The organism is Paenimyroides viscosum, from assembly GCF_003858535.1.
In the GTDB taxonomy this organism is placed as follows: domain Bacteria; phylum Bacteroidota; class Bacteroidia; order Flavobacteriales; family Flavobacteriaceae; genus Flavobacterium; species Flavobacterium viscosum.
Map to the genome: position 1 here is coordinate 1 of NZ_RQTJ01000013.1, position 57,438 is coordinate 57,438.

Sequence of the window (57,438 nt, forward strand, 5' to 3'; positions counted from 1 at the left end):
AATAAGGATTTGAAATTATTTAACCACGGATTACATTGATTTACTCGGATTTTATTATGCTGTACTGAAATACAATATACATTATACAGAAAACCTGAGAAACGGTGAGTTTAATTATACAACTTCTCAACTTCGCAGTGACAGGATGCGATTCAGCTTGCGTTAGGGATAGCAGTGGATAGCCCGCAATGAGGAGGTACGACGAGCGAGGACTTGGAGCGAATAGCCCGACCCGACTGTCTACTTGAATTTTCTGTTATTCGTTATTGTGTATTTATCGGATTTTGTTTGGAAACGGAATTGAAGGGGAACGCCCTAAAAATTATATTTTTGATTTATTGATTGTAACAAATTATTATTTATATATATGTAGTTAATTTAGAGGTATAAAAAATTATTTAAAGATAGAGAATGTTTCGAGATCGGTTTGTGAATCGATTAATTTTGGAGTTGAACTTTATTCTAGTACTCCTGAGTATTACTACACGAAATTAGCAGCCTTAAAACTGGAAATGATTGCCGAAGCTACTAAAGATGAGCGTTTGCGCGCTGATAAAATTAGTGAGAATGCAGAATAGGAATTGGGTGATTTAAAAAAATTTGATATGGGTGTATTTCAGATTGTGGCTCCAAACTCGTCTGAAGAATATTCATGGGACAGTTCTTTTAATACTACTTCTAAAAATAAAACGGCAACTATTAGCATAAAATTGGTTTACAACATAGATTAAAATCAAAAAAAACTCATCCTTACAGATGAGTTTCTTTTAACTATATAACTAAATAAAAAACTACAAAATTAACATGGCGTCGCCGTAAGAATAGAATTTGTATCCTTCTTTAATAGCTTCGTCATAAGCTTTCATCATTAAATCGTGCCCTGTGAATGCAGAAATCATCATTAACAAGGTTGATTTTGGCATGTGGAAATTTGTAATCATGCAATCGGCAATGCTAAAATCGTACGGAGGGAAAACGAATTTGTTTGTCCAACCTTCAAACGGATTTAGGGTATGGCTAGATGATACTGAACTTTCTAAGGCACGCATAGATGTTGTACCTACTGCACATATTTTACTTTTCTTTGCTTTAGCATTGTTAACAATATCACAAGCTTCTTGAGTTATAATTAACTCTTCGGAATCCATTTTATGTTTTGATAAATCTTCAACCTCAACCGGGTTAAATGTACCTAAACCTATGTGTAAGGTGATTTTAGCAAAATCGACCCCTTTAATTTCTAAACGCTTTAATAAATGTTTAGAAAAGTGCAAACCTGCAGTTGGTGCTGCCACAGCCCCTTCTTCGGTAGCATAAATCGTTTGGTAACGATCTTCGTCTTCCGGTGTAACTTCACGGTTTATATATTTTGGTATTGGCGTTTCGCCTAATTCACGTAGTTTTAAGCGGAATTCTTCGTAAGATCCATCGTATAAAAAACGTAGGGTACGTCCGCGTGATGTGGTATTATCAATCACTTCGGCAACCAAAGAATCATCGTCACCAAAATATAATTTATTTCCAATACGAATTTTTCGTGCAGGATCTACTAACACATCCCATAAACGTTGTTCTGCGTTTAATTCGCGCAACAAGAATACTTCGATACGTGCGCCTGTTTTTTCTTTATTTCCGTATAAACGTGCCGGAAAAACTTTGGTATTGTTTAATACCATTACATCGCCTTCGTTGAAATAATCGATTAAATCTTTAAAAAATTTGTGTTCAATTGTACCTGTTTTACGGTTAACTACCATCAAACGAGATTCATCGCGATTTTCTGCTGGAAATTCCGAAAGTAGTTCTGTAGGTAGATTAAAATTAAAATTTGATAACTTCATAAAAATAAAAGTCCGTTAAGTTGTTATCTTAATTAGATAAATTAAGCTTGCAAATATACGACTTCAAAATAGGGGTTGTCAAGCAAATAGCTCTTTATTTTAAAAACAACAACATAAGACTTTCATTTACAAATACTTAGTGCTAGTATTCAAACTTTTTAAATGATTCCAAAAATCGGGATACGATTTAGAAACTACATGGGCATTTTTAATTATTAAAGATTGTTTTAAAGCCAAAGGTGCAAATGACATTGCCATTCGGTGGTCTTGATAGGTTTCTATAGAAACGGATTCTTTTTTAAAATCGATCGAATTATTTAACTGAATAGAATCAGCAGAAATTGAAACTGATGCTCCAAACTTCTCTAATTCATTTTTCAAAGCTTGTAACCGATCGGTTTCTTTAATTTTCAAGGTATGTAATCCAGTCAAATTGCAGGTAATTCCCAACCCTAAACAAGTAACAATAATTGTTTGAGCAATATCGGGTGCATTATTCAAATTAAGATTTATATTTTTTATTGATAGATTTTCAACCTTTTTAAGAATGATTTTATTGTCTGTAAATATAGTTTGAATTCCGAAATTTTGATAGATTTCAGTCAGAACAGCATCGCCTTGCAAACTATTTTGTTTGAAATATCCTAACGTAATTTGAGTATCGATTTTTGACAACGCTATTAAACTGTAATAATATGACGCCGAAGACCAATCTGATTCTACTACAAAAGTATCGTTTGTAAGTTTTTCGGTTTTAGAAATTCTGATTGTTTTGTCATTGAATTCGGCTTTAATACCTAATGATTGTAAAACCGAAAGCGTCATTTTTATATAAGGAATCGAAGTGATAGATCCTTTTAACTGAATTTCAAGTCCGTTTGGCAAGCTTGATCCTACCAACATTAACGATGTAATATATTGGCTGCTTACATTTGCATCAATTAAAACTTTATTGTTTTTGATTTTTTTACCAATGATTTTTATTGGCGGAAAACCTTCTTTGTTTAAATACGAAATATTGCTTCCTAACTGATTTAAGGAATCAACCAAAATTTTTATTGGTCGTTCGTGCATTCTCTCTGAGCCTGAAATAACAACTTCTGCTCCTTCTTTAACAGCAAAATACGATGTTAAAAACCGCATGGCTGTACCAGCGTGATGTACATTAATTTCACTTGAATTATCAACTAACTGCAAGGCATTTCTCATTACTTCAGAATCATCTGAGTTCGATGCGTTTTCGATATTTAAGTTTGGATATATTGCTTGAAGCAAAAGTAAACGGTTGGTTTCGGACTTTGACCCTGAAATGATAATTCCCTGATTGTTTTTAAGTTCGTTTTTATTCAGCAAAATATCGTTCATAGTGTTTAGCTTCTTAATTTAAAATCAAAATTACTAAACAATTTATAAAAAAATCGGGCAATGTGCCCGATTTTTCAATTTTTATTCAATCTAAAATTAGAAATTTTTTGAAACACCAATATTAACCGTTTTTCCAAAATTAAAATCAAAACTTGATGATTTAACAGATGGCGTAGTATCGATTTTTAAAGAGCTGTACTGAAGACCAACAATAGAAAAGTTTAAACCAAAGCTGTTTTTCATGTTAATAAACAAAGCCGGAGTAATACCTGCGTAAAGTCCATTAGATTTTACAGATGTAGTTGGTAAACCAGTCATTGTAGTTTCTGATTTTACTGTTTGGTATCCTGCAGAAACATCTGCATAAACTGCAAATAATTCGCGTAACGGTTTAGCGTAACGGTAAAATGCCCCAATTTTAAAACCGTTATTTTTGTTTTCTCCTCCAACAAATTTAAATGTTTCGTTTAGCACAGAAGCTTGTAAACCAACAGTCATGTTATCATTAAATTGATAACCAAAAGTCGGAGAAAACTCAAACGAATTTTCTTTATTATCACCCATTTTGTCAGATGACAAACCAACATTACCACCTACTAAAATAGTTCCTTCTTGCGCATTTGCCATACCTGTTACAGCAAGTGCCAATATCAACATAATTTTTTTCATTACTTTTTTCTTTAAATTTTGTGCAAATTTATTCAGTTTTTAAAATAAAACACTAATTCTCCAGCATTTACTATGCAAAATAGCATGTTTATAGTACTGTTTAAATGAAACTTTTACACCTATTTTTAAAGAAAATAAAAAACTAATTATTTTAGTTTTTGATTGTTATGATGGCGGTCGTGATCGCGATTGGTTTTTAAATCCATTTTTTTATCGAAAGCTTCTTGTAAGTCTATTCCGGTTTGGTTTGCTAAACATAAAACCACGAAAACAACGTCGGCTAATTCTTCACCCAAATCTTTGTTTTTATCGCTTTCTTTTTCAGACTGTTCGCCATACCTACGGGCAATAATACGTGCTACTTCACCTACTTCTTCGGTAAGTTGTGCCATATTTGTTAATTCGTTAAAGTAACGTACGCCGTGTTCTTTTATCCAATTGTCAACATTTAGTTGAGCATTTTTAAGATCCATTTTTATTATATTTATTTGTAAAATAAGTTCTTATTTTTCTAATGATTAAAAAGTCAAAAAAGGTCATTAATACAGTCCATGTAGCAACAAATTTCCAGTCGATCAACTGAAGCGTAACGTAGCTTAATAACAATCCCATTAAAAAATATACAATTAGCGCCCCAATAATATAACTTAAATTTTCTTTCATCTTTTAAAAATTTTAGGTTTAATAAATTGATCAAACAACATAATTAGCAACATAAAGATAATAAATTTACCTATTAAATTATACCAGCATAATTCTTCGCCGTTTATGGCGCATTGAATTTCATTGTAACTCATTAAAAATGAAACTACAACATATATTAAGGTATATACAAGGAATTTTTTACGCATTATTCTTTATTCTTTGTGTCAATTATAATTGTAACCGGGCCATCGTTAATAAGGTTTACTTTCATATCAGCGCCAAATTGTCCGGTTTGCACTTTCTTTTCTATCGCTTTTTCTATTGAAGCAACAAAAGCTTCGTATAACGGAATGGCAACATTTGGTTTTGATGCCTTTAGATAAGAAGGTCGATTTCCTTTTTTGGTTGATGCATGCAAAGTAAACTGACTTACCACAATGATATCGCCATTTACATCTTGAACCGATTTATTCATCACTTCATTTTCGTCGTTAAAAATTCGAAGTTGAACAATTTTTGCGGTTAACCAATCAATATCTTCAGTAGTATCGGCATCTTCAATTCCGACTAAAATCAACAATCCTAAATCAATGTCGGCAACTTTTTCGTTGTTTATGGTTACCGATGCCTGCGAAACGCGTTGTATTACTGCTTTCATTTAAACATCAGGGTTTTTACCGTTTCCGTAAGCATCAGTTCTGTAATTATCTTCATCACCATCTAAAATCTGCGTGTAACTTTTATAGCGTGACCATGAAATTTCATCGGCATCTAACGCATCTTTTACCGCACAATGAGGTTCTTCGCGATGCAAGCAATTATTAAACTTGCATTGATCTTTCAATTTGAAAAATTCCAGAAAATAATCGCTCACTTCCTGCGGTTCCATATCAACAATACCAAAACCACGAATTCCTGGTGTATCAATGATTTTTGCGTTGAAACTTAAATCGTACATTTCTGCAAAAGTTGTGGTATGTTGTCCTTGCTGATGTTGTTCTGATATTTCTTTGGTTTTTAAATTCAAACCTGGTTCCAACGCATTTACCAAGGTTGATTTACCAACGCCTGAATGCCCGGTGAACATAGAAACTTTATCTATCATTTCCGCTTTCAGCTTATCCAAACCTTTCCCTTCGGCAGCCGATACTCGTAAGCACTTGTATCCAATTTTATCGTAAATGTATTGCAGATACAGTTGGTCGTCAAGAGTTTCTTCTGAAAAAGTATCTACTTTATTAAAAACCAAAATGGCTTCAATACCATACGCTTCGGCAGTTACCAACAATCGATCAATAAAACTGGTAGTTGTAACCGGGTTATCTATCGTTACCAAAATAAAAAGCACATCGATATTCGCAGCGATGATATGTACCTGTTTGGACAAATTTACAGACTTGCGAATTAAATAATTTTTACGTTCGTGAATATTGGTGATAACACCCGTAACCACATCAGCCGAAGTTTCCAGATCAAAATCTACCTTATCGCCTACGGCAAGTGGGTTGGTGCTTTTAATACCCTTTATTCTGAATTTTCCTTTAATTCTACACTCAAAAAACTCGTTCGTATCAGCTTTTACGGTGTACCAGCTTCCTGTAGATTTATAAACAATTCCTGTCATTCACTTTTATTTTCTGTTGATTATATGGTCTTGCCTTGTGATACTTTCATCGTGAATTGCCTTAAACAACGATGTGATAAAAGCTTCGCCTAATTTATTTTCTTTGCCTTCACGACGCATTTTTATTAAAACTTCCTGCCAACGTTCGGGTTGTAAAACTGCTACGTTTTTTGCTTTTTTAAGCAAACCAATTTCATCGGCAATCTGCATTCTGTCTTTAAGTAATTTTAAAATCTGAGTATCAATTTCATCAATTCTTGTTCGAAACATGCTCATTTCATGCAAATACGAATCTTCTAAGTTTAAAGAATCTCGCAATACCAGATTCGATAATATTTCCTGCAGTTTATTTGGAGTTACTTGTTGTGCGGCATCGCTCCAAGCTAAATCTGGCGTACAATGGGTTTCAATCATCAAGCCATCAAAATTTAAATCCAAAGCTTTTTGAGCCACTTGTTGAATCAATTCTCTGTTTCCTGTAATGTGTGACGGATCATTAATCAGCGGAATTTCAGGAAAACGAATCTGTAAATCAATCGGAATTTGCCATTCGGGTTTGTTACGATATTTTATTTTTTCGTAGCTTGAAAATCCACGGTGAATAAATCCCAGCTTCTCGATTCCTGAATTCTGCAAACGTTCAAAACCACCAATCCATAAGCTTAAATCAGGGTTTACCGGATTCTTTATAAAAACAATTTTATCGGTTCCTTTCAATGCATCGGCAATTTCCTGAACAGCAAAAGGGTTCACGGTTGTACGCGCCCCAATCCACAAAACATCGATATCATGTGCCAAAGCCAACTCTACATGTTCTGCAGTAGCAACTTCGGTCGCCAAAAGCATCCCAGTTTCTGCCTTAACCTGTTGTAACCATTTTAAACCTATGGCGCCAACACCTTCAAAACCACCCGGACGTGTTCTTGGCTTCCAGATTCCTGCTCGATAAATGGTCGCCTGATCTTTAACTCCGTGTGCAATTTCCAGCACCTGATCAGGAATTTCGGCACTGCACGGACCCGCTATTATCAAAGGTTTGTTACCTGATAATTGCTTAAACCACAAAGCTTTTTCGCTTACTTTTGTCATACCGCAAATTTACAGATATTTCAGTAATATTATTAATTATTTAAGATGTTATATTCCTTATTAATTTCATTAAAAAACCCCAACGAAGTTTAATACTTTATTGGGGCTGAATCATTATAATCATTTAAAATAGTTCATTATTTTTTAACCACTTTTTTTACTGTTGTACCTTGATTGGTTTTAATATGAAACATGTATGTACCCGGTGCAAAATCAGAAATATTTAATTGTATTTCGTTTTGACTACTATAGTTCTGTGATTTAATATTTTTTCCGTTTATATCATAAACTTCTACCTGTTCAACACCTATGTTTTCGTTGTTTGTGATTGTAACAATATCCGATGCAGGATTTGGAAATACATTAAATTTTGAAGCTAAAATTTCATCAATATTTAATATATAGCTGGGTAATGTTGGAATTGCAGTTATTTTCATATTATCCATTTTTGTAGATAATGCAGGGGTAAGAGGACTACCTTTAGCATGAAAACTATCTCCAACAACTACTTTATCTGGCTGCCCAATATTATTAAATTTTTCCGCTCTATATATATAACCCGGCGCATAAAAGTGTATGGTATTTGTTGTATAATCTATATAAATTTCTACTTTTATCCAATTATTATAATAAGTGAAAACTTTAGCTCCAATTATTGGTCCTAACCACACATAAGAATTATTTTTTTCGATTTTACCTCTAAATTGTAAATTATCTGGTGTATTACTTAATCCTACATAAACATCATGTAAATAGGAATATTGCACATTAAATGCCTGCGTTTCAAATTCAAATTTTAAAATATTATTATTCTTGTTACGCGCATTCCACAAAACATCAACATTTTCCTGCCTACAATATTCATGCCACGTACCATTTAAATTTTGCACCCAACCTATTGCCAATATATTGCCACGACCGGTTTCTGGAACAATTTGTATTTGTCCAAAGGTTGTTTTTACATACCAACCACCATAGCCTGGAGTAACACCTGTCGGGTCGGTACTTAATAAACCAACGGGATGGCTATCAAAATCATCACTCCACAATACCTGCGCATTTATTGATTGAAAAGCAATTAAAAATAAAAAAATGTAAAGATGTTTCATAAGAATTATTTTTTGGTTTAACCTATACAAGATAAAACAAAACAAATTGTATTACAAAAAAATACTTACTTTTGTGTAAAACAAGAAATTCTATGTCGATAGAAGTACAAAATATCTCTAAAAACTACGGAACGCAAAAGGCGTTAGATACCATTGATTTTAAAATTAACAAAGGGGAAATTGTCGGTTTTCTGGGTCCGAATGGTGCAGGGAAATCTACGTTAATGAAAATTTTAACCACATATATTGAAGCCGATAACGGCACTGCAATTGTAAATGGTTTTAATGTAAACACACACCCGAAAGAAGTTCAGAAATCTATTGGCTATTTGCCCGAACACAATCCGCTTTATTTAGATTTGTACGTGCGCGAATATTTGACCTTTAATGCCGATGTTTATAAAGTGGACAAAAAACGTATTGATGAAGTAATACAGCTTACCGGTTTAACGCCCGAAGCGCATAAGAAAATAGGACAATTATCTAAAGGATACCGTCAGCGTGTTGGTTTGGCAACGGCTTTATTACACGATCCGGAAGTGTTGATTTTAGATGAGCCTACTACGGGATTGGATCCGAACCAACTGACAGAAATTCGTGACTTGATTAAAAACATTGGTAAAGACAAAACTGTTTTTTTATCGACACATATTATGCAGGAAGTTGAAGCAATCTGCGACCGAGTGATTATTATTAAAAGTGGTGTTATTGTTGCCGATAATAAATTGCAACAAATGTTTAGCAATGAAAACGATCAGGTTATTGAAATTGAGTTCGACGTTAAAATTGAAGAAGAATTTATTAAGCGTTTGCCTAACTTAAAATCGTTTCACAACATACACGATATGCAGTGGGAACTTATTTTTAATGCAAATGAAGATATGCGCTCTGCCCTATTTGATTTTGCTAAAGAATTAGATGTTAAGATTTTATCTATGCAGCTTAAAAATAAAAATCTGGAAACTATTTTTAGAGAGAAAACGATGTAAATTTTCGTTTGATTTGTCATTCTGAATGAAACGTAGTGGAGTGAAGAATCTTCTCCAATATATTCTTGAGGATTCTTCCTTCGTCAGAATGACAGAAAAATAAAATTAACTAAAAACTATTTATAAATCACATTTCCAGTATATAAACGTTCAATTTTTACGGTATCGGGTTTGTTGTACACATAAATATTTCCGACCGATGCAATAATGCCTTCTAATTTATTTTTTGCAAATACATGAATATTCTGGTTGCTGCGGTGGTACGATAAAACTGTTTTTGCGTTTAATAATTTGGCATCAACCGAACCGTTGGCTCCGTATAATTTTACATCCAACACATTGGTTTTTCCTTTTAAAATAAAGCTTCCTACCTGATTATCTTCTACTGTTACCGAATTGTTGTTAACTTTTAAATTAAAGTTTGTTGATGCTCCGTCTTCGTTCGGAATACTTGTCAGCAGATACAGATTTGGATAACGTAGCGTATCGTTCGAAACTACATTAAACTGCGTTCGGGAATGAATTCTTTTTAAGTTTGGCGTATAGATTTTTAAAATTGCGGTTTCATGACTTTTAAGCATTTGACACGAAATTTCGTTTTTTATTGTTAGGATTGAATCTTTAACTTCAAATGAAAGTGCTTCGATTCTGTTTTCAAACGATTGAATTTCCATTTTAAAAGTAGGGCTCGGAATAATTTCTGCCGAAACATTCATGGGAATATCAATAGTATGAAATCCTGATAACTGATGTTCTTGTGAAACGGCATCGCCTTTTTTAGAAAAACAAGCATCTTCACCGACACATCCGACAATTATCAATAACAATAAAACGACACTTTTTTTCATAACTTTATTTTTTTCCACAGATGCACTGATTTTCTTTTAAATATATATGCTTATCAAATTCTTCAATCCACTTCTTTTTTTCAGAATGACAAACTGGTCGATAATTATCAAAATGAACTATAAACATTAAAACCACAGATTTTTAATATTTAAACTTTGAACCTACAACTTATACCCAACACCAACCTCAAAAGCTTCTGCTTTCGCAAAATGTGTTTTTAAAGACATTATCCCAAAAATATTTTCTGTAACATAATATCGTAAGCCCAAACGTTGGTAAAGCGAACCATTTTTTTTGTATTCATCGTGCACGTAATAACCAATATTTCCTTCGGCGGTTAATTTGTTCAGATACCATTCATATCCCACAAAAACGCCCACACGTTTCCAATCGGTATTTTTATCCATTCCCTCTTCCGGAAAAGAAGTCGCTAAAAACGGAATCAATTCTTTTAATGAATTCGACAGAAAAACTTCGGCACCAACTTGTGCTGCACCGTAATTATTCAAATGTTTTTCTACAATTGCTGTAATGTGATAGAATGGTTTTTGTCCCATTCCTATAATATGACTTTCGTTTACGCCGGTTCTGAACAAAAAATTGTATCGAATTTGCTGCGGATGATCAACAAATGAATTCGCTTTACCGCTTTGATCTTCATCAGAAAAATGATAAATTAAACCAACATTCAATCCTAAAGTATTGGTACTTGTATTTGGCGCTTTTATGGTAGCATTTGAATGATGCACAAATAACAAACCTGCATTTATCCCAATGTTTTGCCAGATTCTAGGTTGATCGTAACCCAACATAAAATAAGTCGATGGCATAAATTTAGAACCGTAAGCTACATTTCTAAAATTAGTTTCTTTATTGTAAGGATTTGTTGCATAAGACACACCCTGCCCCACTCGAAACTGCAATCGTCTGTTTAAAAAGTAAAAATTATAATGCGCATACAAACCGTATAAATTACCTAAAGTTTGATTGTGATTATTTTGCGTATGGAATGAAAAACCAACATCGGGAAAACGGTAGGTATGGTGCCATTCTTTAGAGCCATTCACATGGTGATTGACAGAAAAAAGATATCCTGTTGGTTTATTAGTAATTAAATGTGCAATGTTTTCACTGTGCGGTAAAATAGATCCTTGGTAGGTTTGTAACGATACGCTCCAGTTTTCTTGACTATTTGCAGAAAAACAAGCAACCAGAAAAAACAGATTACAAATTGTAAAACGTAAACTTAAAAACCTATTCATATTAAAACAAACCGTTAAATTCGGCATCAATACGGTTAATTATCTGTCCTAAATCTTCTGGGTTATCAACAAAATTAATAAGATCAACATCTATAATAAGCAACTTGCCTTTATCGTATCCTTTGATCCAATTTTCGTAACGTTCGTTCAATTTATTCAAATAATCAATAGAGATAGAATTTTCGTATTCACGTCCGCGTTTATGAATTTGTCCGACTAAATTTGGAATAGAACTTCTTAAGTAAATCAATAAATCAGGTGCGCCCACTAAATTTTCCATCAATTCGAACAATTGTCTGTAATTATCAAAATCGCGGTTAGACATTAAGCCCATCGCATGAAGATTTGGTGCAAAAATATGTGCATCTTCATAAATAGTTCGGTCTTGAATAGTGTTTTTCCCACTTGATTTCATTGCCAAAACCTGACGGAAACGACTGTTTAAAAAGTAAATTTGCAAATTAAACGACCAACGATCCATTGAATGATAAAAATCATCTAAATATGGATTATCAACCACATCTTCATAATGTGGTTCCCATTTGTAATGTTTGGCTAATAATTTGGTTAAGGTTGTTTTTCCTGCACCTATATTTCCGGCAATTGCAACTTGCATTTTTTCTAATTTAAAGTATATAAATAAAGCTTATTGGCAGCTACTAAACTTATGTTTTTTGCCACCATAATAACCTGCGCCACATCGGCTTGAATTTCGCGTAACCGCTGGGTTTCTTTTTTAGATCGATCTAATAAAAAAATACCACTATTTAATTTGTAAACATAATAATCGCCGTTGACAGCTAATAACTGAGCCCGACTTGGTAATTTTTGCTGTTCCAATACATTTCCGTAAATGTCAATTCCATACACCATATTTTTAACTTGCCAATAAGCAAAATTACCAGAAGTTGTAATAAAATCGTAAACTGTAATAGGATTGCTAATGTAATTAGGTTGATTTTGGTTCGATGAAATTAAACCCCATCTTTGTGTTGTTTGATCGAAAATCCAAATAGATGATTGTGACGACAATGCGGCATAAACAGCATCTATTTCAGGATACCTATCAAACAAAGAAATTTTTTCCTTTACACTCAATTGATTGTCTAATAAAACAATGTTCTGTGTGTTTTTATAAAAAACTAGTTGTTGCAACGGGTTGCGTTCATCGTACATTTCAATAGCTCCTAAAAAAGGATCTTTAAAAGTGTAGGTTTTTAATATGTTTTCTTTTTCTATTTCGTTGTTTAAAATAGAAGAAGTATCGCCTAAATGATTTAACGCATAATACGTTAATTCTGTAGGTTTGGTAAGTTCTTTTTTAAACACAGCCATTTGTGCATTTACCGAAAATGCAGTAAAAAATGCAATAAAAGCTGTGGTTAATTTTTTCATTTTTTATATTATTTTGTCATTCTGAATGCAACGATTAAAATTCCTTTTACGTTGGAATGACAGCATATTTTCTTTTACTTTTGATAAACCGTTATCGTAAAATCGTAATTATTTTTTTCGTCTGCTTTATGAAATTCTTTTGAGATCATTTTCCAATCAGATTTTATTTCTGGGAAAAACGCATCGGCATCATCAAATGTAGCATGTACGTGTGTAATTACTAATTCATTCGCAATACTGATTGTTTCCTTATAAATTTCGCCTCCACCAATTACATAAACAATTTCCTGATTTTGCTGTTGTGCAAATTGTAACGCATCGTTTACAGAAGCAAATGCAAAACAATTATCGGGAACAGGGTAATTTTTCTGTCTGGTAATAATTAAATGTGTACGGTTTGGCAATGGTTTAGGAAACGATTCAAACGTTTTGCGCCCCATTAAGATAAAATGACCGCTTGTTGTGGTTTTAAAATGCTTAAAATCGGCAGGTAAATGCCACAACAAATCGTTGTCTTTTCCTATAGCGTTATTTTGGGCAATGGCTGCTACTAAACTTATTTTCATGTGTTTTTTTTATTAAGGTTTCCGTCAGTTTAAACCTGTCGAGAAACTATAATTCAAAGATTTCTCGATACGCTCCGCTACTCGAAATGACGATATATCTTCGTCTAAAATTAGCCACATTCATTTAACTTAATACTTCTCGATACAAAATTCTTTCAGAATTTCACTCGAACTGACGTTTTAGTTCTTCAAATTACATACTATCTATACAGAAACCTGACCTTTAATTGCTGGATGCGGATCATAATCTACCAACGTAAAATCTTCAAAAGTAAAATCGAAAATATCTTTTATTTCTGGATTTAATATCATTTTTGGTAACGGACGTGGTTCTCTTGATAATTGCAATTCAACTTGTTCAAAATGATTATTATAGATATGTGCATCACCAAACGTATGAATAAAATCTCCGTAACCCAAACCACAAACCTGTGCAACCATCATAGTAAACAATGCATACGAAGCAATATTGAACGGAACACCTAAAAAAATATCTGCTGAACGCTGATACAGTTGACACGATAATTTTCCATCGGCAACATAGAACTGAAAAAATGCGTGACACGGAGGCAGCGCTGCTTTTCCGTTGGCAACATTTTCATCAAAAGAAACCGATGTATCAGGCAAAACAGAAGGATTCCAAGCCGAAATCAACATTCTGCGACTGTTTGGATTTGTCTTTAAGGTTTCGATTAACTCTTTAATCTGATCGATCTCTTCGCCGTTCCAATTACGCCATTGATAACCGTAAATAGGTCCTAAATCACCGTTTTCATTCGCCCATTCGTCCCAAATACGAACGCCATTTTCTTTTAAATAGCCAATATTCGTATCGCCTTTTAAAAACCAAAGCAATTCGTGGATAATCGATTTTAAATGGACTTTTTTGGTTGTAACCATTGGAAAACCTTCGGCTAAATCAAAACGCATCTGGTAACCAAAAACACTTTTGGTTCCGGTACCTGTTCTGTCGCCTTTTTGAACACCTTCTTTTAAAACGTGTTTAACTAAATCTAAATACTGTTTCATTTTGAAAGGTTTCGTTTTGAAAGTTCATCACGTAAACGAGCCGCTTTTTCGTAATCTTCATTCATTACTGCCATTTCTAACATATCGTTTAATTCTTGCAACGAATAATCGGCAAATTCATTACCTTTTTCTATAGGAGCAATATTTAGAAATTCATCAATAACATCGCTTAACTCTTCATCATTATCATCGTCGTCATTAAAATCTTCATCATCATAATCCTCATCTTTCGCATCGGCTTCTTCCTGTTCGCGGAGATAAATCCCTGCTTTGTCTAATATATTCTGATAGGTAAAAATAGGCGCATCAAAACGCAATGCTAAAGAGATAGCATCAGACGTGCGTGCATCGATAATCTCCTCGATTCCGTCGCGTTCGCAAATAATGCTTGAAAAGAAAACACCGTCAACCAACTTATGAATGATTACCTGTTTAACAACAATATCAAACCGATCGCAAAAAGTTTTAAACAAATCGTGCGTTAACGGACGTGGCGGCTTTAAATCTTCTTCAATAGCAATGGCAATGGCTTGCGCTTCAAACGCACCAATAACGATTGGCAGTTTACGTTCGCCATCTACTTCATTCAAAATCAAAGCATAAGCTCCATTTTGCGTATGACTGTATGAAATTCCTTTTATTGTTAATTTTACTAAACTCATATTGATAAAAATAGCCAAAAAAGGCTATCAAACAAAGATAATATCTTTAAATTTAATAGCCTTTATTTAGAAATTTTTTTTGTTTGGTTTTACTGTTTTAGTAATTAATTGCCGTCGTAGACAACTTGCCAATTCATAGTGTTTAATTCATTTAATGTTAAAACATACAACTTATCATAAATATTTTGCTCTTGAATTTCTTCCCAAGGGTGATTATCTAATGTAGATTGCTTATAAATGAATAAGTAAAGTTTTTCGTTTTTTTCAAAATGGTATTGATAAATCTTTAACTCTTTGACATTATCAACAATTAAACGCTGTGCTTTTAATCTATCAAGGTTGACACCACTAGCATTCAACAACTTAACATAAAAATCTTCATAATAATAGACATCTTCATCGCTACTATTAGTTATTAACAATTTACCTGCTAAAATTTCATCATCTTCACCTGGGCATGCTTGAAGCATCCCAATGGTTAAAAACAATACCAAAAATTTTAAATATTTCATCATAATGTATTTTATTTCAAATATAAAAAAAACAGCCGTAAAAATACGGCTGTTTGAATTATAAGATGAGATTGTTTCACCAGTTCGCTTACGCTCGTGTCTGAAACAAGTTCAGAATGACACGTTTTAGTTATTATTCGCTTTGAATTCTTTTAACTTTTTAGTTAATTCAGGTAGAATTTGGAAGGCATCACCAACAATTCCGTAATCGGCTACTTTAAAGAAAGGTGCTTCTGGATCTGTGTTGATAACCACTTTTACTTTAGATGCGTTGATACCTGCAATGTGCTGAATTGCACCAGAAATACCAACTGCAATGTATAAGTTTGATGCTACTGGTTTTCCTGTTTGCCCTACGTGTTCTGAGTGAGGTCTCCAATCTAAATCTGAAACCGGTTTAGAACAAGCTGTTGCTGCACCTAAAACGCTCGCTAACTCTTCGATCATTCCCCAGTTTTCAGGTCCTTTTAAACCACGACCACCAGAAACAACAATTTCAGCATCGGCAATAGAAACTTGTCCTGATGCTTTTTCCTGACTTTGAATGTGGATATTAAAATCGGCATCGTTTAAACTTACTGCGAAATCTTCTGCAGAAGCTGCTCCTGATGCTTCAACCAAACCAAATGAGTTTTTAGCCAATGCAATTACTTTCACGTCTGAAGTTAATTCTGTAACGTTAAATCCTTTGCTAGAAAAAGCATTACGCTTAACCTGGAACGGACTTGTTGAAACCGGTAACGCTACAACGTTTGATGCATAACCAGCATCTAAACCAACTGCAACGATCGGTGCTAAATATAAAGAATCGGTAGTTGATGATAAAACCACTATTTTTGATCCTTCTTTTTGTGCTGCTTGTTTAACAACATCGGCATACGCTTTTGCGTTAAACTTATCTAATTTACTATCTGTTACTTTTAGTACTTTATCAACACCGTATTTTCCTAATTCAGAAACATCACCAGCGTTAACTGTAACTGCAGTAAGTGTTGTTCCTAATGATTCTGCTACTTTTTTTGCATACGAAGCTAATTCTAAAGCTACTTTTTTAAATTTACCTTCTGCAAACTCTGTATATATTAAAACTGACATACTTTTTAAATTTTAAATTGATTTTAGAATTAGATTACTTTAGCTTCGTTGTGTAATAAGTTAATCAACTCATCTAAATTATCAGGGCTGATTAATTTTACTGCCGATTTTGGCGCTGGTTTTTCAAACTTCACCGCTTTTGTTTTAGCATCTGCAGCAACTGGTTCTAAAACGTTTAATGCTTTAGTACGCGCTGTCATAATTCCGCGCATGTTTGGAATACGTAAATCTTTTTCTTCAACAATACCTTTTTGTCCGCCAATTACCAATGGTAAATTAGTAGTTAATGTTTCTTTACCACCGTCGATCTCACGAACCAAAGTTGAATTAGATCCATCAACCTCAACACCAACACAAGAATTCACAAAATTGTATCCTAATATAGATGCTAACATTCCAGGAACCATTCCTCCATTATAATCTAAAGACTCTTTTCCACAGATAACCACATCGTAACTACCTGCTTTTACTACTTCTGCCAATTGCTTTGCAACTGCAAAACCATCAGTAGGAACAGCGTTTACACGTATTGCTTCATCGGCACCAATAGCCAACGCTTTACGAATAGTAGCTTCGGTTTCTGCACCACCAACGTTTACAACAGTTACATGAGCACCTTGTTTTTCTTTAAACCAAATGGCACGCGTTAAACCAAATTCATCGTTAGGGTTAATTACAAATTGAACACCGTTTGTATCAAATTCTGTATCACCGTTTGTGAAGTTAATCTTTGCAGTAGTATCAGGCACATGGCTGATGCAAACTAATATTTTCATCTATTTTACGTTTTATTAGATTAATTCTTAATTAGCTACGAAGATAAAAAAAATTTCAAATAACAATACTATGCGTGCATATAAATTATTGTTAGTTTATACAAATTAAAAATTACATTAAGCAGAAAACCTTAACTTTATGTAAAAAAATATGGCTGTATGCCGATTCACACAAATTCTTAAAAAGATAATTATGAAAAACTACTTATACCTAACACTGATTATATTGACTTTTTCATGCAACAAAAAAACCGAGGAATTGAAAACGAAAATTGAATCGACAATAAACAATGAAACTATTGAAGATACCGATATTGTTAATTTACCTACAGAAGAAAACAAAATGCTAAAAATTCATAATGATATTTCTAATGCAATGGCAAATATGAGAAACGACAGTTTACTTTCGGTAAGCAGTAAGCAGTTCACCGATTCGCTTATCTATTTAATTAAGAACAATAATAACACGTTGAATTATCCGTTTGAAAAATTGCAGAAAGAAAACGCTTTAAAAATGGCAACTTCGGAAGATAAAAAACTCCGAGTTTACAGCTGGGATAATAATTCTGGTGGATCCATGCGTTTCTTTAATCAGATTTATCAGTTTGATGCCAATGGAAATATCATGGTTAATGAAAGTCTGGCATCAAATGATTCGCAAGCTTATTTTTCGAAGATTTATACCGTTCAAAATAAAAACAACGAAAGTATTTATCTGGTCATTTCAAACAACATCCTTTCAAGTAAATATTCTGTTCAACACATTAATGCTTATAAAATTGGTACAGAAAATTTACAAAACGCAGCAGTTTTTAAAACAAAAAAGGAAACATTAAGTTCTATTTCGGTTGAGTTTGATTTTTTCAGCGTGGTAGACAGACCAGAACGTCCAGTTGAATTAATCACGTTGGAGAACAATATTCTGAAAATCTCTTTGGTTGACGATAAACAAAATGTAACCAGAAAAAATTTAATTTACGAATGGAACGGCGATGTGTTTATATATAAAGGTATAAAATAATGAAAGTAGAAAATGCTATTTAAAATATGCTAATACCATTTCTTTATCTTCAACATTGAGTAACTCTATTTCATTTGAATAATCTTTTACAGCAGTAAAATATTTTTCAGTATTATTAGATTTCAAGGTTTGTTCAATTTTTACAACTCTATCTAAAAGATTAGATAAGCCTTTATCTTTTAAAAACACTTTAAATTTTTCAATTTCATCATAATTTATTTGGTTAGACATCTCTTTAATATTATCATCGCAATAAGCTAAACCAAATCCGTATGTACCAACAGCACTACCGCTTTCATAAGCTTTACAAGAAAGACAAAATGTTCCAAATTTTCCTTCAACCGATAAAAAAGTAGATTTCCTAAACGAGAAAAACAGCACGATACAGATCGGTAACAAAAGAAGAAACAGCCCTTTTAAAGAAGATATTTTCATAATATTATAAACATTTAATTGATTTCATATCAAATATATACAAAAAAAATTCAAACTAAACAGAAAACATTACTCATATAGAAAGTGTAATTTTCAAAAAATTAAATACAGTTAATGTTATTTTAGAATTTCATAACATCATTTTTTATCAATAAAATAAAGGCTAACAAATTTATATTTTATATTTTTGTGCACCTATCAATAATGATATTATGAAAACAATTCAATTTAGAGAGGCTATTTGCGAAGCAATGAGCGAAGAAATGCGCCGCGACAATACAATATATTTAATGGGTGAAGAAGTTGCCGAATACAACGGAGCTTATAAAGCCAGTAAAGGAATGCTAGACGAGTTTGGTGCAAAACGTGTTATTGATACACCAATTGCAGAATTAGGTTTTGCAGGTATTGCAGCAGGTTCGGCTATGAACGGCTTACGCCCTATTGTAGAATTTATGACGTTTAACTTCTCTTTAGTTGGTATCGATCAAATTATTAACAACGCAGCAAAAATGCGTCAAATGAGTGGTGGTCAGTTTAACATGCCTATTGTTTTTCGTGGTCCAACAGCATCGGCTGGTCAGTTAGGCGCTACGCATTCACAAGCTTTTGAAAACTGGTTTGCAAATACTCCGGGTTTAAAAGTAGTAGTTCCATCAAACCCTTATGATGCAAAAGGATTATTAAAATCGGCTATTCGCGATAACGATCCTGTAATCTTCATGGAATCGGAGCAAATGTATGGCGATAAAATGGAGGTTCCTGAAGGTGAATACACTATTCCACTTGGCGTTGCCGATATTAAACGTGAAGGTACCGATGTAACTATTGTATCTTTCGGAAAAATTATCAAAGAAGCTTACCTTGCTGCAGACGAATTATCTAAAGAAAATATTTCTTGTGAAATTATCGATTTACGTACGGTTCGTCCAATGGATTATGATGCCATTATTAAATCGGTACAAAAAACAAACCGTTTGGTTGTTTTAGAAGAAGCTTGGCCGTTTGCATCGGTTGCTTCAGAAATTGCCTATATGGTTCAAGAGCGCGCTTTTGATTATTTAGATGCACCTGTACAACGTATTACAACTGCCGATACACCGGCGCCTTACTCACCTGTTCTTTTAAAAGAATGGTTGCCAAATGCGCAAGATGTTGTAAAAGCTGTTAAAAAAGTTATGTACAAAAAATAATAAAATTTCAATTACATTTGTAACTCCAACCAAAAGGTTGGAGTTTTTTGTTATGAAAAAATTGTTACTTGTTGCTTTTGCTTTTTTCACCTTGCAAATAGCCGCACAAACCAAAGTAGGTGGTATTGTTAAAGATGAAAAAGAAGAACCGATGCCTTATGTTAGTGTGTATTTTAAAAACACTACAGAAGGTGTAATTACCAACGAAAATGGAAAATTTTATTTAGAATCATCAAACAAACAAGATACACTTGTAATTTCATTTACAGGGTACGATGATATTTTTTTACCACTTACAAAAGCAGTGAATCTCGATTTAAAGATCGAACTAAAAGAAGACAACTTACTTTCTGAGATTAAAATATTTACGGGCAAAACATCAAAGAAAGACAATCCTGCGTTAGACATCCTTCGAAAAATCTGGGAAAACCGTCGTAAAAACGGTCTGCATAAATTCAATCAATATACCTATCAGAAATATGAAAAAATAGAATTCGATCTAAATTCTATTGACAGTGCCTACATGAAAAACAGAGTGTTTAAAGGCATGGAATTTATTTTTGATAAAGTTGATACTTCTAAAATTACCGGAAAAACCTATCTGCCAATTTTCATAAACGAACAAGCATCTAATGTTTATGGCGATAATGTATCAAAACTAAAAAAGGAAATTGTTTCGGGCAACAAGAATTCAGGGTTCGAAAACAACCAGCACATCATGGCATTTTTGAAAGATCTGTATGTGGAATACGATATTTACAATAACTACCTGAAATTGTTCGATAAAGATTTTGTGAGTCCGCTTTCTCGCACCGGAATCAACGTGTACAATTATGTATTGACCGACACCGCTGATATTGATGGTAAAAAATGTTACAACATTGTGTATTACCCGCGTAGAAAAGGCGAATTAACGTTTAAGGGCGATTTTTGGGTGAACGAAGGCACTTGGGCAATCAAGAAAATAAACATGGCAATCAGCAAAGATGCCAATATTAACTGGGTACGCGATATATATATTGAACAAGAGTTTGATGTGTTGAACGATTCGGTTTTCCTGCTTACTAAAGATCATTTAATGACCGATTTCAGTATCCGTCAGAATGAAAAATCAAAAGGAATGTACGGCAAAAGAACCACTTATTACAAGCAGTTCGAATTCGATAAAAAGAAACCCGTAAACTTTTACAAAAGCGAGGTAAACAGTTATAACGAAGCCTTAATGAACCGTCCCGATGAGTTTTGGGAAGGATACCGATTTGAACCTTTATCGGAAGAAGAAAAAGGTATTTACACCATGTTGGGCGAATTGAAACAGAATAAACGCTTTCAAACCTACGTGAATTTAGGAACCATTTTGGCGAGCGATTACATACAGATTGGCAATTTTGATTACGGCCCTATTTTTTCTTCGTTTGGATTTAACGATATTGAAGGTTTCCGTTTAAGAGCCGGTGGTAGAACCTATTTTGGGCAAAACGATATGTGGCGTTTAGAAGGATACACCGCGTATGGTTTTAAAGACGATAAATTTAAGTACGGAATTTCGGGCAGATTTATGCTTGATAAAGATTCGCGCTTTATTTTCTTTGCCGGAAACCGTAGAGATGTTGAGCAAATTGCTGCTACCCTATCGCCTATTACCGATGTTTTAGGTCGTAGTTTTGCATCGAGTGCCTTGTTGGCAAGTGGCGATAATTCAAAATTATCGAACATCAATCTAACATCAGCAGGTTTAGAAATCGAACCTTTAAAGAACTTGAAATTTGCAGCTTCTGTAAACTATAAAACACTAAAATCGGCATCGCCTACCTTTTCATTAGGATATTATGACGAAGCAGGAAACATTCAAACCGATTTAAATCAATCTGAAATTAATCTTTCGGTAGATTACACACCGCGCAGAAAAACCGTTGGTTTCGGCGTTGACAGAACCGATGTAGATTACAACTACGCACGCGTTTTCTTTAATTATTCATTAGGTGTTAAAGGAATGTTGGGCAGTGATTTCGACTATAAAAAGATTCAATTATTATACCGTCACCCAATATTAGTAGGCGGTTTTGGTAGATTAACACCAACAATAGAAGCCGGCAAAACGTACGGAACCGTTCCGTTAGGCTTAATGAGCGTGATTCCTGGAAATCAGTCGTACTTTATCATAGACAACGCTTTTAGCCAAATGAATTATTACGAATTTATTACAGATCAGTACATTGCCTTGCATTTAGAACATAATTTCAACGGAAGAATTTTCTCTAGAATACCAGGTATTAGAAAATTAGGATTGCGAGAATTTGTAGGAATTCGTGGTGCTTGGGGCGATGTTTCTAAAGAAAATATTGCCATAAACGCATCAAACATTCCATATATTGCACCAAACGAAAAGGTTTATTATGAATATTTTGTAGGGGTTGGAAATATTTTTAAATGCTTGCGTTTAGATGTTACTTGGCGTGGAAATTATCTGGAAAATCCCGATGCTCGTAAAATGGGTGTAAAAGCTGTATTTGGTTTTCATTTTTAATTTGTAAGAAACTGAATTTTAATGTACTTTTGCAACCAATTTTGAAATAAAGAAATATACAGATATGACAAACGTTGAACAATTCGATGTATTCATCGAAATTCCTGCAGGAAGCAGAAATAAATACGAGTTCGATTTTGATTTAAAAATGATGAGATTCGACCGTTTATTATTCTCATCAATGAAATACCCAACAGATTACGGTTTTATACCTGAAACAATGGCTTTAGATAACGATCCGTTAGATGTTTTGGTTTTAACAACAGAACCAACCATTCCAGGTTTGTTAATGGAAGTTAAGCCAATTGGTGTATTTTATATGGCTGACGATAAAGGAAACGATGAAAAAATTATCTGTGTACCAACCGGTGATCCTTTAATGCGCGAATTGAACGATTTAGGCGATATCAACAAACACCTTATTAAAGAAATAGAGCATTTCTTTAAAGTGTATAAAGATTTAGAAAACAAAAAGGTTGAGATTAACGGTTTTGGCGACAAAGCTGCAGCTATTGAAATGATTAAAGAATGCCAAGCACGTTTTGGTCAGTTATCAGCAGAAAAACAAAAATCTTTTAGTATAAGATAAAACAAAATCCCAAAACATAAGTTTTGGGATTTTTTAGTTATTTAACTTGACCTCTTTTTCATCAATTCCATTAAAATTCATCAAAGAAAAAATAGTTCCTTCAGTTTCCCTACAAAGTTCTACTAATTTACGCAAGGATGAGTTTTTAGAATCTTCAAAATGTTTCAATTCCAAATGATACATTTCACCTACTGTAAATCCACCTACTTCCTCTGAAAATTCAGTTTCCATTCCTAAAGCAACAATTTGATCAAAAATCTTATTTCTTACATCAATTAAATTATTAACAATCTCTATAACTATTTGTTTATTTACCTTCATATTTATTGGCATTAAAAAATATTAATTCTAAAGCTCGATATTCCGAAATATTCCCAACCTTTTGTTTCATCGGTTCAAATATATTCTTAAACATCGGTTCATTTTTCAACTCATTTAAAAATAATAAATATGCGAGATAGTTCTCTGCATTGTATTTATAAAAAATGTTTCCATTATTTAAGAATTTTGTTACTTTTCGATCCCAAATAGCATACTTATGTGAATTTATAAAATGTAATAATTTAGAAACTCCTATCAAAGAATTATTACAAGCAATTTGTAATTTCCCTAACTCATATTCAGACAATAGAACTTCACCTAATTTAGCTTTATTAAGAATTTTAGTGACCTCATCTCCGTTTGAAAAATTTGAATTACTAGGTATCGTTGGCATCCATGAATAAGTAAAACTTAAGCCAATAATAAAATGCTCCATTTTAATTTTATCTATATTTTTAAAATAATCTATAAAATATGGATAGGTATTTTTATAAAAATATTCATCTTTTTGTGGTTCATATTTTTCAGCAATGATTTCTAACTTTTGAAGAAAAGCATTTTTATCTATATCTTTAATTTTCATTATTAATTACTTAATTTGATACTTCAAAAGTAAAAACAATAAAGACATACTTTGTCGAAATTAAACTTAATTCTTCATTAGTATCAAATAATTAAATTTCAACTTTAAGAATATCCTTATATTTGTAAAAATTTCAATTTAAAATGGCCGATCAAATCAATCCCTATAAAGATTCTAACCTTGGTAAAAAACAGCAGGTTGAACAAATGTTCGATACTATTTCTGGTAATTACGACAGTTTAAACCGAATGATTTCGCTGGGAACCGATCAAGGTTGGAGACGCAATGTGTTAAAAATGGTTTCTGATACCAATCCGGAATCTATTTTAGATATTGCAACAGGAACGGGCGATTTAGCTATTTTACTTTCAAAATCTAATGCAAAACGCATTGTTGGTTTAGATCTTTCGGCAGGAATGTTAGAAGTAGGTAAAACAAAAGTTAACGCACTTGGTTTGCAGAATAAAATTGAAATGATTCAGGGAGATTCTGAAAATTTACCTTTTCAAGACAATACTTTTGATGCAATTACCGTTGCCTTTGGTATACGTAACTTTGAAAATCTAGAAAAAGGTTTGTCTGAAATTTTACGTGTATTAAAACCTAACGGAATTTTTGTTATCTTAGAAACCTCGGTTCCAACTAAGTTTCCGTTTAAGCAAGGATACAGTTTTTACATGAAAACCTTTATGCCGTTAATGGGCAAAATATTTTCTAAAGATAAAAAAGCGTACGAATACCTGTCAGAGTCGGCAAAAAATTTCCCTTACGGCGAAAAATTAAATGCCATTTTGCAAAAAGTAGGCTTTAAAAATGTAAAACACAATCCGCAAACAATGGGCGTTGCAACAATTTATTCAGCATCAAAATAATCATATGAAAAACCTTTTAATTGCTACTTGTTTTCTTTTAACCGCAAATTCGTTTGCACAGGGCATGTTTGGTAAAAACCCTTACCGCAACCAGCAAAACTGGGATCAGCAACGTGTACATTACGGTTATTATTTAGGATTTAGCTCGTACAATTTTAAGTTTGATTACAAGAAAAGTTTCTACGAAAAAAACGGAAGCGACGAAATTTTGGTTGAACCTACTACTGGTTTTAATGTTGGTTTGGTTGGAAACCTGCGTTTAATGGAATATTTAGATTTACGTTTTGAACCAGGTTTGTATTACACGCGTCGTAACATTATTTTTCCACACATCACCAATCCTGATCAGCGTGTGCGCGATGTAGCTTCAACCTACATACACTTTCCTGTATTATTGAAATTTTCTGCGTTAAGAGCCGGAAATATTCGTCCGTACATTTTAACGGGAATATCGCAATCGTTAAATTTAAGCAGTAACGAAACTTCTAAAGACGATAACTACCAAGGTCGTTTTAGAATGAAAAAATGGACAGCAAACTACGAATTAGGTTTAGGTATCGATTTTTATTTCGAGCATTTTAAATTTACTCCATCGGTTCGCGGCGTATTTGGTTTACAAGACGAATTAATTCGTGATAAAAACCCAAACAGTCCATGGACAGGCGATATAGAATCTATGAAAACACGCGGTCTATTTATAAACTTTACGTTTCATTAATAGTTGTTAGTATTGAGCTTTTAGTTTTTAGAAATAAAAAAAACCTGCAATTTAATTTGCAGGATTTTTTTTAATTTTCTATCTTTTTTATCAAATCTCTCGTCACCGTTAAATATTTACCATAAAGAGCTACATCGTTCGACAACATATCTTTTAAGCAGTAATCATAATCATTATTATTAGGGAAGATAAAATCTCCATTTTCTAATAATCCTGTTTTACACGAATTTTTATTATCAGAAAGTTTACTGGTATCTTTATAATTAATTGCTGCATTTTCAGATGAAATCAATAATTGTTGATCATTACTTAAATCGGTTTGTATCACTCTTACATTTAAAAGATATATTTTTTTGTCTTTGTTGTATGATATAATATCGCAGGCAATGTCGTATTTAAAATCAGCTTTAACATTTGTAAAACCAAAACATGAAACAATTAAGAAAGTCCCCAATAATTTACATACATTTTTCATAATCAATTGTTTTTCATAAATATATAAAAAAATTAATTACTTCTCTTAAACTCACTCAAAATAATTGCGGTTGCAGTGGCAACATTTAAACTTTCGGTTTGCTGTATGTCACCAAAACGTGGAATAGCTATTTTAGCAGTTACCAAAGCTTCGATTTCTGCGGATATTCCGTTTGCTTCGTTACCCATTACAATGATTCCGCTGGTTGGTAAATCGGTTTTGTAAATATTGGTTCCGTCCATAAACGTACCATAAACAGGTTCATTGGTATCTTTTAAATAATCGGCTAAATTGGTATAAAAAATATTTACACGCGTTAACGATCCCATGGTTGCCTGTACTACTTTGGTGTTGTAAACATCAACCGTTTCGTTACTGCAAATTAAATCGGTAATACCAAACCAATCGCACAAACGAATAATGGTTCCTAAATTACCCGGATCGCGCACATTGTCTAAAGCTATTTTTAATCTGCTGACTTGTGGTAATTTATCTTCTTTCATTTTAAAAACAGCCAAACAGTCATTCGGTGTTGTTAAAGACGATATTTTCTTAAGATCGGCTTCGGTAATTTCCGTCACAAATTCTTTCGAAATAGTAAAGTTTAACTGCTTGGTTGTATAGATGTGTTCTAGCTGCAAAGTAGAATTTAGTAGTTCGTTAATTACCTTAAATCCTTCGGCAACAAAAACTTTATTTAAATCGCGGAATTTTTTTTGCTTTAATTGCGTTATATATTTGATTTGGTTTTTAGTAAGCATTCGTGAAAAGTTGTAATTTTACCAATTGAAATTGTTATGTACTTGAGAAATATTTTATCAAAATTAGTGTTTATTACTTTAATTTCAAGCATTTTTTTAGCTTGTTCGTTAACAAAGCGTGTACCGGCTAACGAACGACTGCTTACAGAAAATGAAATTTTAGTAAACAACAAAAAAGAAACCAACGAAGCCATAGTTAAACAACTGTATCAACAACCTAACAGCAATTTGCTAGGTTACCACCTGCGTTTGCACATGTACAATATGGCAAAGGTAAATCCCGATTCTAGCTATCAGGCATGGTTGGATAAGCATAAAAACACCGAACGTTTTTTGGCTAAATTTTTATCGGCAAAACAGGTAGATCGTTTGGGAACATCGTTTTTTGTTTCGGGAATGGCTAGATCTTTAAAAGATTTAGGCGAAGCGCCCGTTATTTATGATGAGGAAAGAACCAGAAAATCTGTTATTCGTTTAAAGAACCATTATTTTAACCAAGGATATTTCAACACTAAAATTTCATACGAATTAGATAGTATAAAACATAAAAAAATAAGCGCACACTATAAAATTTCAACAGGTAAGCCTTATGTTTACGATAGTATTGCGCTAGTTATACAATCTCCAGAATTAGATTCGCTATATAAAACCAACACGCGTGCAAGTATCATTAAAAAAGGCGATCAGTATAATACTGCCAAGCTAGATGAAGAACGAGAGCGTATTACATCGTTTTTTAGAAACAATGGCGCCTACGATTTTCAAAAAACTTATATTAATTTTGAAGCCGATACCTTAAAAAGTAATTACACTACCGATTTAACGTTAAACATTGACAATAAAAATATTAAAGAAGGCGATACATTAAGAGCCGAACCTTTTAAGCTGTATAAAATTAGCGAGGTTAATATCATTACAAGTAACACATCGGCAGATATTCAGGTAATCACAGATTCTATTCAGTATAAAGACTTAAACATTTATAGTAAAGGGCCGTTAAGTTACAAGCCAAAAGTTTTAAGAAATGCTGTTTTTATTGACAAAGACGGCCCGTTTTCCGATATGCGCCGTTTAGTAACCTCACGTTCGTTAAGCAACCTTAAAGTTTTTAATTATCCAACAATTGAGTATATACCAGACACTCGTGACAGTTTAGGTAAATCGTTAATCGCAAATATTACGTTGAATCCTAAAAAACGCATCACCTTTAATCCGTCTATAGATTTAAACCATTCAAACATTCAAGATTTCGGTATTCAGGGAAATATTGGGTTTGTTTTTAGGAATGTATTTAAAGGAGCCGAAATTTTAGATGTTGGTTTTAGAGGTAATATTGGTTCGTCTGCATCAAGATATCGTAACGAACAAAACACCTTTTTTGATATTTTAGAATACGGTGCCGATGTTAAATTAACCTTTCCGCGATTTTTGTTCTTTCCAAATATTATTGACAAGCTGGTAGATCGCACATCGTTTCCAAATACTTCGTTAAGTGTCGGATTTTTTAATCAGCAGAATATTGGTTTAGACAAGCAAAATCTTACGGGAATTTACAACTATTCATGGTCGTACAAAAGAAGAAACACCATCAGTTTTGATCTTTTTAACCTACAGTTTGTTCGCAACATGAATCCCGGCAACTATTTTAAAGTATACAGATCATCTTACAACAGCCTAAACCGTATTGCAGGAACAACAAACACTAATCCTGCTTTTTTAGACGATAATGGAAATCTTAACATTTCAGAAGGTGGTACAGATGCTTTTATAAACGATGTATTAGCAGGCAACACTACAATACAACCTAGCGATGCAGATTATCAGTCGGTACGAAGCATTTCTGAAAGAAAATTACGTTTAACAGAAAACAACTTAATTTTAGCAAGCAATATTGTATATACGTATTCTAACAGATTCAATATAAAAGATCAAGATTTTTTTACGTTTCGAACTAAAGTAGAATCAGCTGGAAATGTATTAAATGCCATTGCAAAATCAAACAGTGAAATTAACGAAAACGGTAAAAGAACGGTGTTATATGTAGCTTATTCACAATACATAAAAGGTGAAGTAGATTTCATAAAATATTTCGATTTAGGCAACCAAAATGTTCTGGCATTACGTGCCTTTGGCGGAATTGCCATACCTTACGGCAACAGCAACAATATACCTTTTTCTCGCAGTTATTTTGCAGGTGGATCTAACGATAACCGCGCTTGGCAATCGTACCGTTTAGGTCCAGGACGTAGCGGTGGTGTCAATGATTTTAACGAAGCAAATATGAAACTGGCATTTAATGCAGAATATCGCTTTAATGTTTCTGGACCTTGGAATATGGCATTATTTGCCGATGCAGGTAACATTTGGAACGCTTTAGATAATATTACCGATGAAGACATGACTTTTAACGGCTTTAAATCGTTAAAAGACCTTGCCTTAGGAACAGGTTTAGGTGTACGTTACGACTTTAGTTTCTTTATAATTCGTTTAGATTTAGGATTTAAAACATATAACCCAGCAAACGAAGCCGGTGAAAAATGGTTTAAAGAATGGAATTTAAGTAAAACAGTTTTAAATGTCGGAATTAATTATCCGTTTTAATAAAATTAGTACTTTTGTAAGCTAAACCAAAAATTTTTATAATAAAACATACAACCTATAAATATGGCACACAACATTAAGCCAGGTGTTGCAACCGGCGATCAAGTTCAGGAAATATTTAATTATGCAAAAGAAAAAGGATTTGCTTTACCAGCTATAAACGTTACAACATCAAGTACAATTAATGGAGTTATGGAAACAGCTGCAAAATTAAATGCACCAGTTATCATTCAATTCTCTAACGGTGGTGGTTTATTCATGGCTGGAAAAGGTTTAAGTAATGAAAACGAACGTGCAGCTATTGCAGGAACTATTGCAGGTGCAAAACAAGTACATGAATTAGCAGAATTGTACGGTGCAACCGTTATTTTACATACCGATCATTGTGCAAAAAAATTATTACCTTGGATTGATGGTTTGTTAGATGCAAGCGAAAAATTCTATAAAGAACACGGTAAACCTTTGTTTTCATCGCACATGATTGATCTTTCTGAAGAGCCAATTAAAGAAAACATTGAAATTTCTAAAAAATACCTTGAGCGTATGAGCAAAATAGGAATGACTTTAGAAATTGAATTAGGTATAACCGGTGGTGAAGAAGATGGCGTAGACAACTCACACGTAGATTCATCTAAATTATACACCCAACCAGAAGAAGTTGCGTATGCTTATGAAGAATTAATGAAAATATCGCCACGTTTTACCATTGCAGCAGCTTTTGGTAACGTACACGGTGTTTACAAACCAGGAAACGTAAAATTAACGCCGAAAATTTTAGATAATTCGCAGAAATACGTTCAAGATAAATTCAGTACAAAAAACAATCCGGTAGATTTCGTTTTCCACGGCGGATCTGGATCAACTTTAGAAGAAATTCGCGAAGCTATTTCATACGGAGTTATTAAAATGAATATCGATACCGATTTGCAGTTTGCTTTTACCGAAGGTGCCCGTGATTATATTCTTGCAAAGAAAGATTATTTAATGACGCAGATCGGAAATCCAGAAGGAGACGACGTTCCTAACAAAAAACATTACGATCCACGTAAATGGATTCGTGAAGGTGAATTAACATTCAACAAACGTTTAGAAATTGCTTTTGCAGATTTAAACAACGTTAACACATTATAATAATTAAGTACGTTTAAGAAACCTTAAACATAAAACCTTAAACTAATTAACATGGCTTGGTTTAAAAGAAAAGAAAAAGGAATTACAACACCTACCGAAGATAAAAAAGATACACCCAAAGGCTTATGGTACAAAACACCAACGGGAAAAATAATTGAATCGGAAGAGTTGGCTAAAAACTTATGGATTTCTCCGGAAGATGATTACCACGTAAGAATTGGAAGTAAAGAGTATTTTGAAATTTTATTTGACGATAATAAATACAAAGAATTATTTGCATCAATAACTGCAAAAGATCCTTTAAAATTTATTGATACAAAAAAATACAGCGACCGTTTAAAAGAAGCTAAAGATAAAACCAATTTAAAAGATGCAGTTCGTGTAGCAGTAGGAAAATCTAAAGGAGCTGATTTAGTTGTAGCTTGTATGGATTTTGCTTTTATTGGTGGATCTATGGGATCTGTTGTAGGCGAAAAAATTGCACGTGGTATAGAATATTCTATAGAACGCAACATTCCGTTCATGATGATATCAAAATCGGGTGGTGCACGTATGATGGAAGCAGCATATTCGTTAATGCAGATGGCAAAAACATCGGCTAAATTAGCACAATTAGCAGACGCCAAAATTCCTTACATTTCTTTATGTACCGATCCAACTACAGGTGGCACCACAGCTTCGTATGCAATGTTAGGCGATATTAATATTGCAGAACCAGGAGCTTTAATTGGCTTTGCAGGTCCACGAATTGTGAAAGATACCACAGGAAAAGATTTACCAGAAGGTTTCCAAACATCAGAATTTTTATTAGAACACGGTTTTTTAGATTTTGTAGTACACAGAAAGCATTTAAAAAACAAAGTAAACTTATATATCGATTTGGTTTTAAACAGACCTTTACGCTAATAAAACGCATTGCAATAGCAATGCGTTTTTGTTTACAACAAATATTTACAACCATAAGATCTATATTTTTTTAATTTAAACTAAAGCTACTTTAAACAGTATCAAAAGTTTAAGAAATAATTAAAAATTAGTGTTTCAAAAGCATTGTAAAATAAAATAATCATTATATATTTGCACACGCAATAAGGCATTACACCTAGTATTGTTAGTTCTTTGCTTGAGTGGTGGAATTGGTAGACACGCTGGACTTAAAATCCAGTGAGCAGTAATGCTCGTGCGGGTTCAAGTCCCGCCTTGAGTACTTTTTTTTGCATATTGTAATTTTTTTACTAAATTTGCAAACCAAGTTCTTTAAATAAAATAAAAACGCGAAAATAGCTCAGTTGGTAGAGCGCAACCTTGCCAAGGTTGAGGTCGCGGGTTCGAATCCCGTTTTTCGCTCACGTTACTACATCTGCTTGAGTGGTGGAATTGGTAGACACGCTGGACTTAAAATCCAGTGAGCAGTAATGCTCGTGCGGGTTCAAGTCCCGCCTTGAGTACTTTTTTTTGCATATTGTAATTTTTTTACTAAATTTGCAAACCAAGTTCTTTAAATAAAATAAAAACGCGAAAATAGCTCAGTTGGTAGAGCGCAACCTTGCCAAGGTTGAGGTCGCGGGTTCGAATCCCGTTTTTCGCTCACGTTACTACATCTGCTTGAGTGGTGGAATTGGTAGACACGCTGGACTTAAAATCCAGTGAGCAGTAATGCTCGTGCGGGTTCAAGTCCCGCCTTGAGTACTAACGTTTTTTATTACAATGCGAAAATAGCTCAGTTGGTAGAGCGCAACCTTGCCAAGGTTGAGGTCGCGGGTTCGAATCCCGTTTTTCGCTCAAAAAATCTATTTATCTGCTTGAGTGGTGGAATTGGTAGACACGCTGGACTTAAAATCCAGTGAGCAGTAATGCTCGTGCGGGTTCAAGTCCCGCCTTGAGTACAAAATAATATTCAAGACTTATAAATAGATTTTTTTACCTACGCTTGAGTGGTGGAATTGGTAGACACGCTGGACTTAAAATCCAGTGAGCAGTAATGCTCGTGCGGGTTCAAGTCCCGCCTTGAGTACAAAAAAAATCCTAAAGAACATTCTTTAGGATTTTTTATTTTTTTTAATTATTTTAAATCAAAACGATCTAAGTCCATTACCTTCACCCAAGCAGCAGCAAAATCTTTTACAAATTTTTCTTTTGCATCGGCGCTGGCATACACTTCAGAAAGCGCTCTTAATTCTGAATGTGATCCAAAAATTAAATCGGCACGTGAAGCTGTGTACTGTTGTTTACCTGTTTTGCTGTCTTTACCAATGAATAACTCATTTGTAGCATCAGCTGCACTCCATTCGGTATTCATATTTAACAAGTTCACAAAATACTCGTTGGTTAACGCCTCTTTTTTATCAGATAAAATTCCGTTATTAGAACCGTCATAGTTTGCATTTAAAGAACGTAATCCACCTACTAAAACAGTCATTTCAGGAGCAGTAAGCGTTAATAATTCTGCTTTATCAACCAATAACTGTTCGGTACTCATAAACGCACGATCTGTGTTCACATAGTTACGGAATCCATCTGCAACCGGCTCTAAATAAGCGAACGATTTTACGTCAGTTTGCTCTTGTGTAGCATCAACACGACCTGTATTAAAAGGCACTTCTAATTTAACACCTGCATTGTTTGCTGCTTTCTCCACAGCGGTTGATCCACCTAAAACAATTAAATCTGCCAAAGAAACCTGTTTTCCGTTTGTAGCTTTTGCATTGAATTTGTTTTGGATCTCCGTTAATTTATTCAATACTTTATCTAACTGTGCTGGATTATTAACTTCCCAGTTACGTTGTGGCAACAAGGCAATTCGTGCTCCATTTGCCCCACCTCTACGATCGGAATGACGATAAGTTGAAGCAGATGCCCAAGCCGTTGAAACCAATTCACTGATGGTTAAGTCCGATTTAGCAATTTCATTTTTTAATTCTGTTATATCTTTTGCATCGATCATTATGCCTTTCACTGCAGGCAATGGATCTTGCCAACCAAAATCTTGTGTGGGCGCATCTGTACCTAAATACGTGGCTTTTGGTCCCATATCACGGTGTGTTAATTTAAACCACGCTTGTGCAAACGCAATTTCAAAACGCTCTGGGTGTTCCATGAAATAGCGAGAAATACGCTCGTATTCCGGATCAAATCGTAAAGATAAATCGGTAGTTAGCATGGTAGGTTTGTGTTTTTTACCTTCTTCAAACGCATCTGGCACCATTACTTTAGGATCTTTCGCTACCCATTGGTACGCACCTGCTGGTGATTTTGTAAGTTCCCATTCGTTATTAAACAGGTTTTTAAAGAAACCGTGGCTCCATTGTGTAGGTGTAGAAACCCAAGTAACTTCTAAACCAGAACCAATTTGATCGGCACCTTTACCCGATTTGAATGAGCTTTTCCAACCTAATCCCATTTGTTCGATTCCCGCTTCTTCAGGAGTTGCCCCTACCAAACTTGCATCGCCTGCACCGTGTGTTTTACCAAATGAGTGACCACCGGCTATTAATGCAACTGTTTCGGCATCATTCATACCCATACGCGCAAATGTTTCACGAATATCTTGAGCTGCTAAAAGTGGATCTGGTTTACCATCTGGACCTTCCGGGTTTACATAGATCAAACCTAATTCGGCTGCTGCCAATGGTTGTTCTAATTCGCGGTTTTCATTGTAACGACTGCCTTCTCCTCCACTTTTTGCTAACCATTGTTTTTCTGATCCCCAATAAGCTTCTTGCGCTTCCCACACATCAGTTCTACCTCCGGCAAAACCAATTGTTTTAAAGCCCATGTTTTCTAAAGCCACATTTCCGGTTAATATCATAAGATCTGCCCAAGAAATTTTGTTTCCGTATTTTTGTTTAATAGGCCAAAGTAAACGACGTGCTTTATCTAAACCTACGTTATCAGGCCAAGAGTTTTGTGGTGCAAAACGTTGCATACCCATACGCGTTCCACCACGACCATCACCTGTACGGTAAGTTCCTGCGCTATGCCAAGCCATACGTACAAACAATGGTCCGTAATTTCCAAAATCGGCAGGCCACCAATCTTGCGATTGCGTCAACATTTCGTTAATGTCTTTCTTAATTGCTTCTAAATCTAAGCTATTAAAGGCTTCAGCATAATCAAAATCAACAGACATTGGAGTGGATAACGAAGAGTTTTGACGTAATACACCCAAATCTAAACGGTTTGGCCACCAATCTTTATTGGTATTGGTACTGCGGTTTTGATATAATTTTTTTGTAACTTCACTTGGACCGTCTACCATGGTACCATTAAGGTACGGACATTGAGTTAAATCACTACCGTTTGTGGTATTTGGCCCTTGTGCATTTGCAGACAAAGCAACCAACATACCAATAGAAAGAACTAATTTTTTCATCTGTTAAAATCTGTTGTTTTATTTGATGGCAAAATTAGGTTTTGCAACTAGTGTTCTTCAATGTTTACAATAAAACGTTTTTATATTACGATAGGTAATTAAGATAACGATTTGTTGGCATACAAGTTCTTATTGGCTATAAATTGATAACCGTTTGGTTAGATCCAATGTAACTATGTAAACAATAAAAAAAGAGTTAAAACATATAGTTAACTCTTTCTTCAATTTCAGCTTTCTTACCTTTTTTCTAAAACCACTTCAATAGGTTTATTCATTCTTCTACCAAACTGCATAGCTTGCTGACGTTCTTCAGAATCGCACAAAATATACATATTATACGGAGCCAACTGCATCATAAATGTTTTAAAATGTCCGCCGTTTGCTTCACCGTCTGTATCTTCGATTTTTAAATAATACGCTTCGGCATTAAAGGTATTAGAAACCGTTACCAAATAATGATCATCAGCAAAATAATAGAACCACTTACCTTGATCAAAACCTTCTAAACGTTTGTTGTTCGCATCAATTTTATAATTGCGAACAAAATGCAACGGTTGGTTGTTGTTTTTCCAACTCAATTTAAAATCTCTGTTGATGACTTCGTTTCCATTCTCATCACAAATACTCATTTTTAACCCGTTAATGGTTTGTGTTTTACCATCTTCATGAGGTTTTACAACGATATAACTCGTAAAATCGTATCCGCAGTGAATAGCATCACCAATTTGAGCAAATGATTGTACCGATAAAAACATCGAAACACCTAAAAGTATTTTTTTCATAGTGCAAAAATAAAAATACCTCTTTAAAAAAGAGGCATTTTGTTTTATTTAACATCTATAAGTTCTACATCAAAAATCAACGTAGCATTTGGCGGAATAACACCACCAGCACCACGAGAACCGTAACCTAAGTGTGATGGAATTACAAATCGAGCTTTATCGCCAACTTTTAATAACATAATTCCTTCGTCCCAACCTTCAATCACCTGACCTATTCCCACGGTAAATTCTAATGGCTGCTTACGTTTGTACGATTCATCAAACACCTGTCCGTTTGGCAATTGTCCTTTATAATGAACAGCTACTTTACTGCCTTTAGTTGCTTGCTTACCCGATCCTTGATGAATATATTGGTAACGTAAACCACTATCGGTTTTTTGAAAACCTGCTGCAATTTTATCTAATTCGGCTTCAACTTTTGCTTTTTCGTCTGCTAATCTTTTAGTACGAGATCCTTCAAAAGTTCTAAACGCTTCAACAGCATTCCATTTTTCAGCTTCATCGCCCACACGGATAATCTCGACTTTATCCATTTTATCTCCTGGTTCTACTGCATCAACAACATCTTGTCCTTCAACTACGTGTCCAAAAACGGTATGATTGTTATCTAACCAAGGTGTTGCAATGTGCGTGATAAAAAATTGAGATCCATTAGTACCAGGACCTGCATTTGCCATAGAAAGAATTCCAGGAACATCATGTTTTAATTCTGGATGAAATTCATCATCAAATTTATAACCCGGACCACCAGAACCTGTCCCTGTTGGATCACCACCTTGAATCATAAAATCAGCAATTACTCTGTGAAAAGTCAAACCATCATAATAAGGTTTTCCTTGCGTACGAGCCGTGTTTTCTAAATTTCCTTCTGCCAAAGCAACAAAGTTTCCTACTGTACCTGGTGTTTTATCGTAAGTTAGTTTTACTAAAATTTCACCTTTTGGTGTTGTGAATTTTGCGTATATACCGTTTTCCATAATAAATTTAATAAGCTACAAATATAAGGTTATTTCTTTTTATGGATCTTAAAATTACGATAAAGCTGTTTTGCTAAAAAGAAAGTGTAATTTTGCAGCAAATATTTTTTTATGCGTATTGATATTATAACTGTTTTACCCGAATTAATTAAGAGTCCGTTTGAAGCATCGATTTTAAAAAGAGCCATTGCCAAAGGTTTGGTGGAAGTGCATTTTCATAATTTAAGAGATTATAGTACCAATAAACATAAAAATGTAGACGATTACCAATTTGGAGGCGGTGCAGGAATGGTTTTAAGTATTGAACCAATTGATAAATGCATTACCAAACTGAAAGCCGAACGCACGTACGATGAGATTATTTATATGACACCCGATGGCGAAACGCTGAATCAGCAAATTGCTAACAGCATGTCTATGGTCGAAAATATTATTATTCTGTGTGGACATTACAAAGGAGTTGACCAACGGGTGCGCGATCATTTTATTACCAGAGAGATTTCTATTGGCGATTATGTGCTTTCGGGCGGTGAATTAGGTGCTGCTGTTTTGTGCGATGCCATTATTCGATTGATTCCTGGAGTACTTTCTAACGAAACATCTGCCCTAACCGACAGTTTCCAAGATAATTTACTGGCTCCACCAATTTATACACGTCCGGCTGAATACAATGGATGGAAAGTGCCTGATATTTTATTGAGTGGAAATTTTCCCGAAATTGAAAAATGGCGCGAAGAAAAAGCATACGAACACACTAAAAATCGCAGACCCGATTTATTAGAAAACGAGTAACTTACTGCTAGATACTATTTTAGAAGGATCGTAATAAATTAAAATTTAATTCATAAATTTGAATTAACTAACAAATGTATGAATACACAAACGTTAAATAAAAAAATTGAATTAATCCAATGGCTATCTACATTGGAAGATCATTCTATTATAGAAAAACTACTGAAATTCAAAAAAGAAGAAACTAAAGATTGGTGGGATTCTATTTCTGAAGGAGAGAAAGAATCAATTGAAAAGGGGATTTCCGATGCTGATAATAACAAATTAGAACCGCATTCAAATGTGAGAAAAATCTATGAAAAGTGGCTTTAATATTGAATGGACACAAAATGCGAGAAAGGAATTAAAAAAAACGATAGAATATCTTGAGGAAAATTTTTCGGAAAAAGAAATTAAAAAATTGGTTCAGAAAATTGAAAACATCACTGAATTAATATCCCAAAATCAAAATTTATTTCCAAAATCAAAAAGTAATAACATCCACAAAGTTGTTATTTTAAAGTTCAACACTTTATATTATCGTACTCAAAATAATAGTGTTGAAATTTTATCATTCTTCCCAAACAGACAAAATCCTTTAAAAAGAAAAATATAGAAACATCTTTTTAATAAACAATTACACACATTCTTCTTTAATCATTCGCTGCAAAAGATAAAAATTCACACAGATATTATGTAACATTTTCAATAAACTGCTACTTACTTTACAAAGAAATTAATTATGAAGAAATTAGTAAAAAGTATCGCAGTATGCGCCTTAACATTAGTATCGTTTACAATATTTGCTCAAGACAATAAAAGTTTGTTATGGGAAATTTCAGGTAAGGGTTTAGAAAAACCATCGTACGTTTTTGGAACCATTCACATGATTTGTCAAGAAGATTACATCATGACCGAAACCATTCAAAACACGTTGAAAAATGTTGATGCATTTTATGCCGAAATCGATTTTTCTAACCCAGAAAACATGGCTGTTTTGCAACAATCTATGATGAGTGAAACACCTTTATCGCAAAGATTAAACAATGAACAATATCAAAAATTACAACAACTGTTAAAAGAAGTGGTAGATTTAGATATTACTCAATTTGAACACCTTACCGATGCTGCTATTGTAAGTATGGTTACGTTTAAATCGTTTCCTTGTACCGATTTTAAAATGTACGAATTAGAGTTGTTACAAACTGCAGCCGCTACTCAAAAGAAAATGGGCGGTTTAGAAACTGCTACTGAACAAATGGAGATTTTAGGAAAAACATTAGGGATTGATGCTGTTTTTGAAATGCTGAACGACCTTAAAAAAGACGGCTTTAAATCAACTAAAGAAATGGTTGCTTTGTATACCAATCAAGACATGCAAGGTTTGTACGATTATATGAAAAAAAGCAGTTATATGACCGATGAAGTGTATAACGAAATGCTTACTAAACGAAATCATAATTGGATAAACGAGATGCCTGAACTTATGAAAAATCAATCGGTCTTTTTTGCTGTTGGTGCAGCTCATTTAAGTGGAAATGACGGTGTATTGAAACTTTTAAAAGACAACGGCTATACAGTTAAGCCTGTAAATATTCAATAAACATCTTATTTACAACAACATAGATCAACAATTCCTCTCATCTTTTTAAAGGAATTGTTTGTTTTATTTATAAATTATTACTTATATTTGCCCCACTTTTGGATCAACCTCTGGCGAGAACCGTGCACGTTGGTTTGAATTAACTTAAAAAATTTACAAAATGTCTTTAGATTTAGTAAAATTCGTACAAGACGAATTCGTTACAAAAAAAGATTTCCCAGATTTTAAAGCGGGTGATACTATTACAGTTTACTACGAAATTAAAGAGGGTGAAAAAACAAGAACTCAGTTCTTTAAAGGTGTAGTTATTCAAAGAAGAGGGTCTGGCGCTACTGAAACTTTTACAATTCGTAAAATGTCTGGTAACGTTGGTGTTGAGCGTATTTTCCCAGTGAACATGCCAGCTTTACAAAAAGTTGAATTGAACCAAAGAGGTAAAGTTCGTAGAGCACGTATTTTCTACTTTAGAGAACTTACTGGTAAAAAAGCTAAAATTAAAGAATTACGTAGAAAGTAATCTTTTAATTAAGATCATAAAAAACACCAATCGTTTGATTGGTGTTTTTTGTTTTTCTGATTATTCCGAATATTTAGATAATTGTAATTCCTTAGGAATCTTAATTCGCTTAGAGATGCTTATAGCATGACAAACTTTATATATTTAACAAACAGACCTTTACTGCTTCTTAATCAATTCTAAATATTCTTTTAGAATTTTACCGTATTTACTTTGAGCTACTTCTGGGGTAAAACTTTTGTATATCGTATCTAATTTGTTATTACTTACAGGCACTACATCGGTTAAAGTAATATAAGGCGCCACTTCATAAGTATTATTTTTTAATACAAAATTTACAGCGTGTAAATATTGCATACGATTGTTTCTGTTTAAAACCTGCTCTAAACTATCTGCTTTATGTAATAAATCATTTTTTTGAGCAAGAATAATAGCCTTAATCAAATCGGTTGATTTATGACTCAATGTTTTTCTCGAATCCAAATATTTCGAATAGAGTTCATGGTTCTTAGATCCTTCAATAACCGCGTCAGCAGAAAAATGATCCAATGAACTGTTGATTTTTAAATTTCCCGGTTCGGCAAAAAACAAAATCAGGTTGTCCATAGACTGCGATGTTCCTCGGTTCAATCCCAAAAACAGCACTTCAGGTTCATTAAGATCAAAACCCGTTTCAAAAGTCGATTTTCCTTTTAAAACAATACTATCTAAAGTAACCAACGTACTATCTTTTAACTGCTGAATATATAAAGTTCCTTGTTTTAACCCTTTAATTTCGCCAGTTATCTGAGTATTTCCCAATTTTTTATCGCTGTTGCACGAAACCATCGCAGCAACACCCATAAATAGTAAAAATAACTTTTTCATACTACTTAAATAAATCCATTCCTGGAATATTGGGCATACCGTCTTTTGCAGCCGCAGCCAATTCAGTTTCATTAATCGCACCCGCTCTGTTCAATGCCTTATTCAATGTTAAAATCAAATAATCTTCTAACTGCTCTTTATCTTGCAATAACTCTTCGGCTATTTCTAAATTTTTTATTTCTCTGTTAGCTGTAACGGTCAGTTTCAACAAACCATCAGCACTTTGTTCATCAATTAGCACCGTGTTTAAACGTTGCTTTGTTTCTTCAACCTTTTTTTGAGCATCTTGTAATTTTCCCATCATGCCCATTAAATCTCCAAACATATTCTTATATTTATTTTTTACAAAAATATCAAATTCAATTAACATGACTAATTTTAATTTATGAAACAATCAAATACTTTTATGCTTGCTTTTTGTAGTATTTTTGCAATTGCATGTTCAACAACAAATACTAAAATGAATAACACTATAAAAGAACCCATTGCCAAGATTAATCCTACTAATTTAGAGAAACATGGCGATGTTCGCACCGATAATTACTACTGGCTAAACCAACGTGAAAACCCCGAAGTAATTAATTATATTGAAGAAGAAAACAACTATTACAATACGTTAACGGCACATACCAAAGATTTTCAGGAAGATTTATTCGAGGAAATGAAAAGCCGTATTAAGGAAGACGATTCTTCAGTTCCCTATTTTTACAACGGATATTGGTATTTAACTCGATTTGAAAAAGGAAAAGATTACCCAATCTACACCCGTAAAAAAGGCAGCTTAGATGCAGCCGAAGAAATTTTGTTCGATTGTAACCAAATGGCTCAAGGGTATGCGTACTTTAAATTAGGTGGTTTAAACATTAGCGACGACAATAAATTTGCTGCTTTTGGAGTGGATACTGTTTCTCGCCGTGAATACACCATTCAGATTAAAAACTTAGAAACAGGCGAAATTTTGCCTACAAAAATTGAAAAAACGACAGGAAGTAGCACTTGGGCAGCCGATAACAAATCGCTGTTCTATTCTCGGAAAGACGAGCAAACGCTGCGTGCCGACCGAATTTTTAAACATACTTTAGGAAACGACGTTGCGAAAGACGAATTGATTTTCACAGAGAAAGATGAAACTTTTAATACCTATATCTATCGTTCAAAATCTAAAAAATATTTGTTTATAGGTTCTGAAAGTACGTTGACATCAGAATATCAAATTTTAGAAGCATCAAATCCCGAAGGAAAATTCCGCGTTTTTCAAAAACGTACCCGCGGATTGGAATATTCGGTTTCGCATTACAACGATCATTTTTATATTGTGACCAACAAAGATAAAGCGACTAATTTTAAGTTAATGATTACGCCCGAAACGGCTACAACTAAAGAAAATTGGAAAGATTTAATTCCGCATCGTGAAGATGTTTTGTTAGAAGGAATTGATATTTTCAAGGATTATTTAGTGGTTTCTGAACGATTCAACGGCTTATCGCACATTAAAATTCAGCCTTGGCAAAATCCTGAACAAGCCTATTATTTACCTTTTGAAAGCGAAACGTTTACAGCTTATACCACTACCAATGTAGATTTCGACACCGAAATTCTTCGTTATGGATACCAATCTTTGGCAACACCTTCGTCGGTGATTGATTTTAATATGCGTACCAAAGAAAAAACGGTTAAAAAAGAGCAGGAAGTTTTAGGTGGAAAATTCAACAAAGAAAATTACACCGAAGAACGAGTTTGGGCAACTGCTGCCGATGGAACTAAAATTCCAATTTCGTTGGTTTACAAAAAGGATTTGAAGAAAGACGGAACAAATCCGTTACTTCAATACGCTTACGGATCGTACGGTTCAACGATGGAGCCTTATTTTTCTACGGTTCGCTTAAGTTTGTTAGACCGTGGATTTATTTACGCCATTGCACATATTCGCGGTGGCGAAGATTTGGGCAGAGAATGGTACGAAAACGGAAAACTGCTTAAAAAGAAAAATACGTTTACAGATTTTGTTGATTGTTCTAAATTTTTGATCGATCAAAAATATACTTCACCTCAACATTTGTATGCCGAAGGCGGATCCGCAGGTGGTTTGTTAATGGGTGTGGTTATAAATGAAGCTCCGCAGCTTTATAACGGTGTTATTGCTCAAGTTCCGTTTGTTGATGTGGTTACTACCATGTTAGACGATTCTATTCCGTTGACTACCGGAGAATATGATGAATGGGGAAATCCGAACGAAAAAGAGTATTACGATTACATGAAATCTTATTCGCCTTACGATAACGTAAAAGCGCAAGATTATCCTAACTTGTATATTTCGACAGGTTTTCACGATTCGCAAGTGCAATATTGGGAACCTGCAAAATGGATCGCCAAGTTGCGTGCAATGCGTACAAACAAAAATTTATTGCTTTTAGATACCAATATGGATGCCGGTCACGGCGGTGCATCTGGTCGTTTTGAAGCACTGAAAGAAGTAGCCAAAGAATTTACCTTTCTGTTAGATTTGGAAGGAATTAAGAAGTAACATTCATTTCAATTTATAGAAAAACCCTTTCAAATTTTAAAATCTGAAAGGGTTTTTCTTAATATTATCTATGGCAAAAACTTTCACTTCTTAATCATTTTTTTTACAGCAATACCCGCATTAGTTTGTATATGAAGCATGTACGTACCGCTTGCTAAACCCTCTACATTTAACTGTATTTGTGCTTGATTATTAAAGTTTTGTGTGTTTAATTGTTTTCCTACAACATCATATACAGTAATTTTTTCTACCAATATATTTTCGCTATTGGCTATGTTAACTATATTTGTAGAGGGGTTAGGGAATATATTAAATTTAGATGATACAAATTCATTTACGTTTAAAATATAAGATGGCACACTTTGCAATGCAGTAAGTTTAATATTATCATATTTAACCACAGTTCCTAATTCTAAATTATTCAAGAAAAACATTATTTTAGTTAATGCTAGATATTTTGTTTCAACATCTACTATAAAAAGATTTAGTGTGGGAATATAAAAATAAACCTTTCTTGCATTATAATCAATAAAAAGCTCAGCCTTAATCCACATATTATAAGGGAAAGTAGTGGCATCATATTGTTTTAAGGTTGATGTAGGTATATCTGAATTTAAATGATAGGATAGAATTTCATATTTATTATTAATTGAAGCAAAAACAAATCCATTTACCAATGCGCCTTCACCCTGACCAATACCACCTCGTGCAATAAAGCTTCCTGATCCATTAAATTCATATTCAAGCTTTAACACATTGTTACCCGCCGTTCGACTATTCCATAAAACATTAAAAATACCGTCATCTTGATTAATTGAAATATTTTGTGGAGATGTGTCATTTGTTGTAACGGTCAGTACATTACCTTTTCCACTTTCTGGAGTAACCATTGCCGTCACAGTAGAATTATTATTAGACTTACGTACCACCCAATCACCTTGACCAGCAATAGTACCAGTGTAGTCGGGATTCAAATGTGTTGCAGGGTAGCTGTTAAAATCTTCGGTATAAAGAACTTGTGCTATACCAAATGGCGCTGTGAGTAAATAAGTTATTAATAAAAATGTATTTTTCTTCATAATATTTTGGTTTAAATGTTAAATATAAGAAATTAAATCTAAAAAACATGTTACACGATATTTCAAAAGGATAATTTTTTTAACTTTTTGTCAATCATTAAAAAAATAGTACTTTTGCCACGTTAACTAGCGAGGTTAAAAAAATCGCTAAAAACAAGAAAAATGAAAGACGAGATCCAGGCGCATGAGAATATTTTAGATTTTGTAGGCAATACACCGCTTATTAAGTTAAAAAAAGTATCTCAAGGTTTAAAAGGAAACTTTTTTGCTAAAGTAGAAGCTTTTAATCCGGGGCACTCATCAAAAGACCGTATTGCTTTACATATTGTGGAAGAAGCAGAACGCAAAGGTATTTTAAAACCGGGCAGTATTATTGTTGAAACAACATCGGGTAACACCGGTTTCAGCATTGCAATGGTCAGCATTATTAAAGGTTACGAATGTATTTTAGCGGTAACGTCTAAATCATCAAAAGATAAAATCGATATGCTGAAGGCAATGGGTGCAAAAGTGTACGTTTGTCCGGCAAATGTATCAGCAGACGATCCGCGTTCGTATTACAGTGCTGCAAAGCGTATTCATCAGGAAACTGCTGGTTCGGTTTACATCAATCAGTATTTTAACGAGTTGAATATCGATGCACATTATAAAACTACTGGACCTGAAATTTGGAAACAAACCAACGGCAAAATAACGCATTTGTTCGCTTGTTCTGGTACAGGCGGGACCATTTCGGGAACGGCAAAATTTTTAAAGGAACAAAATCAAAACATCCGTATTTTAGGTGTTGATGCTTTTGGATCGGTTTTAAAGAAATTTCACGAAACGCATGAATTTGATCCGAATGAGATTTATCCGTACCGAATTGAAGGAATGGGAAAAAATTTGATTCCTACAGCAACCGATTTTTCTGTGATTGATCAGTTTATGAAAGTTACCGACGAAGATGCCGCACACACCGCACGCGAAATTTCTAAAACCGAAGGTCTTTTTGTTGGATACACATCTGGAGCGGCTTTTCAAGCTGTTCGTCAGTTCGATGCTGAAGGTGAATTTAACGCAAACAGCAATGTGGTGGTTATTTTCCCTGATCATGGATCGCGTTATATGAGCAAAATTTACAGCGATGACTGGATGCGCGAACAAGGTTTTTTCGACAATCAAAAAGTGGAACAAAACGATATTGAATACATCAAATAGTTTTTTTAGAACATAGATATTAGAAAACAGATTAAAAGGAAAGCGAACGTTTTCCTTTTTTTATTTAATAACCCTGAATGTCAAGCTAAACTTGTTTAACTTCGTTCAGTTCTCAAGCTTGTGTCAGCTTATCACGAGAATAATTTCTGAATGCGATTCCGAAACAAGTTCGGAATGACAAGCTTAATGTGAAGAAATCGTAATAATTAATTTCCTTGCTATTTATTTATTGATTAATATATTGTTCAGTATTTCAGATAATCACTTTTTTATTGCTTCAATTTAAAACTTCTTACCAAAAACTTCCTATCTTTTGTAACATTTAAGTAAATAATTGTACTTACATTTAAAATTCATTCTTAAAAAGTTCACACAGTAAAAAACATAAAAAAATAGGTTATGAGTCTAAAAATTTCGGGGTTAACAAAAACCTACAAAAACGGCGTTAAAGCTTTAGATAATGTAAATTTAGAAATAGGCAAAGGTATGTTTGGCTTATTGGGTCCAAACGGTGCAGGAAAATCATCACTAATGCGTACCATTGCAACGTTGCAAACTCCATCATCGGGTTCAGTAACTTTTAACGACATTAATGTTTTAGAAGATAAAAATGCTTTGCGCAGAGTTTTAGGTTATTTGCCACAGGAATTCGGAGTTTATCCAAACATGTCTGCAGAAACCTTGTTAGATTATTTTGCTCAATTAAAAGGCATAACCAAAAAAGACGAACGCAAAAAAATTATTACCGAAGTACTTACTCTTACCAATTTATACGATGTTCGATCTAAAAGCGTAAGTGGTTATTCGGGCGGTATGAAACAGCGTTTTGGTATTGCACAGTTACTTTTAAACAATCCGCAATTAATTATTGTTGATGAACCAACTGCCGGATTGGATCCTGCGGAACGTCACCGTTTCTTGAATGTTTTACGTGAAATTGGTGCAAACCATACCGTAATTTTCTCTACGCATATTGTTGATGATGTTCGTGAATTATGTAACGAAATTGCCATTTTAAACGGCGGAAAAATTTTGTTTGAAGGTACACCTACAAGTGGCGAAGAAATGTTAAAAGGTAAAATTTGGGTTCGTATTATTAATCGTTCAGATTTTGACGAATACAACAAAAACCATAACATTCTTTCATCGAACTTTAACCCGGACAATACGTTGAACATTCGTGTGTACAGCGATGCACAGCCAAACGAAACGTTTATTCAGGCAAAACCAATTTTAGAAGATGTTTATTTTGTTTCATTAAAAAAAGATAATTAATGCTAGGAACTATTTTTAAATTTGAAACAAAACGTTGGTTTAAAAACTGGCAGTTTTATCTGTATTTTACACTCTTTTTTGCACTATCGTTTGTAATTATGGCGTTTGTAACAGGCTATTTTGATGGTTTTAATGTAACAACAACATCAAATACCATTATGAATTCGCCTATTGCTATAAATGGTATTATAAGTCAAATTGCTATTTACATCAATTTTATTATTCCAGTAGTTATTGGAACAACAGTTTATCGCGATTTTAAATACAATACACACACCTTGTTGTTTGCTTATCCGTTTAATAAGTTTCAATATCTTATCGGGAAATTTTTAAGTGGTTTTCTAATAACTTTTGTTATTACTTTTTCTATTGGATTTGGTTTTTTATTGGCTACCATTCTACCGTTTGCAAATCCCGATTTATTAGGCCCTATAAATCTAGCAGCTTACTTTCAAAGTTACCTGGTTTTTGTACTGCCTAATATTTTCTTTATAGGTGCTATGATTTTTATGTTAACCACATTAACACGTAACCAATATATCGGTTTTATCTTGATAATTATCTTATTGATTGTTCCAGGTATAATCAGCAGTTTAACAGCTAAAGTAGACGATAAATTTGTGGCCGCTTTATTTGAGCCTTTTGGAAATGAAGCGCTAGCTTATGTAACAAAATATTGGACGATTGATGAACAGAACACATTACTAATTCCGTTAGACAAGGTCATTATTTACAACCGTTTAATTTGGATAGGTGTTGGTGTGTTGGCATTATTTGTTACTTATTTTTCATTCTCATTTTCTCAATCACCAGTAAAAATAGGTAGAAAAAGAAAAGCAGAACGTGTTACTAAAAACAATTTTGGAAGCATTATAAAGATTAATCTTCCAAAAGTATCTTACAATTATTCGTTCATTTCGAATCTAAAAACGGCAATCCGTTTATCTAAATTTGAATTTAAAAGCATTGTTAAGAACTGGATTTTTATCATACTAATGATAATCCTTATGCTTTTTATTACCATTTCAACTTTTAATTTAGGTGAACTTTACGGAACCAACACCTACCCTGTTACGTGGAAAATTATTGAAACCATAAGTGGTAACATTGCATTGTTTCTATCTATATTAATCTATCTTTTTGCAGGGGTTTTACTGAACAACGCTACATCATCGCGAATGAATTTATTAATTGATGCTACTGCAGTTCCAAATTGGAGTTTGCTATTATCAAAATTCATTGCTTTAATTGAAATGGTTTGTGTGGTATTTTTAGTAGGAATTTTATCAGGAGTTTTAATTCAGACCTATTTAGGATATTATAATTTTGAACTAGGTCAATACTTTGCAGATTTCTTTGGTTTCCAATTGATCGATTATGTAATCATAATCTTATTATCACTATTCATACAAGCGTTTTTCAAAAATTATTTTATAGGATTTTTTATCACGGCACTAGTTATACAGTTACTTCCAAGTGCATTAAATAAATTAGGAATAGAACAAGCTGTCTTCCATTTTAATTCAGGATCGGGTTATAGTTATTCTGATATGGATGGATTTGGAACCGTTCGTGGTTATTTTTACTATAAACTTTATTGGTTACTTTTTGGCTTTGTTCTATACGGATTAACCTTACTTTTCTGGCGTCGTGGAATTTTATCAAGCGCAAAAGAACGCTTACAATTGTTTGCAAAACGTTTTAAAATGCCAATTGGCGTTCCGCTAGTAATTATTACGTTGGCTTTTGTTGGTTTAGGTTATGCTTTGTATTATCAGGCAGTAAAATTAGAACCTTACTACACCGCACAAGAATATGAAAAACAACGGGTTGATTTTGAAAAGAAATACAAAAAATTCGAGAAATACGAACAACCACGTATTGTTGATGTAAAAGTAAACATGGATATTTTTCCGAACGAAAGAAATTATCACGCGGTAGTTAACTACGTTATGGTAAATAAATCAAACCAAGCTATTGATTCATTATTTATTAATTACGGTAAAAATTTAAAAGAAATTACTTTTAGTAACGATTATCAGAAGGTTTTAAACGATACAGTTATGGATTTCGATATTTATCGATTAAATCAACCTTTAAACCCGGGCGATTCTTTAAAAATTAAAATGATCGTTCAAAACAAAGAAAACACGTGGTTAAAAGATCGTTCACCGATTATTGAAAACGGAACGTTTATAAACAACGGCATGTTTCCTTCTTTTGGATACAGTGATTCAGCAGAAATCCAAGATAACGATGTGCGTAAGAAATACAATTTACCGCCACGTGAACGTATGGCTGCAACAGATGATCCTGAAGCACGTAAGAACACCTATATATCAAACGAAGCCGATTGGATTACTTTTGAAACAACGGTAAGTACCGCGGGCGATCAAACAGCAATTGCTCCCGGATATCTCCAAAAACAATGGCAAAAAGACGGTAGAAACTATTTCCATTACAAAATGGATCAAAAAATGTTGAATTTCTACGCATTTAACTCGGCAAGATATGAAGTTAAAAAAGAAAAATGGAACAACCTGAATTTAGAAATTTACTATCATAAAGGCCATGAATACAATTTAGATCGAATGATGGATGCCTTGAAAAAGTCATTGGCTTATTACAGCGAAAATTTTGGCGAGTATCAACACCAACAAGCTCGTATTATAGAATTCCCAAGAACTATGGGAACTTTTGCACAGGCGTTTGCCAACACCATGCCGTTCTCTGAAGCAATTGGTTTTATTGCAAATGTAGATGAAAACGATCCAGAAGGAGTAGATTATCCGTTTTCAGTTGTATCGCACGAAATGGCGCATCAATGGTGGGCTCATCAGGTAATTGGCGCCAATGTTAAAGGTGCAACTTTATTGTCTGAATCGTTATCAGAATATAGTTCACTAAAAGTTTTAGAAAAAGAATATGGTAAATTCCAAATGCGTAAATTCCTGAAAGAAGCTTTAGACGGTTATTTAAAAGGAAGAAGAAACGAATGGAAAGAAGAAAACCCGTTAATGTACAACGAAAACCAACAGTATATTCATTACAACAAAGGATCGTTGGTATTGTACACTATAAGCGATTATTTGGGTGAAAAACGTTTTAACGATATATTGAAAGAATATGTTGCTAAAGTAAAATTCCAAGAAGCTCCGTATACCAATTCTATTGAGTTTGTAAATCATTTAAAAGCAAATACCCCGGCAAACTTACAGTATTTAATTACCGATATGTTTGAAACCATAACGTTGTATGACAATAAAGTGGATAAAGTGGAAGTAAAACCTTTGAAAGACGGTAAATATCAAGTAGATATTACGTTTGTGGTATCAAAATACCGAACTTCTCCTAAAGGAACTCAAATTTATAAAGATGCAAATGGCGGTACTTTAGTTGGTAAATATGATAAAAAAGAGGTAAAATCGTATCCTTTAAATGATTTTGTAGAAGTTGGTATTTTTGGAGAGAAAACAAAAAAAGGCAAACATGAATACGAAAACGAATTGTACAACAAAAAATACTTAATCAATAAAATAAACAATAAAGTAAGTATCACTGTTAATGAAAAACCTATTGAAGTGGGTGTTGATCCATACAACAAGTTAATTGATAGAGATTCTAACGATAACCGTAAAAAAGTTAATTAATAATAAAGCTGTCTTGTAAAAAGGCAGCTTTTGTTTTTTTAATAATAGTTTGAAAATAGATAAGTAAGTAGTAACTTTAAAAACCTAATTTTAAACCGTATTATGATGATTAGAAATACCGAAAAAACGCTTTCAGAGGTAATGCGCATACTTAAAGATCGTGGTTATACAGAAGATTTTAATTTATTAGAAGTAAAAGAATCATATATTAAAAACGGAGAGCCAGTAAACATAGAAGATTTGGTTATTGATAAAATTTATCGTTTTTCTGGTTCAAATGATGTGGGAGATGAAGCTATTTTATATGCCATGCGTAATGTTAAAGACGGTGCAAAAGGTGTTTTTGTAAATGGATACGGTTTATATGTAGACGAAGAGGCTACTGCAATTATTTCTAAAATAACTTACCACGAAATAGATAACGAAGATTGGACAGTAAATGACAATTTATAATAAAGCCATTAGGAGGACTTAATATATTTTGATTTTAAAACGATTCTTATCAATTAATACCATAAAAAACGCCTTCATTTCTGAAGGCGTTTTTAGTATAATAATGTACTCTGTAATTATTTAAAATCTGCGTCTCTTACGCCTTCATTTACTTTAACTTCAGAAACTTTGAATTCTACCGACATTCCTGGTGCTAATGGCAATGAACTTGTATGAGCAACTTTAATTCCTTTTACTTCTTTGTAATCTGAATAAGTAGAAGTCATTACAATAGTTTGTCCTTGCGCTTCCATTGTTTCAGAAGTGGCAATTTTTAATCCCGAAGCTACGCTGTAATATACCGTTTCTTTATCTTTCTTTAAAACATACGCTTCTTCGCCGTTAAAAGTTTCAATACCTGTTAACTGAAATGAAGCTGCATTTTTTAAATCTTCTAATTCATCGAACATTTTTGCAGAAGCCTGAGCGTCTTTTAAGGCATCACCTTTTAAATCTTCTCTTTGGCCTTGCATTGAAGCATAACCCATAGTTGGCGTTACTACCTGTTTTATTAAATCCATACCCATACCGTTAATAACCATCATAGATTGTCCTTTGTTGGTTTGTTTTTGCGTCATGGTTAATTCCATTCCTTGCATAGATCCCTTAGAAACAACGCTTAACGATTTAACTTCTTTCAGTTTTTTCTCTCCACCAATTGCTTTCACATGGTTTTCGATTACTGTTGCAGAAGTTACGCCAACTGGAGCTGCTTTTTTAAATACTGGTTTTTCTACCGGATTTGCATAAGCATCATAATAATTAACCGGATATCCTAAACGATCTAAAGTTCCGGCAACATCTGAACCTTTACCAACAATTACAATACGCTGGTTATCTTTTTTAAAGAATTTGTTTGCTACACGCTGAACATCTGCAACGGTTACTGCCTGAATGTTTTTAATGTAGTTTTCATAGAAATCTGCAGGTAAGCTTTGTGTTTTAGTTCTTAATGCAAAACTTGCTATTGTACCTGGTTTTTGAATTTCCATTACAAAGTTTCCAATGTATTTTGCTTTTGCTAGATCTAATTCTGCTTGTGTAACCGGTTCTGTTCTAATTTTATGTAATTCGTTCACAAATTCAACAACAGCAGAATCGGTAACTACGTTACGAACCGATGCAGATGATGTGAATTTAGATGTATATTTTCCAGATCCTAAAGAAGAATAAGCTCCGTAAGTCCATCCGTGTGCTTCACGTAGGTTTAAAAACAAACGACCTTCACCACCACCACCTAAGATTTGGTTTGCAATTAATCCCGCAAAATAATCTTTATCGGTTAATTTAAGGTTTACGGTATTCATCAATGCAATTTCTGATTGAACAGCGTTTGGCATATCAACAAAATCGATTTGTGTTTTAGCAACTTCCGTTGGTTCAGCATATTTTGCAACTGGTGCAGAAGCTTTTTTCCAGTCTTTAAATAATTTTTCAACCTGTTTTTTAACATCTTTAAACTTTACATCACCAACAACTACCAAATAAGCAGTTTCTGGCACAAAATAAGATGCATAATTTTGTTTAACATCTGCCAAAGTAACATTGTTCAATGTTTGCTCTGTTACAAATTCTCCGGTTGGATGCTCTTTACCAAATAACAAAGCATTATTAACTCTACGAGCAACAGATGCAACAGATTTCTCATCGGCTTTTAAGCCTTCAATAGCTTGTTGTTTAGATTTATCGAATTCTTCTTGAGAGAACAAAGGACTTAATGATCCTTCTGCCATTAATTCTAACAAACGAGAACTGTATTTAGACAATCCGCTTGCAGATGCTCCTGTATTCCAAAAGTTTACATTTGCTCCTAAAAAATCAATTTCATCATTGAATTTTTCTTTAGATGTTTTTGCAGTTCCATTACCAACAACGGCACTTGTTAAACTTGACACTCCTGCTTTTGCACCTTCTACATAAGGTGGTGTATCAATAGTTAACATATAGCTTACGCGTGGTAATTTATGATCTTCTACAACCATTACCTTTAAACCGTTTTTCATGGTAAACTCTTGCGGTTTTTGCACGTTAACAGTAGGCATTGGACCTGGTTGCGGTTGTGGGCGTTTTATTTGAGCTTCGGCACTAACAGTTAGTAACAAAGCTGATGCGAATAATAATATTTTTTTCATTTTGTTTACTTTCTTATTTAGCTGAATCTTCTTTTGCCGGTACGTAATCTAATAATAAACGAGCATTGCTTTGTAAATACTTTTTAGCAACATCGCGAATTTCTTCTCTTGTAATTGAACGATAAATTTCGATTTCTTCGTTAATTAAATTGATATCGCCATATAATAAATAGTTAGTAGCCAAGTTCTCTGCCAATCCTTCTAAATCTGAATTTTGGCTTACGTAACGGTTTTCAAAATCGTTTTGTAACTTTTGATAATCTCTTTCAGAAATTAACTCGGTTTGCAATTTTGTAATTTCAGCATCAATTTCTTTTTGTAATGCCTCACGCGTAGTATCACCCATTGGTAAACCTGCAATTAAGTACATTCCGTAATCTTCTTGTGCGTAGTTAAAAGCAAACAACTGTAAAGCCATTTTCTTTTCGTCAACAATTTTCTTTTGCATTGGAGATGATTTTCCGCCAGAAAGGTATGATGAAATCATATCTAAAACTCTTGCATCACGCGTTTTCATAGATGGTGTTCTATAAGCGGTGATGTACATTGGAATTTGAATGTTAGCATCTTCTGCCGTTGCATGAATTGTTTTTGTGATTGGATCTTCCTGAATGTTTACGCGAGGAACTACTGCTCCTTTTTTAATCACTCCGAAATATTTCTGAATCAAATCTTTAGTTTTTGCAAACTCGATATCACCAGCAATTACTAAAACAGCGTTGTTTGGTACATAGAATTTTTTGTTAAATGCCTGGAACTCTTCTAAAGTAGCAGCATCTAAATGATCCATAGAACCAATTGGCGCCCAACGGTAAGGGTGTTTTTTGAACAAATTTTTCTTAACTTCTGTGATCCAGTTTCCGTAAGGGCTGTTATCTACACGTAAGCGTTTTTCTTCTTTTACAACTTCGTTTTGTGTATCAACACCAATTTGGTTGATAACTGGTTGCAATAAACGGTCAGATTCCATCCAAATAGCCAATTCTAAATTGTTCGATGGAAATACTTCATAATAATACGTACGGTCGTCTGAAGTGTTTGCGTTGTTGTGCCCTCCATTAGAAGTTACTAATTTAAACCACTCACCTCTTTCAATATTTTCTGTACCTTCAAACAAAAGGTGTTCAAAAAAGTGCGCAAAACCAGTACGCTCTGGGTTTTCATCTTTTGCACCAACATGGTACATTACAGAAGTAACTACAACTGGCGCCGATTTGTCTTGATGTAAAACTACATGCAAACCATTGTCAAGTGTATACTCTTCAAACTCAACTTTTTGTGCAACTGCAACACTACTAAGTAAAAGTGCAGACGCTAAAGCCGTTAGAGATTTTCTCATAACTTGGATTTAAATTAATTTGATTTTTTAATTAGTGTGCAATTTCGTGATTTTGTTACATTTATATTCTTATTTTTTTTAATTATTTTATTTGAGTGAATTAATTTTTTAAAAACGAAGTACTTACATTTGATTTTTAGATATTTTTTGTATATTTGCAGTCTTAAAAATTAATCTTAATTTAATTGTTATGTACGCAATCGTAGAGATAGCAGGGCAACAATTCAAAGTTAGCAAAGACCAAAAAGTTTACGTAAACCGTTTGGCAACTGAAGAAGGAGCAAATGTTACTTTTGACAAAGTTCTTTTAGTTGACAATGCAGGAACAGTAACTTTAGGCGCCCCAGCTATAACAGGAGCTTCAGTAGGAGCGAAAGTTTTAAAGCACCTTCAAGGTGACAAAGTTATCGTTTTCAAAAAGAAAAGAAGAAAAGGATACAAAAAGAAAAACGGTCACAGACAAGCATTGACTCAAATCGTAATCGAGGGAATCACTATTTAATCTGTAACTAGAAAGTATTAACAATTTTAAAAACCAAACATCATGGCTCACAAGAAAGGTGTCGGTAGTTCTAAGAATGGTAGAGAATCTGAATCGAAACGTTTAGGCGTTAAGATTTATGGTGGACAAGCAGCTATTGCTGGTAACATCATTGTAAGACAAAGAGGTTCAAAACATAACCCAGGTGAAAACGTTTACATGGGGAAAGATCATACTTTACATGCTAAAGTTGACGGAGTTGTACAATTCGTGAAAAAGAGAGATAACAAATCTTTCGTTTCTATTGTACCATTTGAAGCTTAATCTTCTTAGACTGAAAAAATTAAAAGCATCTCAATGAGATGCTTTTTTTATATAATAATATTAGATTTTTTTTATTATATTGGTTTGATTTTAAAAACCACTCTTATGAAAAATAAAATACTTCTATATATTTCATTGGCTTTATTATGTTTTTGGCTTTTAACAAAGATTGTAAATCTTTATGATTATCCTGTATTAAGTGCTATTTACGAACTTACTTCACTTATAGCTCTTTTATGTACATTTGTAATGCCTATTGTTGTGCTGATCTTTTTACTACGTAGCGAACGTTTTAATAAAAAAAATTATATCGCACCTTTAGCAATATCAGTACTTACTATTTTAGTAATGATATTTGTTCCGTTTTTCTACACAGTAAATCCATAAGTTTTTAAGATAGAAACTAAAAACGTTTCTATCTCCCAACAATAGAATGATACAATTCTAACGCCTTACCATCGGTCAACAACGAAATAAACCTGCATACATTCAATAAACGCAAATACAGACTTTCATTTTCGGTTTGATATTGTTCTGGCAAAAGTTTCAATATCAGTTCGTCGTAATGTGTAGCAGTTCCGTTGAACTTATTGTTTGTTGCAGCAATAAATTTTTCTAATAAGGTGTGCAGCACTTTATAACCAACTACTTCCTTTTCTATCACTTCTTTACTTTCGTAAACGTTAGAAATACTTATGGTGATAATATCTTTCATTTGCGCCACATACGCACATTTATCTGTTAGTGCAAAAGGGAAATTTCCTTTTAAAATTTCTTCTTCGTTTTCCATGAACACACGCACCACATCGTTAATTAAACTGCCAATTGCTAAGGCACGTAAATAACTTACACGCTCTGCTTTTGTTTGTAATTGCGCATATTTTACAGAATTGATGTTATTTTTTACAATCTTAATTAAAAATTCCAACGCGTGTTCTTCAGGAATCCAACCTAAATTAATTCCGTCTTCAAAATCAATAATCGTGTAACAAATATCATCGGCAGCTTCTACCAAATACGTTAGCGGATGGCGTAAATAACGCAACGTCTCCCCTTCTCTTTTCAGCAATCCAAGTGTATCGGCAACATCTAAAAAGCTTGATTTATCTGCTTGAAAAAATCCGTATTTCTTATCGGAAATTTCGTTGGTTGGTTTTTTAGGAAGACTCTCTTTTGGATATTTCATAAAAGCGCCCAACGTTGCATACGAAATGCGCAAACCACCTTCGGCACCCGGACGTGAATCAGTTAAAATATGATATCCGTTCGCATTTCCTTCAAAATCAATCAAATCTTGCCATTGTGCTGGTTCTAAATCTAATCGAAAATGCTCACCTGCTCCATGCTTGAAAAAATCACCTATTGCTTTTTCACCTGAATGTCCAAACGGCGGATTTCCGATATCGTGACACAGACAAGCTGCAGCAACTATGGCTCCGAAATCATTAATCGTGTAGCCTAAATTTGATAATTCGGAATATTTTTCGATAATCTGCGCACCTGCCAACCGACCAATAGATCGACCAACAACCGAAACTTCCAGACTATGCGTTAAACGGGTGTGTACAAAATCGGTTTTCGATAGCGGAATTACCTGCGTTTTATCCTGCAAACTGCGAAATGCGTTTGAGAAAATAATTCGGTCGTAATCAACTTCAAATCCAATTCGTGATGGATTTTCATCTTTACGTTCGCGAACTTTTGTATCGCCAAATTTTTTTAAAGAAAGTAACTGTTTCCAGTCCATTATGTTATTTGCCATTTTTAAGACAATTGTTCGTTTATAATATTTTGTTTCACCTGTTTATAAAAATCGTCTTTCGCTTGTGCGTACGATGCCTGATATAAACGTTTTTTGGGATGATACTTCTCTGGAATCGGAATTTTAAGGGTATCGTATAGATCATCCAATAATTCATTAGATGGTTTTTCGTACGAAACCTGCCATTCAAATCTGCGTTTCAAAGCTTCATCAATCATGTGAATTTGATTTGTAGCTGCAATTAAGATCGATTTCTGCGGAAAATAATCCATTAACTGAATAATGGCATTTACCACACGTTTCATTTCCGAATTATCTTTATTGTCGTAATCACGAATCTGCCCTAACGAATCAAATTCATCTAACAGCAAAACCATACTTTCGTACTGAGATTCTTTAAACAGCAAATCTAAATTTTTAGCTGTTTCGCCCAATTTTGATGAAATAATTGTTGCTAAATTCACAATCATTAATTTTTTGTTCAAATGATTTGCAATCACTTTCGCCGTCATGGTTTTACCGCAACCGCTGTCGCCATACAAAAGCAATTTGTTAGAAATTGGAATTTTATACTGATCGAACAAATG

At 33.6% G+C, this 57,438-nt stretch carries 58 protein-coding genes and 8 tRNA genes (1 of these 66 only partly in view); 32 read left to right on the forward strand and 34 right to left on the reverse strand.

Translation table 11 applies throughout. The features are described 5' to 3' along the window. Positions 1–605 precede the first annotated feature (605 nt). Positions 606–731: a hypothetical protein gene (locus EG242_RS15140; RefSeq protein WP_262673588.1), complete on the forward strand. Its 126-nt coding sequence runs from the start codon at positions 606–608 to the stop codon at positions 729–731. A gap of 60 nt (positions 732–791) precedes the next feature. Here EG242_RS15140 and queA read toward each other — a convergent pair whose 3' ends face one another. The 9 genes from queA to EG242_RS07545 form a co-directional block, all read right to left on the reverse strand. Beyond that, positions 792–1,841: a tRNA preQ1(34) S-adenosylmethionine ribosyltransferase-isomerase QueA gene (gene queA / locus EG242_RS07505; RefSeq protein ID WP_124899282.1), complete on the reverse strand. Its 1,050-nt coding sequence runs from the start codon at positions 1,839–1,841 to the stop codon at positions 792–794. A gap of 126 nt (positions 1,842–1,967) precedes the next feature. Further along, entirely contained in the window at positions 1,968–3,206 is a 1,239-nt protein-coding gene (locus tag EG242_RS07510) for a 3-phosphoshikimate 1-carboxyvinyltransferase (protein ID WP_124899283.1), read from the reverse strand. 96 nt (positions 3,207–3,302) lie between these two features. Further along, entirely contained in the window at positions 3,303–3,875 is a 573-nt protein-coding gene (locus EG242_RS07515; protein ID WP_124899284.1) for an outer membrane beta-barrel protein, read from the reverse strand. Between the two features lie 146 nt (positions 3,876–4,021). Continuing rightward, positions 4,022–4,348 (reverse strand): nucleotide pyrophosphohydrolase, encoded by a 327-nt coding sequence (locus EG242_RS07520; protein ID WP_124899285.1) that lies wholly within the window; start codon positions 4,346–4,348, stop codon positions 4,022–4,024. Then, entirely contained in the window at positions 4,338–4,538 is a 201-nt protein-coding gene (locus tag EG242_RS07525; protein WP_124899286.1) for a hypothetical protein, read from the reverse strand. Before EG242_RS07525 ends, EG242_RS07520 begins: the two co-directional genes overlap by 11 nt. A gap of 187 nt (positions 4,539–4,725) precedes the next feature. Then, positions 4,726–5,178, reverse strand: coding sequence for a D-aminoacyl-tRNA deacylase (dtd, locus tag EG242_RS07530; RefSeq protein WP_124899287.1), 453 nt, complete (start codon positions 5,176–5,178; stop codon positions 4,726–4,728). Continuing rightward, positions 5,179–6,144, reverse strand: a complete 966-nt coding sequence (gene rsgA, locus EG242_RS07535) for a ribosome small subunit-dependent GTPase A (protein WP_124899288.1) — start codon at positions 6,142–6,144, stop codon at positions 5,179–5,181. 6 nt (positions 6,145–6,150) lie between these two features. Next, on the reverse strand, positions 6,151–7,233 hold the full coding sequence (locus EG242_RS07540) for a chorismate mutase (protein ID WP_124899289.1): 1,083 nt from the start codon (positions 7,231–7,233) through the stop codon (positions 6,151–6,153). A 137-nt stretch (positions 7,234–7,370) separates the two neighbouring features. Further along, complete coding sequence (locus EG242_RS07545) at positions 7,371–8,342, reverse strand: T9SS type A sorting domain-containing protein (RefSeq protein ID WP_124899290.1); 972 nt, start codon at positions 8,340–8,342, stop codon at positions 7,371–7,373. Positions 8,343–8,434: 92 nt separating this feature from the next. Between EG242_RS07545 and gldA the strand changes: the two genes are divergently transcribed. After that, positions 8,435–9,331 carry a gliding motility-associated ABC transporter ATP-binding subunit GldA gene (gene gldA / locus EG242_RS07550; protein WP_124899291.1) on the forward strand — a complete coding sequence of 299 codons (897 nt, stop codon included), beginning with the start codon at positions 8,435–8,437 and terminating at the stop codon, positions 9,329–9,331. 116 nt (positions 9,332–9,447) lie between these two features. Here the strand turns inward: gldA and EG242_RS07555 are convergent, their stop codons facing one another. The 10 genes from EG242_RS07555 to EG242_RS07600 form a co-directional block, all read right to left on the reverse strand. Next, complete coding sequence (locus tag EG242_RS07555; RefSeq protein WP_124899292.1) at positions 9,448–10,179, reverse strand: GIN domain-containing protein; 732 nt, start codon at positions 10,177–10,179, stop codon at positions 9,448–9,450. Between the two features lie 162 nt (positions 10,180–10,341). Continuing rightward, positions 10,342–11,442: an acyloxyacyl hydrolase gene (locus tag EG242_RS07560; protein ID WP_158608854.1), complete on the reverse strand. Its 1,101-nt coding sequence runs from the start codon at positions 11,440–11,442 to the stop codon at positions 10,342–10,344. Position 11,443: 1 nt separating this feature from the next. Beyond that, positions 11,444–12,058, reverse strand: a complete 615-nt coding sequence (locus EG242_RS07565) for a deoxynucleoside kinase (protein WP_124899294.1) — start codon at positions 12,056–12,058, stop codon at positions 11,444–11,446. Positions 12,059–12,063: 5 nt separating this feature from the next. Then, positions 12,064–12,837 carry a hypothetical protein gene (locus tag EG242_RS07570; RefSeq protein ID WP_124899295.1) on the reverse strand — a complete coding sequence of 258 codons (774 nt, stop codon included), beginning with the start codon at positions 12,835–12,837 and terminating at the stop codon, positions 12,064–12,066. Positions 12,838–12,911: 74 nt separating this feature from the next. Then, positions 12,912–13,403, reverse strand: a complete 492-nt coding sequence (locus EG242_RS07575) for a dihydrofolate reductase (protein WP_124899296.1) — start codon at positions 13,401–13,403, stop codon at positions 12,912–12,914. Positions 13,404–13,607: 204 nt separating this feature from the next. Next, entirely contained in the window at positions 13,608–14,432 is an 825-nt protein-coding gene (locus EG242_RS07580) for a thymidylate synthase (RefSeq protein ID WP_124899297.1), read from the reverse strand. Next, positions 14,429–15,094, reverse strand: a complete 666-nt coding sequence (locus tag EG242_RS07585) for a bifunctional nuclease family protein (protein ID WP_124899298.1) — start codon at positions 15,092–15,094, stop codon at positions 14,429–14,431. Before EG242_RS07585 ends, EG242_RS07580 begins: the two co-directional genes overlap by 4 nt. Positions 15,095–15,198: 104 nt before the next feature. Further along, positions 15,199–15,606 (reverse strand): hypothetical protein, encoded by a 408-nt coding sequence (locus tag EG242_RS07590; protein WP_124899299.1) that lies wholly within the window; start codon positions 15,604–15,606, stop codon positions 15,199–15,201. Between the two features lie 126 nt (positions 15,607–15,732). Then, on the reverse strand, positions 15,733–16,701 hold the full coding sequence (locus EG242_RS07595) for an electron transfer flavoprotein subunit alpha/FixB family protein (RefSeq protein WP_124899300.1): 969 nt from the start codon (positions 16,699–16,701) through the stop codon (positions 15,733–15,735). Between the two features lie 29 nt (positions 16,702–16,730). After that, positions 16,731–17,477: an electron transfer flavoprotein subunit beta/FixA family protein gene (locus EG242_RS07600; protein ID WP_124899301.1), complete on the reverse strand. Its 747-nt coding sequence runs from the start codon at positions 17,475–17,477 to the stop codon at positions 16,731–16,733. A 193-nt stretch (positions 17,478–17,670) separates the two neighbouring features. On the opposite strand from EG242_RS07600, the gene EG242_RS07605 reads away from it, so the two are divergent. Next, positions 17,671–18,498 carry a hypothetical protein gene (locus tag EG242_RS07605; protein ID WP_124899302.1) on the forward strand — a complete coding sequence of 276 codons (828 nt, stop codon included), beginning with the start codon at positions 17,671–17,673 and terminating at the stop codon, positions 18,496–18,498. 15 nt (positions 18,499–18,513) lie between these two features. Here EG242_RS07605 and EG242_RS07610 read toward each other — a convergent pair whose 3' ends face one another. After that, positions 18,514–18,933: a hypothetical protein gene (locus EG242_RS07610; protein WP_124899303.1), complete on the reverse strand. Its 420-nt coding sequence runs from the start codon at positions 18,931–18,933 to the stop codon at positions 18,514–18,516. 212 nt (positions 18,934–19,145) lie between these two features. Here EG242_RS07610 and EG242_RS07615 point away from each other — a divergent pair, with 212 nt between their 5' ends. The 3 genes from EG242_RS07615 (at position 19,146) to EG242_RS07625 (ending at position 23,242) form a co-directional block, all read left to right on the forward strand. Next, complete coding sequence (locus tag EG242_RS07615; RefSeq protein WP_124899304.1) at positions 19,146–20,126, forward strand: pyruvate dehydrogenase complex E1 component subunit beta; 981 nt, start codon at positions 19,146–19,148, stop codon at positions 20,124–20,126. A 52-nt stretch (positions 20,127–20,178) separates the two neighbouring features. Continuing rightward, positions 20,179–22,653 (forward strand): DUF5686 and carboxypeptidase-like regulatory domain-containing protein, encoded by a 2,475-nt coding sequence (locus EG242_RS07620; protein WP_124899305.1) that lies wholly within the window; start codon positions 20,179–20,181, stop codon positions 22,651–22,653. A 64-nt stretch (positions 22,654–22,717) separates the two neighbouring features. Then, on the forward strand, positions 22,718–23,242 hold the full coding sequence (locus tag EG242_RS07625) for an inorganic diphosphatase (protein ID WP_124899306.1): 525 nt from the start codon (positions 22,718–22,720) through the stop codon (positions 23,240–23,242). Between the two features lie 33 nt (positions 23,243–23,275). Here the strand turns inward: EG242_RS07625 and EG242_RS07630 are convergent, their stop codons facing one another. Further along, the gene (locus EG242_RS07630; protein ID WP_124899307.1) at positions 23,276–23,563 is read right to left on the reverse strand and encodes a hypothetical protein; all 288 of its coding nucleotides are present in this window, start codon (positions 23,561–23,563) and stop codon (positions 23,276–23,278) included. Continuing rightward, on the reverse strand, positions 23,550–24,146 hold the full coding sequence (locus tag EG242_RS07635) for a hypothetical protein (protein ID WP_124899308.1): 597 nt from the start codon (positions 24,144–24,146) through the stop codon (positions 23,550–23,552). The genes EG242_RS07630 and EG242_RS07635 overlap by 14 nt, the downstream gene beginning before the upstream one ends. 143 nt (positions 24,147–24,289) lie before the next feature. Here EG242_RS07635 and ubiE point away from each other — a divergent pair, with 143 nt between their 5' ends. Further along, complete coding sequence (gene ubiE / locus EG242_RS07640) at positions 24,290–25,018, forward strand: bifunctional demethylmenaquinone methyltransferase/2-methoxy-6-polyprenyl-1,4-benzoquinol methylase UbiE (RefSeq protein ID WP_124899309.1); 729 nt, start codon at positions 24,290–24,292, stop codon at positions 25,016–25,018. A 4-nt stretch (positions 25,019–25,022) separates the two neighbouring features. Further along, a complete protein-coding gene (gene porT / locus EG242_RS07645) occupies positions 25,023–25,736 on the forward strand; it encodes a type IX secretion/gliding motility protein PorT/SprT (RefSeq protein WP_124899310.1) in 714 nt (237 codons plus the stop codon). A gap of 70 nt (positions 25,737–25,806) precedes the next feature. Here porT and EG242_RS07650 read toward each other — a convergent pair whose 3' ends face one another. Both EG242_RS07650 and EG242_RS07655 read right to left on the reverse strand, forming a co-directional pair. Beyond that, complete coding sequence (locus EG242_RS07650) at positions 25,807–26,211, reverse strand: hypothetical protein (protein WP_124899311.1); 405 nt, start codon at positions 26,209–26,211, stop codon at positions 25,807–25,809. 32 nt (positions 26,212–26,243) lie between these two features. Then, positions 26,244–26,972, reverse strand: a complete 729-nt coding sequence (locus EG242_RS07655; protein WP_124899312.1) for a TrmH family RNA methyltransferase — start codon at positions 26,970–26,972, stop codon at positions 26,244–26,246. A gap of 36 nt (positions 26,973–27,008) precedes the next feature. On the opposite strand from EG242_RS07655, the gene tamL reads away from it, so the two are divergent. From tamL to EG242_RS07710, 11 genes are all read left to right on the forward strand, one after another. Further along, on the forward strand, positions 27,009–29,573 hold the full coding sequence (gene tamL, locus EG242_RS07660) for a translocation and assembly module lipoprotein TamL (RefSeq protein WP_203227689.1): 2,565 nt from the start codon (positions 27,009–27,011) through the stop codon (positions 29,571–29,573). A gap of 63 nt (positions 29,574–29,636) precedes the next feature. Further along, the gene (gene fbaA, locus EG242_RS07665) at positions 29,637–30,704 is read left to right on the forward strand and encodes a class II fructose-bisphosphate aldolase (protein WP_124899313.1); all 1,068 of its coding nucleotides are present in this window, start codon (positions 29,637–29,639) and stop codon (positions 30,702–30,704) included. A gap of 51 nt (positions 30,705–30,755) precedes the next feature. Next, complete coding sequence (gene accD / locus EG242_RS07670) at positions 30,756–31,610, forward strand: acetyl-CoA carboxylase, carboxyltransferase subunit beta (protein ID WP_124899314.1); 855 nt, start codon at positions 30,756–30,758, stop codon at positions 31,608–31,610. 215 nt (positions 31,611–31,825) lie between these two features. Then, a tRNA-Leu gene (locus tag EG242_RS07675) sits at positions 31,826–31,911 on the forward strand. Positions 31,912–31,978: 67 nt separating this feature from the next. Then, positions 31,979–32,051 (forward strand) — tRNA-Gly (locus tag EG242_RS07680). 15 nt (positions 32,052–32,066) lie between these two features. Further along, positions 32,067–32,152, forward strand: a tRNA-Leu gene (locus EG242_RS07685). Positions 32,153–32,219: 67 nt separating this feature from the next. Further along, positions 32,220–32,292, forward strand: a tRNA-Gly gene (locus EG242_RS07690). Positions 32,293–32,307: 15 nt separating this feature from the next. Further along, a tRNA-Leu gene (locus tag EG242_RS07695) sits at positions 32,308–32,393 on the forward strand. 20 nt (positions 32,394–32,413) lie between these two features. Then, positions 32,414–32,486 (forward strand) — tRNA-Gly (locus EG242_RS07700). A gap of 18 nt (positions 32,487–32,504) precedes the next feature. Continuing rightward, a tRNA-Leu gene (locus tag EG242_RS07705) sits at positions 32,505–32,590 on the forward strand. Positions 32,591–32,632: 42 nt separating this feature from the next. Further along, positions 32,633–32,718 (forward strand) — tRNA-Leu (locus tag EG242_RS07710). A 48-nt stretch (positions 32,719–32,766) separates the two neighbouring features. On the opposite strand, the gene katG is transcribed toward EG242_RS07710, so the two are convergent. From katG to EG242_RS07725, 3 genes are all read right to left on the reverse strand, one after another. Next, the gene (katG, locus tag EG242_RS07715) at positions 32,767–35,076 is read right to left on the reverse strand and encodes a catalase/peroxidase HPI (protein WP_124899315.1); all 2,310 of its coding nucleotides are present in this window, start codon (positions 35,074–35,076) and stop codon (positions 32,767–32,769) included. Positions 35,077–35,312: 236 nt separating this feature from the next. After that, positions 35,313–35,858, reverse strand: a complete 546-nt coding sequence (locus EG242_RS07720) for a hypothetical protein (RefSeq protein WP_124899316.1) — start codon at positions 35,856–35,858, stop codon at positions 35,313–35,315. Positions 35,859–35,902: 44 nt separating this feature from the next. After that, entirely contained in the window at positions 35,903–36,835 is a 933-nt protein-coding gene (locus EG242_RS07725; protein WP_124899317.1) for a peptidylprolyl isomerase, read from the reverse strand. Between the two features lie 111 nt (positions 36,836–36,946). Between EG242_RS07725 and trmD the strand changes: the two genes are divergently transcribed. From trmD to rplS, 5 genes are all read left to right on the forward strand, one after another. Beyond that, entirely contained in the window at positions 36,947–37,627 is a 681-nt protein-coding gene (gene trmD / locus EG242_RS07730) for a tRNA (guanosine(37)-N1)-methyltransferase TrmD (RefSeq protein ID WP_124899318.1), read from the forward strand. Between the two features lie 78 nt (positions 37,628–37,705). Then, a complete protein-coding gene (locus tag EG242_RS07735; protein ID WP_124899319.1) occupies positions 37,706–37,939 on the forward strand; it encodes a hypothetical protein in 234 nt (77 codons plus the stop codon). Further along, positions 37,923–38,222, forward strand: coding sequence for a type II toxin-antitoxin system RelE/ParE family toxin (locus tag EG242_RS07740; RefSeq protein ID WP_124899320.1), 300 nt, complete (start codon positions 37,923–37,925; stop codon positions 38,220–38,222). The genes EG242_RS07735 and EG242_RS07740 overlap by 17 nt, the downstream gene beginning before the upstream one ends. 126 nt (positions 38,223–38,348) lie before the next feature. Beyond that, entirely contained in the window at positions 38,349–39,209 is an 861-nt protein-coding gene (locus tag EG242_RS07745) for a TraB/GumN family protein (protein ID WP_124899321.1), read from the forward strand. 160 nt (positions 39,210–39,369) lie between these two features. Next, positions 39,370–39,726, forward strand: a complete 357-nt coding sequence (gene rplS, locus EG242_RS07750; RefSeq protein ID WP_124899322.1) for a 50S ribosomal protein L19 — start codon at positions 39,370–39,372, stop codon at positions 39,724–39,726. Between the two features lie 159 nt (positions 39,727–39,885). Here rplS and EG242_RS07755 read toward each other — a convergent pair whose 3' ends face one another. Both EG242_RS07755 and EG242_RS07760 read right to left on the reverse strand, forming a co-directional pair. Further along, complete coding sequence (locus tag EG242_RS07755; RefSeq protein ID WP_158608855.1) at positions 39,886–40,593, reverse strand: DUF4369 domain-containing protein; 708 nt, start codon at positions 40,591–40,593, stop codon at positions 39,886–39,888. 1 nt (position 40,594) lies between these two features. Then, the gene (locus tag EG242_RS07760) at positions 40,595–40,918 is read right to left on the reverse strand and encodes a YbaB/EbfC family nucleoid-associated protein (protein ID WP_124899324.1); all 324 of its coding nucleotides are present in this window, start codon (positions 40,916–40,918) and stop codon (positions 40,595–40,597) included. A 135-nt stretch (positions 40,919–41,053) separates the two neighbouring features. Here EG242_RS07760 and EG242_RS07765 point away from each other — a divergent pair, with 135 nt between their 5' ends. Continuing rightward, positions 41,054–43,117, forward strand: coding sequence for a S9 family peptidase (locus EG242_RS07765; RefSeq protein ID WP_124899325.1), 2,064 nt, complete (start codon positions 41,054–41,056; stop codon positions 43,115–43,117). 83 nt (positions 43,118–43,200) lie between these two features. Here EG242_RS07765 and EG242_RS07770 read toward each other — a convergent pair whose 3' ends face one another. Continuing rightward, positions 43,201–44,196: a T9SS type A sorting domain-containing protein gene (locus EG242_RS07770; protein ID WP_124899326.1), complete on the reverse strand. Its 996-nt coding sequence runs from the start codon at positions 44,194–44,196 to the stop codon at positions 43,201–43,203. Between the two features lie 162 nt (positions 44,197–44,358). On the opposite strand from EG242_RS07770, the gene EG242_RS07775 reads away from it, so the two are divergent. The 4 genes from EG242_RS07775 (at position 44,359) to EG242_RS07790 (ending at position 50,774) form a co-directional block, all read left to right on the forward strand. Continuing rightward, on the forward strand, positions 44,359–45,396 hold the full coding sequence (locus EG242_RS07775; protein WP_124899327.1) for a PLP-dependent cysteine synthase family protein: 1,038 nt from the start codon (positions 44,359–44,361) through the stop codon (positions 45,394–45,396). A 399-nt stretch (positions 45,397–45,795) separates the two neighbouring features. Next, positions 45,796–46,671 carry an ATP-binding cassette domain-containing protein gene (locus tag EG242_RS07780; protein WP_124899328.1) on the forward strand — a complete coding sequence of 292 codons (876 nt, stop codon included), beginning with the start codon at positions 45,796–45,798 and terminating at the stop codon, positions 46,669–46,671. Next, on the forward strand, positions 46,671–50,321 hold the full coding sequence (locus tag EG242_RS07785) for a M1 family aminopeptidase (protein WP_124899329.1): 3,651 nt from the start codon (positions 46,671–46,673) through the stop codon (positions 50,319–50,321). Before EG242_RS07780 ends, EG242_RS07785 begins: the two co-directional genes overlap by 1 nt. Positions 50,322–50,426: 105 nt before the next feature. Further along, complete coding sequence (locus EG242_RS07790; RefSeq protein ID WP_235831888.1) at positions 50,427–50,774, forward strand: hypothetical protein; 348 nt, start codon at positions 50,427–50,429, stop codon at positions 50,772–50,774. A gap of 116 nt (positions 50,775–50,890) precedes the next feature. Here EG242_RS07790 and EG242_RS07795 read toward each other — a convergent pair whose 3' ends face one another. Further along, on the reverse strand, positions 50,891–52,945 hold the full coding sequence (locus EG242_RS07795; RefSeq protein ID WP_124899330.1) for a M16 family metallopeptidase: 2,055 nt from the start codon (positions 52,943–52,945) through the stop codon (positions 50,891–50,893). A 13-nt stretch (positions 52,946–52,958) separates the two neighbouring features. Beyond that, positions 52,959–54,284 carry a M16 family metallopeptidase gene (locus tag EG242_RS07800; RefSeq protein ID WP_124899331.1) on the reverse strand — a complete coding sequence of 442 codons (1,326 nt, stop codon included), beginning with the start codon at positions 54,282–54,284 and terminating at the stop codon, positions 52,959–52,961. Between the two features lie 190 nt (positions 54,285–54,474). On the opposite strand from EG242_RS07800, the gene rplU reads away from it, so the two are divergent. From rplU to EG242_RS07815, 3 genes are all read left to right on the forward strand, one after another. Next, positions 54,475–54,786, forward strand: a complete 312-nt coding sequence (gene rplU / locus EG242_RS07805) for a 50S ribosomal protein L21 (protein WP_124899332.1) — start codon at positions 54,475–54,477, stop codon at positions 54,784–54,786. 42 nt (positions 54,787–54,828) lie between these two features. After that, positions 54,829–55,089 (forward strand): 50S ribosomal protein L27, encoded by a 261-nt coding sequence (gene rpmA / locus EG242_RS07810; RefSeq protein ID WP_091522933.1) that lies wholly within the window; start codon positions 54,829–54,831, stop codon positions 55,087–55,089. Between the two features lie 105 nt (positions 55,090–55,194). Continuing rightward, positions 55,195–55,476, forward strand: coding sequence for a hypothetical protein (locus EG242_RS07815; protein WP_124899333.1), 282 nt, complete (start codon positions 55,195–55,197; stop codon positions 55,474–55,476). Positions 55,477–55,504: 28 nt separating this feature from the next. Here EG242_RS07815 and dgt read toward each other — a convergent pair whose 3' ends face one another. Continuing rightward, entirely contained in the window at positions 55,505–56,836 is a 1,332-nt protein-coding gene (gene dgt, locus EG242_RS07820) for a dGTP triphosphohydrolase (RefSeq protein ID WP_203227691.1), read from the reverse strand. A 17-nt stretch (positions 56,837–56,853) separates the two neighbouring features. Beyond that, positions 56,854–57,438 carry the 3' portion of an AAA family ATPase gene (locus tag EG242_RS07825; RefSeq protein WP_124899334.1) on the reverse strand. It continues 111 nt past the right edge of the window, so only the last 585 of its 696 coding nucleotides appear in the window; its start codon lies off the right edge, out of view; its stop codon occupies positions 56,854–56,856.

Excerpts from the sequence above, each read along its gene's own strand:
- EG242_RS15140 (WP_262673588.1), top strand. The coding sequence starts at position 606 with ATGGGTGTATTTCAGATTGTGGCTCCAAACTCGTCTGAAGAATATTCA.
- queA (WP_124899282.1), bottom strand. The coding sequence starts at position 1,841 with ATGAAGTTATCAAATTTTAATTTTAATCTACCTACAGAACTACTTTCG.
- EG242_RS07510 (WP_124899283.1), bottom strand. The coding sequence starts at position 3,206 with ATGAACGATATTTTGCTGAATAAAAACGAACTTAAAAACAATCAGGGA.
- EG242_RS07515 (WP_124899284.1), bottom strand. The coding sequence starts at position 3,875 with ATGAAAAAAATTATGTTGATATTGGCACTTGCTGTAACAGGTATGGCA.
- EG242_RS07520 (WP_124899285.1), bottom strand. The coding sequence starts at position 4,348 with ATGGATCTTAAAAATGCTCAACTAAATGTTGACAATTGGATAAAAGAA.
- EG242_RS07525 (WP_124899286.1), bottom strand. The coding sequence starts at position 4,538 with ATGAAAGAAAATTTAAGTTATATTATTGGGGCGCTAATTGTATATTTT.
- dtd (WP_124899287.1), bottom strand. The coding sequence starts at position 5,178 with ATGAAAGCAGTAATACAACGCGTTTCGCAGGCATCGGTAACCATAAAC.
- rsgA (WP_124899288.1), bottom strand. The coding sequence starts at position 6,144 with ATGACAGGAATTGTTTATAAATCTACAGGAAGCTGGTACACCGTAAAA.
- EG242_RS07540 (WP_124899289.1), bottom strand. The coding sequence starts at position 7,233 with ATGACAAAAGTAAGCGAAAAAGCTTTGTGGTTTAAGCAATTATCAGGT.
- EG242_RS07545 (WP_124899290.1), bottom strand. The coding sequence starts at position 8,342 with ATGAAACATCTTTACATTTTTTTATTTTTAATTGCTTTTCAATCAATA.
- gldA (WP_124899291.1), top strand. The coding sequence starts at position 8,435 with ATGTCGATAGAAGTACAAAATATCTCTAAAAACTACGGAACGCAAAAG.
- EG242_RS07555 (WP_124899292.1), bottom strand. The coding sequence starts at position 10,179 with ATGAAAAAAAGTGTCGTTTTATTGTTATTGATAATTGTCGGATGTGTC.
- EG242_RS07560 (WP_158608854.1), bottom strand. The coding sequence starts at position 11,442 with ATGAATAGGTTTTTAAGTTTACGTTTTACAATTTGTAATCTGTTTTTT.
- EG242_RS07565 (WP_124899294.1), bottom strand. The coding sequence starts at position 12,058 with ATGCAAGTTGCAATTGCCGGAAATATAGGTGCAGGAAAAACAACCTTA.
- EG242_RS07570 (WP_124899295.1), bottom strand. The coding sequence starts at position 12,837 with ATGAAAAAATTAACCACAGCTTTTATTGCATTTTTTACTGCATTTTCG.
- EG242_RS07575 (WP_124899296.1), bottom strand. The coding sequence starts at position 13,403 with ATGAAAATAAGTTTAGTAGCAGCCATTGCCCAAAATAACGCTATAGGA.
- EG242_RS07580 (WP_124899297.1), bottom strand. The coding sequence starts at position 14,432 with ATGAAACAGTATTTAGATTTAGTTAAACACGTTTTAAAAGAAGGTGTT.
- EG242_RS07585 (WP_124899298.1), bottom strand. The coding sequence starts at position 15,094 with ATGAGTTTAGTAAAATTAACAATAAAAGGAATTTCATACAGTCATACG.
- EG242_RS07590 (WP_124899299.1), bottom strand. The coding sequence starts at position 15,606 with ATGAAATATTTAAAATTTTTGGTATTGTTTTTAACCATTGGGATGCTT.
- EG242_RS07595 (WP_124899300.1), bottom strand. The coding sequence starts at position 16,701 with ATGTCAGTTTTAATATATACAGAGTTTGCAGAAGGTAAATTTAAAAAA.
- EG242_RS07600 (WP_124899301.1), bottom strand. The coding sequence starts at position 17,477 with ATGAAAATATTAGTTTGCATCAGCCATGTGCCTGATACTACTGCAAAG.
- EG242_RS07605 (WP_124899302.1), top strand. The coding sequence starts at position 17,671 with ATGAAAAACTACTTATACCTAACACTGATTATATTGACTTTTTCATGC.
- EG242_RS07610 (WP_124899303.1), bottom strand. The coding sequence starts at position 18,933 with ATGAAAATATCTTCTTTAAAAGGGCTGTTTCTTCTTTTGTTACCGATC.
- EG242_RS07615 (WP_124899304.1), top strand. The coding sequence starts at position 19,146 with ATGAAAACAATTCAATTTAGAGAGGCTATTTGCGAAGCAATGAGCGAA.
- EG242_RS07620 (WP_124899305.1), top strand. The coding sequence starts at position 20,179 with ATGAAAAAATTGTTACTTGTTGCTTTTGCTTTTTTCACCTTGCAAATA.
- EG242_RS07625 (WP_124899306.1), top strand. The coding sequence starts at position 22,718 with ATGACAAACGTTGAACAATTCGATGTATTCATCGAAATTCCTGCAGGA.
- EG242_RS07630 (WP_124899307.1), bottom strand. The coding sequence starts at position 23,563 with ATGAAGGTAAATAAACAAATAGTTATAGAGATTGTTAATAATTTAATT.
- EG242_RS07635 (WP_124899308.1), bottom strand. The coding sequence starts at position 24,146 with ATGAAAATTAAAGATATAGATAAAAATGCTTTTCTTCAAAAGTTAGAA.
- ubiE (WP_124899309.1), top strand. The coding sequence starts at position 24,290 with ATGGCCGATCAAATCAATCCCTATAAAGATTCTAACCTTGGTAAAAAA.
- porT (WP_124899310.1), top strand. The coding sequence starts at position 25,023 with ATGAAAAACCTTTTAATTGCTACTTGTTTTCTTTTAACCGCAAATTCG.
- EG242_RS07650 (WP_124899311.1), bottom strand. The coding sequence starts at position 26,211 with ATGAAAAATGTATGTAAATTATTGGGGACTTTCTTAATTGTTTCATGT.
- EG242_RS07655 (WP_124899312.1), bottom strand. The coding sequence starts at position 26,972 with ATGCTTACTAAAAACCAAATCAAATATATAACGCAATTAAAGCAAAAA.
- tamL (WP_203227689.1), top strand. The coding sequence starts at position 27,009 with ATGTACTTGAGAAATATTTTATCAAAATTAGTGTTTATTACTTTAATT.
- fbaA (WP_124899313.1), top strand. The coding sequence starts at position 29,637 with ATGGCACACAACATTAAGCCAGGTGTTGCAACCGGCGATCAAGTTCAG.
- accD (WP_124899314.1), top strand. The coding sequence starts at position 30,756 with ATGGCTTGGTTTAAAAGAAAAGAAAAAGGAATTACAACACCTACCGAA.
- katG (WP_124899315.1), bottom strand. The coding sequence starts at position 35,076 with ATGAAAAAATTAGTTCTTTCTATTGGTATGTTGGTTGCTTTGTCTGCA.
- EG242_RS07720 (WP_124899316.1), bottom strand. The coding sequence starts at position 35,858 with ATGAAAAAAATACTTTTAGGTGTTTCGATGTTTTTATCGGTACAATCA.
- EG242_RS07725 (WP_124899317.1), bottom strand. The coding sequence starts at position 36,835 with ATGGAAAACGGTATATACGCAAAATTCACAACACCAAAAGGTGAAATT.
- trmD (WP_124899318.1), top strand. The coding sequence starts at position 36,947 with ATGCGTATTGATATTATAACTGTTTTACCCGAATTAATTAAGAGTCCG.
- EG242_RS07735 (WP_124899319.1), top strand. The coding sequence starts at position 37,706 with ATGAATACACAAACGTTAAATAAAAAAATTGAATTAATCCAATGGCTA.
- EG242_RS07740 (WP_124899320.1), top strand. The coding sequence starts at position 37,923 with ATGAAAAGTGGCTTTAATATTGAATGGACACAAAATGCGAGAAAGGAA.
- EG242_RS07745 (WP_124899321.1), top strand. The coding sequence starts at position 38,349 with ATGAAGAAATTAGTAAAAAGTATCGCAGTATGCGCCTTAACATTAGTA.
- rplS (WP_124899322.1), top strand. The coding sequence starts at position 39,370 with ATGTCTTTAGATTTAGTAAAATTCGTACAAGACGAATTCGTTACAAAA.
- EG242_RS07755 (WP_158608855.1), bottom strand. The coding sequence starts at position 40,593 with ATGAAAAAGTTATTTTTACTATTTATGGGTGTTGCTGCGATGGTTTCG.
- EG242_RS07760 (WP_124899324.1), bottom strand. The coding sequence starts at position 40,918 with ATGTTTGGAGATTTAATGGGCATGATGGGAAAATTACAAGATGCTCAA.
- EG242_RS07765 (WP_124899325.1), top strand. The coding sequence starts at position 41,054 with ATGAATAACACTATAAAAGAACCCATTGCCAAGATTAATCCTACTAAT.
- EG242_RS07770 (WP_124899326.1), bottom strand. The coding sequence starts at position 44,196 with ATGAAGAAAAATACATTTTTATTAATAACTTATTTACTCACAGCGCCA.
- EG242_RS07775 (WP_124899327.1), top strand. The coding sequence starts at position 44,359 with ATGAAAGACGAGATCCAGGCGCATGAGAATATTTTAGATTTTGTAGGC.
- EG242_RS07780 (WP_124899328.1), top strand. The coding sequence starts at position 45,796 with ATGAGTCTAAAAATTTCGGGGTTAACAAAAACCTACAAAAACGGCGTT.
- EG242_RS07785 (WP_124899329.1), top strand. The coding sequence starts at position 46,671 with ATGCTAGGAACTATTTTTAAATTTGAAACAAAACGTTGGTTTAAAAAC.
- EG242_RS07790 (WP_235831888.1), top strand. The coding sequence starts at position 50,427 with ATGATTAGAAATACCGAAAAAACGCTTTCAGAGGTAATGCGCATACTT.
- EG242_RS07795 (WP_124899330.1), bottom strand. The coding sequence starts at position 52,945 with ATGAAAAAAATATTATTATTCGCATCAGCTTTGTTACTAACTGTTAGT.
- EG242_RS07800 (WP_124899331.1), bottom strand. The coding sequence starts at position 54,284 with ATGAGAAAATCTCTAACGGCTTTAGCGTCTGCACTTTTACTTAGTAGT.
- rplU (WP_124899332.1), top strand. The coding sequence starts at position 54,475 with ATGTACGCAATCGTAGAGATAGCAGGGCAACAATTCAAAGTTAGCAAA.
- rpmA (WP_091522933.1), top strand. The coding sequence starts at position 54,829 with ATGGCTCACAAGAAAGGTGTCGGTAGTTCTAAGAATGGTAGAGAATCT.
- EG242_RS07815 (WP_124899333.1), top strand. The coding sequence starts at position 55,195 with ATGAAAAATAAAATACTTCTATATATTTCATTGGCTTTATTATGTTTT.
- dgt (WP_203227691.1), bottom strand. The coding sequence starts at position 56,836 with ATGGACTGGAAACAGTTACTTTCTTTAAAAAAATTTGGCGATACAAAA.